A 57,049-nucleotide genomic window follows, 5' to 3' on the forward strand; every position below is an offset into this window, starting at 1 on the left:
CGAATCGCACGGCGGCCCGTTCTGGTACACCGGCGGCGTCAACTGGGCGGGCGTCGGCGCGCTCGTCACGGGAATCGCGTGCGCCTTCTCGTGCGTCGCCATTCCCGGCCTGCACACCGGTTTCCTGGCGGCGGCGATCGGCGGGATCGACCTGTCGCTGCCGGTAGGGCTGATCGTCTCCGCCGCCGTCTACACCGCCGCGATGCGGCCCCGGATCAGGGCACTCGGGTAGCGGGCCTGCGGACCAGCTGCCGTCGGCACCGACGACCAGATCCGCGCCGCCGTGCTGTCCAACCCGCCTGCGCCCCGCAGGCGACCCCCGTCGACGAGGTCGTCGAGACCCTGACGTGCCCGCTGCTCGACGGGCTCCGGGGGCCGCGGTCGTAATGTCTGGTTGCGGCCGCTTTTGCCGTATAACTCGACCGTCGAAGAAAGTGCTATTACCGGCTTGAGCTGGGGCGATATGCCTAGTGTGAATGGCAAGGACTGCCCGACCGCGGAATTGCCGACCTAAAGTTAGCGCACGGCGGAGTGCTTGTCCCGGCCTCCACCGACTTTCCCTGCGAGCGCGAGGAAATGGCATGGTGCGCAGATTTTCGGTAATGGCTTGTGCCGCGGGCCTGGTGGCCGCGGTGATCGCGGGTGCGTCCGGGGCGGCGGACGCCGCGCCCGGCACTCCCGCCGGCGAGGTTCCCGGGCTGACCGGCGAGGCGGCGACGGTGGCCGCCGGACCGTCGGCGGATCGCTTCCGCCAGGTCCGGCGGGCCCAGGCGGACCGGTCCGCCGCAGCCGCCACGGCCCAGGCGGCGGCGCAGAAGCACATGTTCTGGGGTCCGGAACCGCAGCTCGGTTCCAACGCCGACGGTTTCGTGGCGACGCAGAGCGTTATTCCTTCGCTGCGGCTCTCCAATTCCGCCGATGTGGTCTACGCGCCGACGATGAAGCCGACCGGGCATTCCTGCATCGAGGTGGTCACCGCCTACGGGCTCGGGCAGGGCGCCCAGGTGTGGGCGTGGGACTGGTGCGGGAAGGTCGGACCGGCGAAGGTCACGCAGATCAACAGCGCGTTCCTGACCAACTACACCACCACCGTCAACGGGCGGCCCGCGTACACGGTGCAGGAGATCCGCACCAACGCCGCCAACAACACGTGGACCGCACAACTGTTCAACGTCAAGACGAACGCGTGGGACAACCTGTTCACGCAGAGCGGGACCGACCAGAGCAAGCTCAACGAGGGCTGGGACATCTTCGAGATCTACGCGACCCACAACAACTCCACGGGCCGCGCCTACTACTGCACCGACGCCAAGGGGCAGGTCTTCGAGTCCAGCTCGATCAAGCTGCGGATCGGCGGGCAGTGGTCGGCCGCCACGGCCGCCAACTCGCCGATGCGGCCCGCCGCGACACCGCGACCGGCCGACTTCGACTGCCCGACGCTGACGTCCCAGGTGCCCGCGGCCAACAGCAACTGGCGCGTGACGATCTAGCGCAGCTCGGCCAGCTCGCGCCACTGGTCCAAGGGCAACGTCCTCGGGTCAGCCGGTAGGGCTTGGAGGCAGACCTGGTCGGCGCCCGCCCGGAGGTGGGCGTCGACCCGGTCCGCCACCGCCGACCCGGACGTCGCGACGATGGCGTCGACCAGGCGCGCGCTGCCGCCGTCGGCGAGATCCGCGTCGGTGAAACCCAGGCGCCGCAGGGAATCGTGGTACGGGGCCGTGGCGAGGTAGGTGCCGACGTGCGTCCGCGCGCGCTCGGCCGCGTCCGGAACCCCCACGACCACGGCCTGTTCGACGACCAGCCGCCGGTCCGGCCCCAGGATCTCCCGCGCTTGAGCCGTGTGCTCCGGCGTGACGAAGTACGTGATCGCGCCGTCCGCCCGGTCCCGCGCCAACGCCAGCGCCTTGGGCCCCAACGCCGCGAGCACGCGCGGCGCCCGCGGCCGCGTCTCGGGCAGGCCGACCAGCGGCAGGATCGGGTCCGGCTCGTCAAGGCCGTCGAGGTGCTCGCGCAGGGCCGTCAGCGGCCGGGAGTACCGCAGCCCCAGCGCCCCCTCGACGACCCGCGCGTGCGAACTCCCCAGCCCCAGGACGAACCGGTCCGGGTGGCTCTCGGTCAGCGACCGCACCTGGTTGCGGACCAGCCGCGGGTGCCGCCCCCAGATCACCGCGATCCCCGTGCCCACAACCAGCGACTCGGTGGCCCGCAGCAGGTTCGCCGACTCCAGGAACGGGTCGCGCAACAAACCCTCGCTGAGCCACAGCGCGGAGAACCCCAGCCCTTCCAACTCCGCCGCCGCAGCGGCCGATTCCGACACGGGCCGCAGATCAATCCCCGCGACCCATACACCCACCCGACCCAGCGACGGCAGCATGCGGCAACTCCCCAGTGTTGACGGCCTCGGCTCCACCGAGGCGGCGCGATCTCGCGATACGATCCGGAGTGATACTCCGGATAATACGGAGTATCACTCCGCTTCGGCAAGGAGGTGGTTCCCGGTGTCCACACCGCGGCGCACGGACGCGCGGCGCAACCGGGCTCGGCTGGTGGCCGCCGCGGCCGAGCTGTTCGACGAGGTCGGCGCCGACGCCACCGCGATGAACGACGTGGCGCGGCGGGCGGGCGTCGGCCCCGGCACGCTCTGGCGGCACTTCGCCGACAAGGACGCGCTCATCGCCGAAGTGGTCGGCGACAGCCTCGACAACCTCGCCGCGCTCGCCGCCGACCTGCGCGCCGAACCCCGCGCGCTGCGGCGGTGGGTGGTCGAGCTGGTCCGGCACATCAGCCGCTACCGGGGTCTGGTCGACGCCATCGCGCACGCCGGGCCCGACGGCCCGCTCGGCGGCCGGTGCCACGCCGTGGAAGCGGCGACCGCGGACCTGGTCGAGCGGGCGCGCGCCCAGGGGGAGGTCCGGGCCGACCTGACCGCGACCGAGGTGGTGCGGTTGGCGATGGCCGTGGCGTGGGTCAACGAGGCCGTGACGCCGCCCGACACCGCCGACCGCCTGCTGTCGTTGATCTTCGAGGGGGTCGACCGCTAGTCCGGTGTGGCCCGCGGGCCACTACCCACCGGAGCCGACCACCGGCGACAACCCTGTGGATAACTCCCGATTCCCGGTCGTGGCCTGGGGATTGGATGATCCGGGGAGAAGTAGCCCACGGTATCGGTCGACGCTGCGCGGGTGCGCTGAGCTGGTACGTCGTACGATCGATGGCCCTGACCGGGGTGCGGGTCCGGGTGGGGCCGGGGCCGACGAGTGGGCATGACGGAGGGCCGAATGCCGTTTTCCTCCAGTGAGTTCGCCGCCGAGCTGCGGCTGCTGCGCAAGGGGCGGGGCGTCGACGGGCGGATCGTCGAGGTGGTGGGGCCCGCGCTGCGGGTGCTGTGCGGGGTGGGCGTGACCGACGGTGCGGCTGCCGTGCGGGAGAGGGTGAAGTCCACTCTGGTCGAGCTGACCGCACGGCTGCCCGACGACCTGCGCGAGATCGTGCGGACCGCGCTCGCGCTGCCCGCGCCGGGCGAGCGGCACGCGCCCTTCCTCTCCGAGCGCACCGCCGTGCTGGCCAAGCGGTACAACCGCGACACCCGGACCATCCGGCGGCGGATCGACGAGGGCATCTCGCTGCTGGCCGAGCTGGCCGCCAACTCGGTGGTGACCGCCGTCGAGGGCACCGACTGGTCGGCCCGCAGGCTGGAAGCCGTCTTACGCCTGGACCTGCAGACCCCCGAGTGCTTCGAGCGCCGCACGATCGTGGCCCTGCGCGAGGGGCTCGACCACATCCGGTACTCGATCACCATCCCGCCCGCCCGCGACCCGGGCGACACCGAGCGACCGGTCGGTCTTCTCACCCGTGTCCACTTCGGCGCCGAGGTCGTCGGCAAGCAGGTGCGCGGCAAGCGGTTCACCGTGGACATGCGCATCCCGGCCCTGGCCGTCGGCCAGGAGCACGAGTACGGGCTGGTCAACCGGATCCCGGTCGGGCAGCGGATGCGGCCGTACTACCTGTTCTTCCCCGAGCGCCACTGCGAGCGCTTCGACCTGCGGGTGCGCTTTCCCGCCGACGACGACCCCGGGGCCGTCGAGGTCATCCACGAGGCCTTCCACCGCGACATCGACGAGCCCGGCTTCGTCGGGCAGCGGACGCCGGTGGACACCATCCACGAGGCCAGGATCGGCTTCACCGACCTGAAGCCGGGCTACGGCTACGGCCTGCGCTGGACCGACACGCGAAACATCGCATAACGGAAAGTGGAAGGACCGGTCCACTTCGCGCGAAATTGCCCACGCATTAATCCGTTCGAGTGAGCGTCGGTTGTGGACATGACTGTTCGTAACACCGCCCGGGACGCGTTCGATCCTCTGGGTACCTCGCCGGGAAACCGCGGGGAATCCACCTGAAACGGAGGGGCCGTGCCGTTCTCCTCGACCGAGTTCGCCGCCGAACTGCGCAGGCTGCGCCGGGGCCGCGGTGTGCAGGGACCGCGCATCGGCGACGAGGTGGGTCCCGCGCTGCGCGCGCTGTGCGCGATCACCCCGCACGACTCCCACGCCGCGATCCGGGAGAAGCTCGGCGCCCGGATCGCCCACCTGGGTGCCGCGCTGCCGCACGACCTGCGGATCGCCGTGGGCACCGCGCTCGCGCTGGATCCCGGCTCCTCGGCCAAGTTCCTCAACGACCGGATGCGGGCGCTGGCCGACCGGTTCGACCGGGATGTGCGCACCGTGCGGCGGCGCATCGACGAGGCGCTGGACCTGCTCGCCGAACACGCGGCGCTGCACCAGGCACCGGACCTCGCCCAGCCCACCGGTCCGGCCGCGCCGCGACCCGGGACCGGGCCGTGGCGCGTCGAACGGCTGGAAGCGGTGGTGCGCCTGGACGCGGGCGCGCCGGAGTGCATCGAGCGCCGCACGATCGTGGCCGAGCGCGACCTCGGTGACCGGATCGTGGTGCCGGTCAGCCCCCGGTCGGTCGACCCCGGTTCGACGGCGCCCGTGCGCTCGTACTTCGGCGCGGAGCTGCTCGACACCGTGCCGCGCGCGGACGGCGGCTGCCTGCTGGAACTGCGGCTGCCCACGCCGCTGACGGCGGGCCAGCGGCACGAGTACGGCCTGGTCGTGGACATGCCGCGGGCCGCGCCCCCACCGCACTACATGTACTTACCCGAGCAGCGCTGCGACTCCTTCGACCTGCGCGTGCGCTTCCCCCAGGCCCCGGTGCCGACCGCGGTCAGCCTGGTGCGCGGCGCGCGCGACCTCGACTCGACCGACACCGAGGACGCCGAGGCGACCACCGTCGACGCGGTGCGCGAGGTGCACGCCCGGTTCGACAACCTCACCTCGGGACTCGCCTACGGCCTGCGGTGGCGGTACGCCAACCTGAGCGCCTGAACAACCGGTCCGGAATCGACAGGTCCACAGCGGACTATCGACGCCGAACCCGTCCGCAACAATTCGACGACACCGCCGGTCGATTCCGACTCAGTCAATGGTGTATTCGCCATCGGTACCGGGAGCGGCGAATCTACCGAGTTCCGCGTAGACGGAGTCGCGCACGATCCAGATGTGTCCGGTGAAGGTGGGCTGCTTGTAGCTCTCACCGGGGTTGAGGGCGTTGTAGAGCACTTCGCGACCGTCGAAGTCGACCCAGTAGATGACGACCCGATCGGACCTGAGGTTGGCGAACGTGATCGTGACCCCGTGGTCGGACGGTGGGGACCGGTCCGCGGACGGCCGGGGGAACGCCGGCGTCGACCCGATGGCGGTCGGCTCACTGCTCGGCGACTCGCTGGTGGTCGGTTCCGCGGTGTCGGACGGATCTTCGGACGGCGACCGCGGCGCCGTCGTCCGCGTCGAGACCTCCCCCGCCACCGCCGTGGCCGTGACCGCCAGGCCCGTCACCTGCGCCGAGCACCCGGCCACCGAGACCGCCACTGCGGCCAGCAGAACCACGACCACACCGCGCACGCGCCGCCTCCTCGGAAACGATCTGAAGTCTGGCGGCACCCTAGCCGGGATTACCGACTCGCGAGCCGCACGTCGCCGAACACCACGTGCCGGGTCAGCGGGAGCTGGAGGAAGGCGTGCGGGAAGCCCAGCGGCACCTCGCTGACCGCCGCCAGCCGGGCCACGTGCGCGTCGGCCAGCTCGACGTCGAGCGCGCCGAGGTTGTCCGCCAGCTGCGCCGCGGTCCGCGCCCCGGTGATCGTCGAGGTCACACCGGGGTTGAGCAGCGTCCAGGCCAGCGCGACCCGCGACGGCGTGGTGCCGATCTCCGCGGCGACCTCCTTGACCGCGTCGGCGATGCCGAGCGACCGCTCGGTCAACGCCCCGTTCCCCAGCGCGATGTCCCGGCGCGTCCCCTCGGCCGACACCGGGGCGCCGGTGGGCGCCAGGTCGGCGTGGGAGTACTTCCCGGTCAGCACCCCACTGCCCAGCGGCGACCACGGCACCACGCCGAGCCCCATCTCCCCCGCCATCGGGATGAGGTCGCGCTCGACGGTGCGCTCCAGCAGGCTGTACTCGATCTGCAGCGCGATCAGCGGGGACCACCCGCGCAGGTCGGCGACGGCCTGCATGCGCGAGACCTGCCAGGCCGGGGTGTCGGAGATGCCGAGGTAGAGGACCTTGCCCGCGCGGACCAGGTCGTCCATCGCGCGCAGGATCTCCTCGACCGGCGTAGTGGCGTCCCACGCGTGCAGGTAGAGCAGGTCCAGGTAGTCGGTCTTGAGCCGGTCGAGGCTGCGCTCGACCGAGCGGACCATGCTCTTGCGGTGGTTGCCGCCGGAGTTCGGGTCGTCGGCCTGGCTGCTGAGGGTGTACTTGGTGGCGAGCACGAGCCGGTCGCGCCTGCCCACCGCGAACTAGCCGACCAGCGACTCCGAGGTGCCGTTGGTGTAGTTGTTCGCCGTGTCGACGAAGTTCCCGCCCCGGTCGACGTAGGTGTCGAACAGGTGCTGGGCGTCGTCCTTGTCGGCACCCCACCCCCAGTCCGCGCCGAAGGTCATCGCGCCCAGCGACAGCGGCGAGACGCGCAGCCCGGACCGGCCGAGCAGGCGGTAGGTGTCGAGTGAGTTTGTCACGGTTCCTCTCCTGTCTCCGTCAACTGCCACCAGGCTGCCGGGCTCGAGCACCCGCGTGAAGGGAGCCTTGATCCTGGGACCGCCAGCGCTGTGACATTCCCTCCCACCACCCACCCCCTCTTCCCCACCCGGCATCGTCCCCGACTCGGCGAGCCAACGCGGACGCTGTCGGACCCACGTGAGGGCAGACGGAGTTCGTGGGAGCGACGACCCCACCGCAACCGGTTCAACCAACAAAACGGCTGGTGGACGGTCCCTGCCGGGTGGCTGGTCGCCGCTGCCCGCGATGCTGCTCGACCACGCCTTCGACATGCTCGCGTGGAAACCGGAGATGTCCCGGCTGCTGCTCGACTTCGACACCGTGCCGGACGCCCCGCGCAACGTCATGGCGCTGTGCCTGCTCACGCCGCGGTTCCGCGACTTCTACCTCGACCGCGAGCGGATCATGCGGATCGCGGTGGCCGACCTGCGCGCCGCGTGGGCCGCGCACCCGGCGGACGCCGCGCTGGCCGGGCTCGTGCGCGACCTGTCCCGCAGTCCCGAGTTCACCCGGTTGTGGGACCTGCGGGACGTGCGGGTCAACGGGCGCGGGCGCAAACCGCTGCGGCACCCGGGGGTCGGGCAGCTGGCGGTCGACTACGAGGTGCTGAACCCGTTGCAGAAGCCGGGTCTGCGGTTGGTGGTCTACCCCGCGGCGGACGCGGCGTCGCAGTCCGCCTTGGACGAGTCGGCGCGGTCGCTACCGGCCGTCCCAGCGGACGGTGACCTCGGGGAAACCGCGGGTGGGGCAGTCCAGCAGCGGGGTCGGGGTGCCGCGTAGGAAGCGGTCGAGGAAGGCGCGGACGTAGGTCCGCTGCACCCGCACCGCGCGCGCCGGGGTGACCGTGCCGAACAGCTCCGCGTAGACCTCGGCGGGCAATTGGTCCAGTCCACCGGGTGCGACGTAGAAAGGCGCGTCGGTGAAGCTGTAGTGGCCCATGGTGTCCGCGGCGAGGTGCCTGCCCCAGCCGGACTGGGCGTCGCGCCACCGGGTCCACGAGTCGAAGTGCCAGGCACCGGTCAGCAGGAGCGCGGGGACCGGGACGCCCTCGGTGGTGACGGGGGCCGACAGTCCCCCGTCGAGGTCGGCGGCGGCGCGGATCCGGCCGTCGAGGCGCGCGGCCTCGAAGGCGGTGGCCCCACCGGCGGAGTGGCCGATCGCGGCGACGCGGCGTGGGTCGACGGAGTTCTGCCAACGCCGGGAGACGGCGGTGAGCGCGAAGGACAGGTCGCGGGCCCGGTAGGTGATCGCGGCGGCGACGTCCTCGGGGGTCTCCTCGGCAGGCCGGTCGTGGGTGATCACGCGGCCGTCGGGGAACTTCACGGCCGCGGCCTCGTAGGTGTGGTCCACGCCGACGACCAGGTAGCCGTGGCTGGCGAGGTCCTCGGCGAGCGCGGTCCCAGTCGCGCGACTACCGCCGTAGCCGTGGCTGACCAGCACGACCGGCAGCCTGCCGGGCAGGATCGGGGCGTCCAGGACGGCCGTCGGCGTGATCGACCGCAGGGAGTCCCGGGGCGCGCCGAGGGCACCCTCCAGCGCGCGGGTCACCTCGGTGGGCGCGTACTCCGCCCGAGGCCTGCCCGCGGCGGAGCGGGTGGGGTACCAGGTCTGGACCATTAGCTCGCGGGGTCGCGGGGTGGGCGCCCAGGTGTCCACACGGGACTGGTCCACCAGGTGCACCGAGGTGGTGGCGACCGGGTACCCGCCCGTGGGCTCGGGCAGCCGGACCACCGCGGCCGCGCCCGCCGAGGGTGCCGCGACCAGCGCCAACACGCCTACCAGCACCGAAACCAGGACAAACAGCCTCGACCGCATGCGGCAGACCGTAGCCACCCGGTCGGCCGTTGGTCTAGACCTACGGCCGACCGCTCGAGGAACCGGTGATCGCCGCTGGTCGACGGCGGGACAGCGCCCGGGCCGGGCTCCGGTGGTTCGAGCGGGTGGAGACCGGGTTCGAATCGGGGGACCACGGGGCCGGGTCGACCAGCGCTACGCGGGTCGTCCGTGGTCCGCCGGGAAATCGAACGCGGGATGCCGCGGGCCGCTCCAGGCCCGCGGTGTCAGTCGGAGTCGACGTCGCGCACGCGCTTGCGGGCGTTGAGCACGGAATTGTGCCGATAAGCCTCAGCCGTCGCGGGCGCGCTCGGTGGTGCCGGTTCGGTGAAGGAGCGGATGAGGTTCACCACCGCCTGCCGCTGTTCCTCGGTGAGCCGCATGACGAGCTCGCGCACCTCGGTCACGGTGGCCGTCGGCCTGCCCGCGCGGGCCGGTTCGTACCGCGTGGGATCGAGTTTCGCCAGCTCCAGCGCCTCGCGCGGATCCACGTCCACGGCCAGCGCCGCGTTGATGACGGTATCCGCTTTGGGCCGGAACGGTTTTCGGTCCGCCCTCCGCCCGCTTTCCAGTTGTTGCCACGAGGTGCGTGAGAAGCGGGCCTTCTGGGCCGCGTCCTCCTGCGACCAGCCCTTGTCGTCCCTTGCTCGACGCAGAACTTCCCCGAGTGGCCAAGAGGTCTTGTCTTCACCGTCCCGCCCGGTCATGGCGGAGATGATCCCGCATAGTCGCCGACATGACGACCGTGAAACGCCAATGCCTTTATGTTGCTAATTGTTTCTGCGTTGTAGGCAACACTGCGCCGAGTCCGATGCCCGCCGGCCGCCCCATCCGCCAGAGGCATTCGACCCGTGGCGGCCACCACACTGTCCACTGTGGACGAGAGAAGTAGGCGGCGGACCGGGCCGGTTTTACCCGATCGGGTGATATCCCGGTGCCGTTTTTTCGCTGACCCGGACAATTCGTGCGGTCGGCCATCAAGTTGTCACCAGACAAATTTCTCTCCCGGGCGGAACGCGATGCCGGGAACGAAAGCCGGACCCGGGCGCGCGCGTTCATCCCCGGGCGACGCGGCACCACCACCCGGTACCGCGTGCCACCGCTGTCCCGGCCGCGGGGAATGGGGTAACCACCAAACAATCGTCACCGCGCCCTTCGGCGCCCGGCAATTCCCGGCGCGCCCGCGGCGGACGCGGCGACCGCCCGCGTGGGCGCGCTCCCGACGCCGTGCGCGCAGGGTGAGCGCTTTTATCGGGCCCACCCGAACGGGTCGGCGGAGCGGAACCCGCGCGGGCAAGCCACCGAACGTGGCCGCGTCACCCGAACAGCGCACCCCCGGCCCGCGACGACCGGGTGGAGTACCCCCCGATCGGCCACCCGGGGGTGTCGTCGTCGCCTGTCGGACGAGCGGGTCGCTTACCCTGCGAAGTAAGCCGTGAGCATCCAGTCGCCAGCACGTCGTGAGGCAGGGCCCCGTGGCATCACCGATGTCGACACCGCGCAGGCCCCCCGAGGTCACCTCGGGGGTGCGGGCGCGGGCCAGGTTCGCACCCAACAGCTGGATCCCCGTGCTCGCGCCGGGGTCCACTGAGGTCGTCGGGCGGTTCTGGGTGGACGCGGGCGGCGAGGTCACCGACGAGTTCATCCCCAACCCGAACTACCGCGAGTGCGCCCCGCCGGTCATCACCCACGAGATGCGCTCCTGGGCGATGTACAACCCCGGCGGCTGGGTGGAGGTCTTCGACCCGGCCCACCCGGGACCGCAGCGACCGCCGTGGGCGCTGGTCGGCCGGTACCCGGTGGACGGTCAGGGCTGGATCATCGACGCCTTCCAGCCGAACCCGAACTACCGGCCGTCCCCGGTCGCGCTGGGCTGGCCCAAGCCGCGCACCGAGGCCGAGTCGGTCCTGCAGCTCGCGCACACCGGTCAGATCGAGTACCGCGAGGCGGTGCTGGCGGTCATGGCCGCGACCCTGGTGCTGCCCGCCGACCCGAACCGCCCGCCGCGCACCCGGCTGGTGCTGCGCGACCGGGTGGTGGACGCGTTCGTCAGCCAGGACGCGATGCCGGGCGCGTGGCCCGGCCACTGGCAGCAGTTCAGCGGCGTCGAGGTCGCCCTGCTGATCCGCAGGCTCTCCGACGTCCCGGGCGGCCCACCGGACCTGCTCCTGCACGCCGCCCCCGACCTGCAGGTCCGCATCCCGGGCACGGTGCTGGTGGAGGCCCTGCGGATCATCACGGACTGACCAGGGCCAGCAGGGAACCCTCGGTGAAGCGGCAGCCGGGGTGCCGTGCGCGCGACGGCGAGCATGCCGGGTGACAGGTCGACGCCCGCGACGTCGGTGCCCCGCGCGCGCAGGAAGCCCGTCACCCGACCGGTTCCACAGCCCGCGTCGAGCACGGGGCCGCGCACCAGTTCGGCGAAGGCGCCCAGCACGGCCCGGTCGATCGGGTGGTCGTCGTCGATGGTCGGGACCACCGCCGCGTACCCGGTCGCCACGGCGTCGAAGGCCGCGCGGGTCCGCTCCTGGCCGTCGTTGATCGACATGCCGACGACCGTAGCGACGGCTCAATCCGCGCCGAGGTCCTCGGTGCGGGCGATGTCGGCGAGCCGGTCGAGCGCGGCGGCGAGGGTCGGCAGGGGTGGCGACGCCGTGGCGAGCCGGACCGCGTGCGGGGCCCGGGCGGTGGCGACGGTGAAGGCGGCGGCCGGGGTGATGGCGATGCCGGAGCGGGCCGCGGCGGCCACGAACGTCTCGGCGCGCCAGTGCGCGGGCAGGCGCCACCAGCAGTGGTAGGCGCGGGAGTCGGCCTGGACGTCGAAGCCCGCCAGGCGTTCGGCGACCAGGCGCTGCCGGGCCCGGGCGTCGGCGCGCTTGTCGGCGCGCAGGCGGGTGGCGGTGCCGTCGGTCAGCCAGGCGGTGGCGGCGGCGAGCGCGAAGCCCTGCGGGCCCCAGCCACCGGTGCGGATGGCGGCGGCGACCTCGGCGCGCAGCGCCCGGCCCGCGATGGCGAAGCCGAGGCTCAGCCCGGGGGCCAGCCGCTTGGAGAGGCTGTCGACGACGACCGCGCGGTCGGGCAGCAGGGCGGCGAGCGGCGGGTCGTCGTGCAGGAAGCCGTAGATGGTGTCCTCGATGAGCGGGATCCCCTTGTCCGCCAGCACTTCGGCCACCTCGGCGCGGCGGACGGCGCTCATCGACACGCCGAGTGGGTTGTGCAGCGCGGGTTGCAGGTACACCGCGCGCAGTGGACCGGCCGCGCGCAGGGCCGCGGGCGTGACGCCTTCGCCGTCGACGGCCAGTGGCACCAGCGTGACGCCGAGCCGCGCGGCGATCCCCTTGACGACCGCGTACGTCAACTCCTCGACGCCCAGCCGCTCCCCCGGCGGCACCATCGCGGCGATGACGCCCGCGATGGCCTGCCTGCCGTTGCCCGCGAACAGCACGTCCTGCGGCTGGGGCGACCAGCCGTCGCGGGCCAGCGCGACCGCCGCCGCCTCCCGGGCCGCCAGGGTGCCCGCGACCCCGACGGCGCGGATCGCGTCGGCCATGGCGGCGGGTTTGACCTGCTTGCGCAGGCTCTCCGCGAGGAGGTCCGCGTGCTCGGGCAGGACCGGGAAGTTCAGCTCCAGGTCGACCGCGAGCGCGGCGGGTTCGGCGAGCACCGGGCCGGGCAGGCGGGTGCCCGCGCGCACGAACGTGCCCCGGCCGACCTCGCCGACCACCAGGCCCCGGCGCACCAGCTCGCCGTAGACGCGGGAGGCCGTGGAGGCGGCGATGCCGTGGGTCCGGGCGAACCGGCGCTGGGTGGGCAGCCGCTCGCCCGGTTTCAGCCTGCCCGCCGCGATGTCGGCGGCGATCCGGTCGGCGACCTGGCGGTAGTCCATCGATTGCTCCGAGGGCATTGTTTTGATTGCACCGCGACTATAGCGCGAATACCTTCGAAACCATGCTCCTCTACGTGCACGGCCACCCCTTCGACCGGACGATGTGGGCACCGCAGCTGACCCGCTTCGGCGGCACCGCCCCGGACCTGCGCGGCTACGGCGACGGACCCGCCGCGTCCGGGGTCACCCCGATGTCGACCTTCGCCGCGGACCTCGCCGAGGTCGCCGGGCCGGACCCGGTTGTCCTGTGTGGACTCTCGATGGGCGGGCAGATCGCCATGGAGTTCCACCGGTTGTACCCGTCGCGGGTGCGCGCGCTGATCCTCGCGGATACCTCGGCGCGCGCGGAAACCCCGGAAACCAAAGGGGAAAGGTTGGCGATGGCCGACCGGCTCAGCCGCGAGGGCATGGCGCCGTACGCGGCGGAGGCGCTCTGGAAGATGGTCGCGCCGGGCAACGACGAGGCGGCGGAACACGTACGGCGCATGATGCTCGCGGCACCGCCCGACGGCGCGGCGGCGGCTCAGCGGGGGCGCGCCGAACGGCCGGACTACCGGGAGAGCCTGCTGGCGAACCCGGTCCCCACCCTCGTGGTCGTCGGCAGCGAGGACTCGTACACCCCGGTCGCGGAAGCGGAACTGATCCCGTCGACGTCGCTGGTCGTCATCGAGGGCGCCGCGCACCTGCCCAACCTGGAGCGGCAGACGGCGTTCAACGCGGCGGTGGGCGACTTCCTGGCTGGACTATGAGTCGCGGCGGACCACACCGAGCCCGATGAGGGTGGCGAGACCGCCGAAGAAGAGGAGCACCGCGTAGTCGGCGCGCCCGCTGATGGCGCGCTCGCAGATGTCGATGTAGCTGACGACCTCCGTGCGGGTCGGTCGGTCGAGGTCGGCCACGACGGACGCGGACTCGGCACCACCGAAGGTGTTCCCGCAGGTGACGGTCCGATTGGGAACCGGGTGGGCCACGGACACGGGCACGATGGCCAGGACGAGCCCGGTGACGAGCGCGACACCCGCCAGCACGGCGGCGAAGACGCGCTTGCTGACGGTGATCTGCGCGAGCGGGTCCGCGGCGGGCGGTGCCGGGTCGGCGTGCGGCTCCGCTCGGGCGGGTGGGTGCGGCAGGGCCGGGAGGTCCGGTCGCGGCGGCGGCGTGGTCATGGGGTCAGCTTCGCCGATGGGAGCGGGAGTTGGGAAGGCTCCGGGGATCCGGTCACGCGCTGTTCCGGGGGAACCCGGACCGGCTGTGCCGCACCGCACGCGGCACAACCGGTCGCCCCGTCGGCTAGAGCGCCGCGCGGACCGCGGTCTCGATCGGGGTGGGCGCACGGCCGATGAGCTTCGCCAGGTCCGGCCGGACCTCGCTGAGCGCGCCGGTGCGGATGTTGGACTGGATGTCGGTCAGCAGCTCGGCGACGAACTCCGGCAGGCCCGCCGCGACGAGGTTGCCGTGCAGCTGCGCGGCCTCGACGCTCACGTGAGTCAGCGGCTTCCCGGTCACCTCGGCCGCGAGCGCGGCCAGCTCGTCGAAGCCCCACGCGCGCGGGCCGGTCAGCTCGTAGACGGCGCCGTCGTGGCCTTGCGTGGTCGCGACCACCGCAGCGGCCTCGGCCAGGTCCTCGCGGCTGACCGAGGCGATCCGCCCCGCGCCCGTGGTGGTGACCAGGCTGCCGCGCTCCAGCGCGCCGGGGAGCCCGTTGACGTAATTCTCGTGGTACATACCGTTGCGCAGGAAGGTGAACGGCAGGCCGGACGCGCGGATGTGGTCCTCGGTGGCCGCGTGCACGCGGGCCAGGCCCAGCGGGGAGACGTCGGCGAAGCTCACGCTGGTGTAGACGATCCGACCGACACCCGCCTTGTCCGCGGCGTCCACGGCGGACTTCTGGGCGGCGACGCGGACGTCGTCCGGGCCGTCGGCCGACACCAGGACCAGGGTGTCCACGCCGTCGAACCGCAGCGACTCGGGCTGCCCAAAGTCGCCTTGGCGGACGTCGACGCCCTGGGCGGCCAGGTGCGCGGCCTTCTCCGGAGCGCGGACCGAGACCGCGAGGTCCGCGGCCGGGACGCGGGTCAGCAGCTGCTTGACGATGAGCCCGCCGAGATTGCCGGTCGCGCCCGTCACCAGGATCGTCATCGTGTTCCTTCCGCAGAGAACCAGGAGTCGGGGGAACCGTAGGTAGGGTCACTAACTTCTGGTAAGTACCTACCCCAGAGTCCTATACTTACCTCGACGAAAGAGTCCTGCTGAGAGGTCTGGCCACGATGGGCGGCATGACGGAAACCACATCGTTCGACGTCTACGACCGCAACTGCCCGGGCCGGGCGGTCATGGAGCACATCGCCAGCCGCTGGGGCGTGCTGGTGCTCGCGGTCCTGCTCGACGGCACGCTGCGGTTCAGCGAGCTGCGCCGCGCGGTGGGTGGCGTTAGCGAGAAGATGCTCGCCCAGACCCTCCAGGCGCTGGAGCGGGACGGGCTGGTCCACCGCGAGGTGCGCCCGGTGATCCCGCCGCACGTCGACTACTCGTTGACCGCGGTCGGCGTGCCGATCGCCGAGCAGGTGCGCGGCCTGTACCGGCTCATCGAGGGCAGCACCGCCAAGATCCTGCGCGCCCAGGCCGACTACGACGAGCGGCGGGCCGCGACCCGGTGACCCCGTTCGCCGACGCCGATTTCCCCGCTGTCCCCTACCCCGGTTCCCGGCCCGCGCACTCCTACGTTCACGACGCGGACGGCGGCTGGGCCATCACCGCCGACCCCGCCGCGCTCTCCGGCTGGCGCGTGGACACCCGGGACCTCGACGACTGGCTCGCCGACCGCGGCGCCGCCCCGATGGCCGCGCGGGTGCCGGTGCTGTCCTACGGCTCGAACCCCTGCCCGTCCAAGATCACCTGGCTGCGCACCGACCTCGGGCTCACCGGTCCCGTCGTCGTGCTGCGCGCCCGGTGCCGCGACCTCGCCGCGGTGTGGGCCGCGGGGTTCCGCGTGGTCGACGACCAGCGGCCGGTCGTGCTGGCCGCCTACCCCGGTGCCGTCGAGGACCACGCCGTCCTGATGGTGACCCCCGACCAGGTCGCGGTGCTCGACGTCTGCGAGGGCCGGGGCGAGCGGTACGCGCTGGCCCGCGTCGCCTCCGGTGAGGTCGCGCTGATCGACGCGCACGGCACCTTCGACCGCGTCCCCGCCTACGTCGGCGCGACCACCATCCGCCGCCCCCTGCTCGTCGACGGGAAACCCGTCCGGTGCGCCGACGTCCCGCAGGCGGCGGCGGTCGCGCTCGTCGGCGAGCCCGCGCGAAGCGACGGCTTGACCGTGGAGGCGATCACCGGAGCGCCGGATCCCGCCGACTTCCCGGGAGCGCTATTCGTCTACGGCACGTTGCGCCCCGGCCGGTCGCACTGGCACCTGCTGGCCGACCACGCCGCCGGGCCACCGCGCGGCGCACGGCTCGCGGGCAGCCTCTACGACACCGGGTTCGGTTACCCGGCAATGGTTCTGGGTGACGGCCCCGGCGTCACCGGCAGCGTGGTCCCCATCCACTACGGCACGGACCTCAGCGCCATCGACGACTACGAAGGCGATGAGTACAAACGGGTCCGGGTGGTTCTCGAAGACGGAACCCTTGCCTGGACTTATGTCTGGATCGCCCCCTTCGACGGAATGCCCCTGGTACCGCCAATGGAGTGAACGTGAGCCGTTGCGCCCCAGGTGTTCCCGAGCGCTAGTAAGACGGGTAGCTCAGCCGTTCTGCGACTACCCGAGGAGAAACCATGTGGGGGAACGCTTTTGCCGCACTGGCGCTCGCCGCGACCGCGGCCGCACCGCAGGCGGTGATCAACCAGACCGACCAACCAACCGAGCAAGCCAACCGGGTGGCGATAAGCCAATGCGCGCCGACGCAACTCTCCGGTGAGGTGCGCGACCTCGATTCCGGCGCGGGCCAGCGGTACGCGACGCTGCGCGTGCGCAACACCTCGGCCACCGCGTGCCTGTTGCAGGGCTACGGCGGCCTGGGCTTCTACGCCGCCGACGGCCTGCCGAACCCGACCGACGCGGTGCGCACGCCCAACCCGGGTCCGAGCGCGCTCGTGGTGACCCCCGGCGCGACCGCCGACAAGCGGCTGCACTGGAGCGTCGTCACCGGCCCCGGCGACAACGCGGACGGCCCGTGCCAGCGCGCGTCGACCGGGCTGCGGGTCATCCCGCCGGACGGCACCAGCCCCTTCACCGTGCCGTTCGCCTTCGGCGCGGTCTGCTCCGGCGGGCGGATCGAGCACAGCGCGTACTTCCGGCCGTAAGCCCGGCCGAGCGGGCTGAAGACGGAGAGTGGGGTGTTACCCGTGCCGTCCCACCGGTAACACCCCACAACCCCGATCCCTGTTGGGACCCCACCCTGCATGGGCTCGCGGGTGCGTCACGTCCGCCCACCCTTGCGGGGGTTATTTTCCCTCTTTCGTGGCGATCTGTAAACCACTGTCCTACGCTCCGCCGAGCTCGTCCCGGAACTCGGCCCAGAACTCCTGGGCGCAGCGCTCGATCCGGATCCCCAGTTCCAGCGACTTCATCGACCACGGGTCGGCGTGCGGCACCAGGACCTCGTACATCCGCGCGTACTCGTCCGCGCGCGCCCGGTGCGACTCGAACCGGTCGTGGGCCAGCGTGGCCAGGTCGCCGTCGGCGCCGAAGGTCGAGAAGAACAGCTTGAGCAGCCCCAGGTCGCGCACCTCGGTCTGGTCCGGGGTCGGCGCGGACAGCCACTCGCGCAGCGCGGCCCGACCGAGGTCGGTGATCGAGTAGGTGCGCCTGCGCCTGCCGCCCTCCTCCTCGGACGCGACCAGCAATCCGGCCTCGGCCAGCCGGGCGGGCTCGTCGTAGAGCTGCGAGTGCGCGAAGGCCCAGAAGTTGCCGATGGTGCCGCCGACGCGCTGCTTGAGGTCGTAGCTGGTCGCCGGGCCGTGGGCGAGCATCCCCAGTACCACGAATGACGTGGCGTTGAGCTTGCGCTCGCGCGCGCCCTGGCTTGGTTCGGGGGGCAGGGTGGCACCTCCTGGCGAAAACTCGGCACGGGGAACGCGAAGACCATACCTAGCAAGGTGAACCGATGTCCCCATTCGGCGGTACCGGGACGGCGTATGGCCGTCCCGGGGCGCCGACTGGTCAGCCGAGGTGCTTGACCTCCAGTCGTCCCTCTGCGTAGTCGGCCCGCAACACCTTCTTGTCGAACTTGCCCACGCTGGTCTTGGGCACCTCCGCCACGAACGCCCAGTTCTCCGGCACCTGCCAGCCCGCGACCTTGCCCTCGAGGAAGGCCCTCAGCTCCTCCGCGCCCGCCTCGGCCTCGGGTCGCAGCACGACCGCGACCAGCGGCCGCTCGGTCCAGCGCTCGTCCGGGACGCCGATGACGGCCGCCTCGGCGACCGCCGGGTGCGCCATGACGTGGTTCTCCAGCTCCACCGAGGAGATCCACTCACCACCCGACTTGATGACGTCCTTCGCCCGGTCGGTCAGGGTGAGGAAGCCGTTCGGGGTGAGCGTGCCGACGTCGCCGGTGCGCAGCCAGCCGTCGGTGAACTTCTCGGCGTCCTCGCCGGGCTCGGGCCGGTAGTAGGCGCCCGCGATCCACGGTCCGCGCACGGCCAGCTCGCCGACGCTCGCACCGTCCCACGGCACGTCCTGGCCGTCCTCGCCGATCAGCCGCGCGGTGACCGAGGCCGGGAGCCTGCCCTGGGTGACGCGGTACTCCCAGGCTTCCTCGCCGGTGGCCCCGGCGGGCGGGCGGGCCACAGAGCCGAGCGGTGAGGTCTCGGTCATGCCCCACGCGTGGGTGATGTGCACGCCGTGGCGGTCGGCGAAGGCGCGCATCAGCGACGGCGGGCAGGCCGCGCCGCCGATGACCACCTCGCGCAGCGAGGACAGGTCGGCCGGGTGCCGCTCGAGGTGCGCCAGCAGGCCCTGCCATATGGTCGGGACGGCGGCCGAGTGCGTCGGGCGCAGCGTGGCGATCATGGTCGCCAGCGGCTCCGGCTGCAGGAACCGGTCCGGCATGACCAGCGACGAGCCGGACATGAACGCCGCGTACGGCAGGCCCCAGGCCATCGCGTGGAACTGCGGCACCACGACCAGCGAGCGGTCGCCCGCGGACAGCCCGAGCCCGTCGACCATGCAGACCTGCATGGAGTGCAGCCAGATGGACCGGTGCGAGTAGACGACGCCCTTGGGGTTGCCGGTGGTGCCGGACGTGTAGCACATCGCCGCCGCCGCGCGCTCGTCCACTTCGGGCCAGTCGAAGTCGGGGGACGCGGCGTCGAGCAGGGCGTCGTAGGAGTGCACGGCGACGCCGTCGGGGGCGGCGAGGGCCTCGGCGGGCCCGTTGGCGACGACCACGTGCCGGACGGTGGTGAACGTGGGCAGCACCTTGGCCAGCAGCGGCGCCAGGGTCGCGTCGACGATGACGACGTGGTCCTCGGCGTGGTTGGCGATGTAGGTCAGCTGCTCGGGGAAGAGCCGGACGTTGAGCGTGTGCAGCACCGCGCCCATGGCGGGGACGGCGAGGTAGGCGGTCAGGTGCTCGGTGTTGTTCCACATGAACGTCGCGACCCGCTGGTCGCCGGTCACTCCCAACCCGCGCAGCGCGTTCGCCAGCCGGCCCGCGCGGGCGCCCACCTCGGCGTAGGTGCTCGTGCGCCCCCCGTCACCGGCCCAGGTGGTCACCTCGCTCGCGGCGTGCACGGTGCTGCCGTGGCGCAACAGCGTGGCGATGGACAGGTTGCCGTCCTGCATCGTGCTTAGCATCGTTGTTCAAGCTCCCTGGACCGCCCCGACTTACCGACTGGTAGTCGCAGACGATAAGGCACGTTTGGGGGTCGGGAACACGAGGCAAATCGACCATTTTCGGTATTTGATCATGCTGTCACGCTGCGTCGCCACGCCCAGGGTCGCGTGCTCGGGAGGAGGTTTGCGCGTGTCGGGGGTATGTTGCCCTGCGAGGTGTCGTTTACTGGTGAAAGGCATGGCGCCGCCGGGTCGCACGGTGCGCCTGGAGCGGGGGTCGCAGACCGCTCCGGTGACCGTCGGTAGCCGCGATGCCCCGGAACCACTGCTGACCCGCCGCTGCCGCGGTCGGGTGAAGAAGGAAAGGATTACCACGTTGGCTCTGCCCACGTTGACTCCCGAGCAGCGCGCCGATGCGCTGGCCAAGGCCGCCGAGGCCCGCAAGGCGCGGTCCGAGCTGCTGGCGCAGATCAAGTCCGGCGAGAAGTCCATCGCCACTGTGCTCGGCAAGGCCAAGGAGGACAAGACCATCGGGAAGACCAAGGTCGCTGCCCTGCTCAAGGCCGTTCCCGGCCTGGGCGCGGTGAAGGTGGCCGCCCTGCTGGAGCAGGCCGGGATCGACCCCGACCGGCGCGCGGCGGGCCTCGGCGATCGGCAGCGCTCGGCGCTGATCGACGCGCTGAACTAGGTTTCCCCCGAGCACCGCTGGTGAGCGCCCACGGGCCGCTCACCAGCGGTTTTCTCTTTCCCGGACGCGCCGGTGGCCAACGCCATACCAGCCGTTCGACGCGGCTGTGGGCATGATGGGGGCATGGACTCCGAAGGCGGTGCCACCAGGCTGTTCGACGGTTCGTTCCTGCTGGCCGGTCCGGAGACCACGGTGGTCGCCGACGGCGTGCGCGCGGTGGTCGCGGAGACCGACCCGGACGAGCTCGCCACCCGGGTCACCAAGGACCTCGTGGACTCCGGCGTCCCGGTCGCCGTGGGCGCGCTGCCCTTCGACGGCGACGCCGCGCCGCATGTCCTTGTCCCCCAGTCGGTGCGGTGTACGGGGACCGTCCACCCGTACCGGTCCCCTGTGGAGCCGTGGCGTCCGTCGCCACCCACCGTAACCGAGGTACCCACCGGTGACGGCTACCGGCGGGCCGTGGCGGCGGCCGTGAGCGCGATGCGCGCGGACGAAGGTCTACGCAAAGTGGTCCTCGCGCGCACCCTCGAACTCACCTACGCCGAGCGAATCCGGCTGGACGCGCTCTTGCCGGGCCTGGTGGAGACGAACCCATCCGGTTACACCTTCGCCACACCGCTCCCCGGCGGCGCGACCCTCTTCGGCGCCAGCCCGGAGCTGCTGCTGTCCCGGCGCGGGTCACGGGTGGAGTCGAACCCGCTGGCGGGCTCCCGACCGCGCGGCGCGGACGACGCGGCGGACCGGGCGGCCGGGGCGGAGCTGCTGGCGTCGGCGAAGGACCTGGCCGAGCACCGGGTCGTGGTGGCGGCGGTGGTCGAGGGGCTGCGCCCGTTCTGCCGGTCGCTGACCGTCCCCAGTGGACCGTCCCTGGTCGGCACGCCGACCATGTGGCACCTGTCCACAAAGGTCACCGGAGAACTCGTCGACCTGGACGTCTCCGCCCTGCGGTTGGCGGCGGCGCTACACCCGACCCCGGCCGTGTGCGGGACCCCCAGACCCCTGGCCCGGACGGTGATCGGCGAACTGGAACCGTTCTCGCGCGGCTTCTACGGCGGGGCCGTGGGCTGGTGCTCGGCGTCGGGGGACGGGGAGTGGGTCGTGGGGATCCGGTGCGGGGAGGTGCTGGGCTCGCGCATGCGGCTGTACTCGGGCGCGGGCATCATGCCCGAGTCCGACCCCACCGCCGAACTGGACGAGACCTCAGCCAAGTTCGCCACCCTCTTGCGGGTCTTGGGCCTCTAGCCACAGCGTCGCGATGCCCCAACCGGTCCGCTCCAGGCGACACCGGGTACACGAGCACGCCTCCAGGCGCGCTCACCTCCGGCCGTGGCGACCCGGCGACGACCGCCGCACCGCCACCCCCGCTAGTCCGAAGGGGTGGACGTCACCGCGCGACCGACACACCACGCACGGCTACGCGACACGCCTTGCACAGTCTGGAGTGGAGTTCGGAGGCTCGCATGGGTGCCGGGTACGCCGTGGTCGACGTGGAGACCACCGGGTTGTCGCCGGGGTACAAGCACCGGGTCGTGGAGATCGCGGTGGTCCAGCTCGACGACAGCGGCGAGGTGACCGGCGAGTGGTGCACCGTGGTCAACCCGCAGCGGGACCTGGGGCCGCAGCACATCCACGGCGTCCGGGCGGCCGACGCGCGGCGGGCACCGGTGTTCGCCGACATCGCGGGTGCGGTGGTGCGGCTGCTCGGCGGGCGGGTCCTGGTGGGGCACAACGTCTCCTTCGACGCGCGGTTCCTCCAGGCCGAGTACGAGCGGCTCGGCGTGGACGTCCAGTTCACCGACCTGCCGACGCTCTGCACGATGCGGCTGGCGAGCCGCTTCCTCGACACCCCGTCGCGTTCGCTGTCCGCCTGCTGCGAGGCCGCCGGGATCCCCCTGGTGTCCGCCCACTCCGCCGCGCACGACGCCCGCGCGACGGCGGCCCTGCTGACCCACTGCCTGCGGCGGGCGGGCGCACCCGCCCCCTGGCGCAACCTCACCCGGGTGGCGGCCGGTTGGCCGTGGCCGGACCTGCCGCCCGTCGCGTTCGAACCGGTGGTGCGCGGCGCCGACGGCCCCGACGACCCGCACTTCCTGGGCAGGCTGGTCGACCGGCTCCCCAGGGTCGGGCAGCCCGCGTCCGCCGACGACTACCTCGCGGTGCTCGACCGCGCCCTGCGGGACCGGTACCTGTCGGCGGACGAGCAGCAGGAATTGCTCGACACCGCGAACGGTCTCGGTCTGAGCCGGGCCGAGGTGCTCACCCTGCACCGCGGTTACCTGGCCGACCTCAGCCGGGTCGCCTGGGCCGACCAGGTGCTCACCGACGAGGAAGCCACCGACCTGCGCACCGTGGGCGCGCTCCTGGGCCTGGGCGCCGACGACATCGGTCAGGCGCTGTCCCCCCGCTTCCGCCTGGCCGTCGGCGACGGGGTGGTCTTCACCGGCCAAACCCGGGAACCCCGGGAAATCTGGGAAAGACGCGCGGCGGCGGCCGGTCTGGTCGTGGGACCCGGTGTCTCGAAGAAGAAGACCCGGCTGCTGGTGGCGGCCGACCTGGACACGATGTCCGGCAAGGCGGCGAAGGCGCGGGGCTTCGGCATCCCCGTCGTGTCCGAGGATTCCTTCGCCGGGATGCTCGCGGCGCTCAGCGCGGGCGATTGATCACTTGCGGCAGGACTGCGGTGGGCACAGGAGCTTGCTCAGCGCCTGGTAGAAGATCTCGCCGACCTTGCCCGGGTCGGGCGTCGAGTAGACCTGGCCACCGGTCGGCCGGGCGATGGCCTCCAGTTCCGCGGTGTCCACGTCCGGGCCGATGCCCATCCCGACGATCGGCAGCGGGCGCTTCGGGTCCTGGAGCTTTCCCAGTTCCTCCAGCAGCTTGTCCCGGGTGATCCCGTCCCGGTCCTCGTTCTTGCCGTCGGTCAGCACGACGACGAGGTTGAGCCGCCCGGGTTCCCAGTTGGTCCGCGCCGACTGGTAGGCCGCCAGCACGGAGTCGTACAGCCCGGTGGCACCGCCGCGGATGGCGTGCACGTCCCGGAGCTTCTGCATCGCGCCCGAGTTCAGCTGCTCTGTCACCGGGCGCACCGGTAACAGCTCCCGGTAGTCCTTGTCGCCGTCGAGGTTGGTGGCGAACAGCCACAGGCCGAACTTCGTGGTGGGGCGGAACATCCCGATGCCGTGCTCGGCGGCCTGGATGGTCAGGGCCATCCGGTCCATCCCCGTGCCCGGCACCGGTTCGGCCATCGAGCCGGAGACGTCGAGCAGGATCTGCATGCGGGCGCTCAGGTTGACCCCGGCCCACTGGGTCAGCACCTGCACCGCCTCGTCCGGTGTCGGGAGCGGTATCGAGTTGAGCGCCTGCGTCGAGGTGCGGTTGTCCGCCGCGCGGGTGCCCGCGAACGAGCCGTCCGGTGCGCGGAAGCCCGCGTCCGCCATGGAGGACAGGGTTTCCGGCTTGTGCAGCTGGTCCAGGAACCGGTCGGCCAGCGGGCGCAGCGTGTCGGAGACCGTGGGCAGGATGGCGTACGGGTAGTCCAGGGACGGGGTGTCGGCGTACGCGGCCACCAGCCCGAACGGCGGGTTGCCCGCGTTGTACCGCAGCACCGAGTTCTCCGACGCCGGGAACGCGTTGATCGGCCCCGCCGTCGACGACGTGCCCGGCAGGCGGGTGAACAGGTCGCTTGCCTGGGGCATCGTGTTCGGGGACAGGTGCCGCATCGCCGTGGTGGACGCCGCGCCCGGGTCCGCCGCGGTGGCGGTGGCGGCGCGGATGCCGATCAGCGCGGACAGGCCGATCGGGTCCTTGGTCGGGTCGGCGATCCCCGCCGCCACGTCCCGGCTGAGCGCGGCGGCCCAGGTCGGCGCCGCGTCCGGCCAGCCGAGAGACTTGGCGAGGTCCTCGGTCATCGCCAGCACCACCGGCGACGACGCGATCGAGCTGCCCGAGACGTCGTTCGGCCAGGCGCCGCGCTCCTGCGCGCGGCGCAGCCACAGGCTCGACTCCGGGATCCACACGTCCGGTGCCTGCGAGGCGTCGGTGACCGCCAGGGACTCCACCGCGGCCGACGACGGTTTGGCGTCGACCTCGATGCGGTGGCAGGCGTCCGTGGACAGCTTGCCGACGGCTTCGACCACCGGTGCGATGTCCGGTGCCGCGACGACCCGCAGCACCTCGACCTCGCAGCTCGCCGTGGTCTCGCGGTTGCGCAAGGTGTCCAGCGCGAACCACCCGCCGACAACCAGTGCCAGCAACACGACGAGAAGCACAACGGTGGAACCGAAGCCCCATTTCGGCCTCTTGGGCGACGAGTGTCGTCCCATGGTGGCTTCAAACCTCTCGCGGGGATCAGGTGGCGCCAGACTAGACGCCAACCCACCCCTACGAGTAGAGCTTGTCCACCTCTGCCCCGAAATCGCGCATGATCACTCGACGCTTGAGCTTCAGCGACGGCGTCAGGTGACCGGTCTCCGGGGTGAACTCCGCGGCCAGCACCCGGAACTTGCGCACGGACTCCGCCTTCGAGACCGCGAGGTTCCCGTCGTCGACCGCCTTCTGCACCTCCGCCAGCAGATCCGGGTCTTGCAGCAGGTCGGCGACGGTCGCGTCGGCGGGCTTGCCCACCGTGGTCTTCCAGTAGGTGAAGTACTCCGGGTCGATCGTGACCAGGGCGGCGATGTACTTCTGGCCGTCGCCGACCACCATCGCCTGACCGATCAACGGGTGCGCGGCGATCCGGTCCTCGATCACCGCCGGTGCCACGTTTTTGCCACCGCTGGTGACCAGGATCTCCTTCTTCCGCCCGGTGATCGAGAGGTAGCCCTCGGCGTCGAGCGCGCCGAGGTCGCCGGTGCGGAACCAGCCGTCGGCGTCGAGGACCTCGCTGGTCGCGCTCTCGTCGTTCCAGTAGCGGCCGAAGACCTGGCCGCCCTTGATGAGGATCTCGCCGTCCTCGTCGATGCGCACGGCCGTGCCGGGCAGCGGTCGGCCGACGGTGCCGGGCTTGAAGTGCGTGGGGGTGTTGACCGTCGAGGCGGCCGTGGTCTCGGTGAGGCCGTAGCCCTCCAGCACCGTGATGCCCACGCCGCGGTAGAAGTGCGTGAGGCGCGAACCGAGCGCGGCGCCGCCGGAGATGGCGTACTTCGTCTTGCCGCCCATGGCCGCGCGCAGCTTGCCGTAGACGAGCTTGTCGAACAGCAGGTGCTTGAGCTTGAGCCCCAGGCCGGGGCGACCGCCCGCCTCGCTGAACGCGATGGCGGTGGCCGCGGCCGCGTCGAAGATCTTGCCCTTGCCGCCCGCGTGCGCCTTCTGCCGCGCGCCGTTGTAGACCTTCTCCAGCACGTACGGCACCGACAGGATGAACGTCGGCTGGAAGGTCGCCAGGTCCTCGAGGAGCGTCTTGGTGTCCGGGCCGTGGCCCATGGTGCACCGGGCGTAGACGCACCCGACCTGCACCATGCGGCCGAAGACGTGCGCGACCGGCAGGAACAGCAGCGTGGACGGCTTCTCCGCCATGCCCTGGCCCTTGAACAGCTGCGGCAGGATCTCCACGCCGTAGCCGCACTCGTCGAAGAAGTTCCGGTGGGTCAGCGCGCAGCCCTTGGGCTGTCCGGTGGTACCGGAGGTGTAGATGATCGTCGCGATGTCCTCGGCCTTGACCGCGGTGCGGCGGGCCTCGACCTCGGCCCCGTCGGCGGCCTTGCCCGCGGCGACGATGGCGGCGACGTCGTCGATCCGCCACACCTCGCGCAGGTTGGGCAGCTTCGGCCGGACGCCGTCGAGCCGGGCCAACTGCTCGTCGGTCTCCACCACGATCGCGACCGCGCCGGAGTCGGACATGATCCACTCGATCTGCTCGGCCGCGGAGGTGACGTAGATCGGCACCGACACCGCGCCCGCGGCCCAGATGGCGAAGTCCAGCAGCGTCCACTCGTAGCGGGTCGCGGCCAGCACCGCGACCCGGTCGCCGACGCCGACGCCGGAGGCGACCAGGCCCTTGGCGACCTCGGTGACCTCCTCGGCGAACCGGGCGGCGGTGACGTCCTCCCACCCCGCCCCCGCGCGCCTGCGGAAGGACACGTCCGACGGGCCGATGCGGGCGTTGGTGAACACCAGGTCAGCGAGGCCGCCCGTCTCTTCACGCTTGGCGACAGCGGGGACGGCGAACTCGCGCATGGTTCTCCTCCTACACGTCAGGTCGCAGGTGGATCGACTCCAACCGGCTACCTAGCGGTAACTTGGCCTGTATCTTGCCGCCAACATCTCACATGGGCCAGGGGGGCGACCCAACCGATATCTGGCAATGGTGACAAAAGCCCCGACCCGGCCGCTGGACAAGGGTCCGGCGGCCGGGTCGGGGTTACCGATACCGGTCGGTCGTCGCAGGTCAGAAGGTCAGCTTCCAGCTGTCGATGTAACCCGTGTCGGCGTTGTAAGTGTCCTGCGCCTTGAGCCGCCAGGTGCCGTTGGCGACCTCCGAGGAGGCGTTGACGGTGTAGCTGGCCAGGATGTTGTCGGCCGAGTCGCTGGTGCTCGAGTTCTTCAGCCGGTAGGTGCTGCCGTCCGGGGCCACGAGGTCGACGACCACGTCACCGCGGAAGGTGTGCTTGATGTCGACGTCCACCTTGAGGGTGGCGGGGGCGTTGCCGCTGATCCCGGAGACCGCGATGTCGCTGTAGATCGCCGGGCCGTTGTCCGGGATGTCCACGTTGGTGGCGTTCTCGAAGACGCGGCCGTTGGGCGGGGTGGTGGTCGGCGGGGTCGTGGTCGGCGGGGTGGTGCCGCCCAGTTCCGCGGCCTTCGCGGCGATGGCCGAGGACAGCGCGCTCACCTCGGCGTACACACCGGGGTAGTTGGCCCGGGCGCAGCCCTTGCCGTAGGAGACGATGCCGACCTGGATCCAGTTGTTGGCGTTGTCGCGGCGGAACATCGGGCCGCCGGAGTCGCCCTGGCAGGTGTCCGTGCCGCCCTGGGTGTAGCCGGCGCAGATCTCCACGGCGGCCTTGAGGCTCGGGTACGCGCTGCGGCAGGTGCTGTCCGGCACCAGCGGGACCTGGGCCTTGAGCAGGTAGCGCTGCTGCGAGCCGCCCTCCGACGCCGCGCCCCAGCCCGCGATGGTGAAGGTGCCGTTGTCGTAGGCGTTGGTGGTGGCGATCGGCAGGGTGGCGCCGCCGGTGATCGGGCTGGACAGGCGGATCAGCGCCCAGTCACCGCCGGTGGAGGTGGTGTAGCCGGGGTTTCGGTAGACGTAGTTCGAGGTCCGGGTGACCCGCTGGGAGCCCTGGAGGTCGACGTCGCCGTAGGTGGCGGTGATGCCGGAGTTGTTGCCCGTGCCGTCCACGCAGTGCGCGGCGGTGAGCACGATGTTCGGCGAGTAGAGCGCGCCGCCGCAGCCCATGGACAGCCGCACCATGAACGGGAACTCGCCCTGGGCGGCGCGGGTGCCGCCGACGACCTGCGGGGTCATCGTGCCGGGGTCGTCGGCCTGCGGCGCGGCGATGGCCTGGCCCGCGACGGCCGCGGCCACCGCGATGGTGCCCACGGCCAAGGCCAGGGCCTTGTGCATTCTGGTCAACCTCTTCACCGGGTGCTTCCTCTCGAAACGTCCACTCGGCGCCCTCGGAGGGGCGCCGACGCAGGGGTGGATGGGTGGCCGTCCACAGTGGAGCTACGCAGGGCGCGGGCGGCCGGTGGGTTTCCTGCTGACCGCCACGGCACGGCGGTCGGAACAGTGGGACGACCCCGGGCCCGCGCGGTGGAGCGCGGCGGGCCCGGGGCGTCTGGCTCGCTAGAAGGTGAGCCGCCAGAGGTCGATGTAGCCGGTGTCGGCGTTGTAGGTGTCCTGCACCTTCAACTGCCACGTGCCGTTGGCGACCTCCGAAGAGGCGTTCACGGTGTAGGTGGCGATGACGTTGTCCGCCGAGTCGCTGGTGCTGGACGCCTTGAGCCGGTACGTGCTGCCGTCCGGTGCGACGAGGTCGATGACCAGGTCACCGCGGAAGGTGTGCTTGATGTCGACGTCGACCTTGAGCGTCGCCGGGGCGTTGCCCGTCTGGCCGGTGACGGCGATGTCGCTGGTCACCGCGGGCCCGTTGTCGGGGATGTCGACGTTGGTGGCGTTCTCGAACACCTTGCCGGGCGGGTCGGGCGGGGTGGTGCCGCAGTTCAGGCCGATGGCGCGCTTGGGGCAGTCGGAGTACTCCAGGAAGTAGAGCACCGCCTCCTTGTTGCGCGCGGTCTCGCGCGGGATGACCTCGTCGGGCGGGTAGAAGCCGCCGCCACCGGCGCCCGTCGGGTACATCTCGAAGGTGTAGCCGTAGATCTTGTGCACGCCCCACAGCCAGTCGTCGATCGACCCGTCGGTGATGTACAGGTCGGAGGACTGCTCGGGGGTGTAGCCGTTCTTGCCCGCCATGGCCCGGCCGATGGTGGAGAAGACCCGCTGGTCCTCGGCGGTCAGGTCGGGGGCGGTGTCGTTGTAGGTGTAGCCGTAGGGCCAGAGCACCAGCTCGGAGTAGGTGTGGAAGTCGATGCCGGTGATGATCTGCTGCTTGCCGCCGACGACCCGGCTGTTGACGAAGTTCTGCAGCGCGCGCACCTCGGGGGCGCTGGCCGCGGACGGGCCGCGGTAGGTCTCGCTGCTGGTGCTGCCGGAGGAACCGCCGCAGCAGCCCCACTTGTAGTCCCAGTTGCGGTTGAGGTCGGTGCCCGCCTGGCCGCCCGCGTTGGGCTGCCGGTTCTTGCGCCAGCTCTGGTAGGAGCCGGTGGAGATGTCGAACTCGCCGCCGTCGGGGTTGACGTCCGGGATGATCCAGATCTCGCGGCTGTCGACCAGGCCCTTGACCCGGGCGTCGGAGTTGTAGCCGTCGGTGAGCGTGTTGATGAGGTACAGCGCCATCTCGACGGTGAGGTGCTCGCGCGCGTGCTGGTGCGCGGTGAACAGCACCTCGGGCTCCGGCTCGTCGGTCGCGGCGTTGTCGGAGATCTTGATCGCGAAGATGTCGCGGTTCTGGTAGGTCTTGCCGACGACCTGCTTGGTGATGATCCCGGGGTGGTCGCTCACCGCCTTGTTGATGTCGGCGGTCATCTCGGCGTAGTTGTGGTAGTTCGAGTCCGCGCTGGGGAAGTCGTAGGGCGTCGCGGTACCGCGGTCGGCCAGCGCGGTGCTCACGGTGTCCACGCGGAAGCCGAGGGCGCGGATGGCGCGGACCTCGTCGGCGGTCGCGGTGACCAGCAACCTGCTGTCCTCGACCCCGTTGACCGCGGCCCCGGTGGCCGCGATGTCGGAGCGCTGGTGGTTGGTCTTGACCCCGACGACGGCGTACTCGGCGGAGGTCCGCTGGGCGGTCTGCTGCGCGGGTCCGGCCACCGCGGCGCTGCCGGACAGCACCACCGCCAAGGCGGCCACCGCCCCGACCACGACGGACAGGCGTTTGCGTCTCACACGTGCCTCCTGCAGGGAGTGCCGGGTGCGCCGGCGCTGGAGGTGGGGATAACGGCCGCGCCTGCCCGGTGCCCCGAATCGGCCCTCACGACCGGTTCACCCGACGACGCAGAAGGATCGTGGCCCGATCCCGGAGCGCAAGACAAGGCTGCGGACGTAGTCACCCGTTACCGGTTCTTTCCCATTCGATAAGCGGTAGACGGAATTAGATAGGTACCCCCACCTATCCCACCCCGCATTGCCCCAAGCCCCTGAGCAGGGCGAAAGTACCCCCACCCCCCTCGGCGGTCCTCGATCCGCCGCACTGGGAACCGGGGTCCGCACCGACCCCGCCCGGCCGACCTGGACGCAGGGGGTCGGCAGGCGCAGGTTCCCCCGGTGGGGAGGACCGTCCACCCCGTACGGTCCTCCCCACCGCGCCTGAATGCATTCGGCTATTCGGCAACCCGGAAATCAACGTTAACCGGAATGGCCGAACGCACCTCGTGACGCAGGCGGACCCGGTTCGTCGCGGGGCGAAGACCACCGCTAACCGAGTGACTCCGGCTGGAGTTCGGCTCGGGACGAGACGCCGAGTTTTCGCAAGACTCGGGCGGCGTGTTGTTCTACGGTGCGTGGGGATAGGAAGAGGACGTCGGCGATTTCTCGGTTGGTGTGGCCCGCCGCGAGGAGGCGGGCCACTTCCTGTTCCCGTGGGGAAAGTTCGTTGCCGTACCCCCGTCGACCGCGCCGCGAGGGCTTCGTGCCGCCGACTCCTCTGAGGGTGTGGCGGCAGCGGGCGGCGTCTCGGGTGGCGCCGAGGGTGTCGAAGGTGTCCACGAGGGTCGAGAGGATCTCGGCGGCCTTGTCGGTTTCCGTTGGCAACAGGCACATCGACTCGCGTTCGGCCGTGGTCGCCGCGTAGTACGGGGCCGGGAGGGCGGCGTAGCGGTCGGTCGCCTCGCGGTAGTGGACCACCGCCGACGGGAGGTCGCCCCGGGCCTCGGCCAAGCGGCCCCGGCAGTGGGCCAGGGCGGCCACCGCCATGGGGAGGTCGCGTCCCTCGACGCCCTCCGCGATCTCCGCGACGAATCGCTCCGCGTCCTTGGTCCGGCCCGCCGCCAGGTAGGTGGCGACGGCGGCCGGGCCGATCTCCGCCGACCAGGCCCACACGCCCTTGGCGCGGATGATGGCGGCGCCCCGGTCGGCGTCGGCGCAGGCCCGGGGGACGTCGTCCTGCGAGAGCGTGGTCCACGCCAGTGCCGCGCAGCCCGCGATGGCGACCGGGGCGATCGACTCCTCCGGGTTGAACGCGCCCGTCTCCGTCAGGTAGCTCGTCGCCTCCGCCCACTCGCCGCGGGCCGTGGCGAGGCTGCCCAGGACCAGGCACAGCTCGCTGGCCACGGGGAACAGGTCCTGGTACTCGTCGAGCAGCCGGTGGGCGCGCTCGGCCAAGCCGTCCCACTCGCCGGTCAGCCAGTCCAGCCGGACACCGGTCGCCCGCGCGGTGCTCACCACGAACGGCGCCCCGCACTCCGAGGCCGCCCGCAACCCGTCGCGCAGCATCTCGCCCGCGAACCGGAAGTGGCCGGTCGACGTGCAGGCGTCCGCCAGGTTGCACCGCGCACGAGCCAGCTGCCGCCGCTGCCCCGGTGTGTACACGGGTTCCGCCAGCCAGTCCGGGTTCGCCATGACCGACGGATCGCCGGTGTGCAGTCGCGAGCCCAACTCGTTGGCCAGCAGCGAAAGCCGGACCTCACTGTCCACAGTGGTCTCGCGATACCTCGACGTGCGCTCCAGCCACGGCCAGAACTCCGCCAGCGGCGTCATCCCCATGAACGGCTGCCCCAGCACCGCCGCGCCCTTGGCCGCCAGCTCCGGCCGCCGCGCCAGGTCCGCGACCGCCGTCTCCAGCTCCCCGCGCGCCTGCTCGACCCCGCCCGCCTGCCGGATCAGCAGCAGCCCCCGGTACAACCGCACCTCCCCGCGCACGGACGTCGACAGCCTGCGGTCCCCCAGCAGCCGCTCCAGGGTCTCCGTCGGGTCGCGCTGGTCCAGCCCCAGGTGCGCGACCTGGCCCAGCTTGATCGCCAGGCGGTCCACGTCGACGGCGGGCAGCGACGGCGCCAGCAGCAACCGGCGCAGCATCGCGGTGGCCGTGCCCGCGTCGCCCACCTCGGTCGCGCGGTCGGCCGCCGCCTCGCCGTAGCGCAGCCAGGCGGCCGTGCGGCCCGCGCGTTCGCTGTGCTCGGCCAGCTGCACGAGCGGCCGCGGCTCGACCTGGTCCAGCGCCTCGATCGCGCGGGTGTGCAGCTGCTGCCGGTCGGGCCCGCCGAGGGTGTCGTAGACCGCCTGACGGGCCAGCGCGTGCCGGAAGCCGTAGCGGCCCGGGTCGACCTCGTGCAGCACGTGCCCGGTGAGCGCGTGCGTCAGCGCCGCCCGGATCCGCTGCTCGCCGATCGCCGCGACCTCGCCGAGCAGCTCGGCGGGCGCGGGGACGCCCAACACCGCCGCCGCCTGCGCCAGCCGGGTCGCGGTGACCGGCAGCGCCGCCAGCCGCTCGGCCATCGCGTCGCGCAGCAGCACCGGCACCTCGACCGCGTCCAGCAGCCGCCGGGCGGTGGCCCCGTCGGCGTGCACGGCGCCCGCCGGGTTGCGCAGCGCCCGCAGGGTCTCCTCGACGACGAACGGGATGCCCGCGGTCCGCTCGTGCAGCTTCGCCGCGAACTCGGCGGACACCGAGTCCTCGTCCAGGATCGCCGCGGTGAGCGCGCGCACCTCGTCGACGGTCAGCGGACCCAGCTCGACCAGGACGCTGGTGATCCCGCCGGGCGGCCGGAACGCCGCGCCCAGCGGGATGCCGCCCGGCACGTCCTCGCGCCGGTAGGTCACCACGATCGACAGGTTCGCGGGTGGGTCGGTCATCAGGAACCGCAGCACCTGCCGCGAGCCGTCGTCGGCCCAGTGCAGGTCCTCGACGACCAGCAGCACCGGCCCGAGCGACCCCAGCACCTCGCGCAGCGCCCGGAACACGCGGTGGCGCTCGGTGCGCGGGTCCCCGATCGGGGGCGGCGGCGGGGGCAGGTGCTCGGCGATCTCCGGCAGCAGCGGCGCGAGCACCCCGGCGACCGCGCTGAGCCCGCCGCGCACCCGCGCCAGCCGCGACTCGGCGCCGCGCAGCGCCTCCAGCACCGCGCCGTACGGGAACGGCTCGCCGACGGGGTGGCAGTGGCCGATGAGGACGGCCATCGGTCCGAGGTCGGTGTCGAGCAGCTCGCGCACCAGGCGGCTCTTGCCCGCCCCGGACTCGCCCTCGACCATGACCACCGCGGGCTGCGCGGGCACCGCGGTCCGCAGCGCCCCCAACTGGTCCACCCGTCCGACGAGCACCGGGGAGCTGGTCCGCACCAGGGAGGCCCCGGCGGTCCGCACCGCGTTCGGTCTCGCTGTCCGGGTCATTCGCACCCTCCCGCGCCCTCATGATCGGCTCGGCCTCCGATGGGCCGAGGAGTCTACGTCGTGCACCGGATCGTGTGTCCACGCTCGGAACACGTGAGCGGGGTCCGCTGCCAGGTCGGGAACGATGCCGGGTGGGGAAGAGGGGGCGGGTGGCGGGAGAAATGGGCACAGCCTAGGCGGCGGAACCGGGCACCGGAACCTCTGGCGACCACCAGCCGAGAAGTTGATCTTCAGTGAAAGACGGGTATCCCTACCTACCGATACCCGGATTGTTCGGGCGCGCGCTCCGCCCGATGGTGATCCGCAAGTGGCTGTCAGTGATCAACCCTGCCCGGCAGCCACACCCCCGGGGGATGCCCAGTCACCCGGAGGAGCGGAAATGGAGAATCCCAGATGCGACTTGATCGCAAGACCCGCGGGATCGCCGTCGGGGTGACCGCCGTGGCCGCCATCGCGGCCGTGGCGGGCACGGCGGTGGCCCAGCAGGACCAGGCGACCGGGACCGTGCTGAGCGCCGCGCAGCCCGTCGCGGGCAGCTACATCGTGGTGTTCAAGGACGACCGCAGCTCCGCGCCGGTCACCAACGGCAAGGCGCTCGACCTGGCCCGCAAGCACGGCGGGCAGGTGCGCAACACCTACACCTCGTCACTGCGCGGGTTCGCCGTGCGGCTCGACGAGGCGGGCGCCAGGGCGATGGCGGCCGACCCGGCGGTCGCCTACGTGCAGCAGGACGGCTACGCGTACGCCTCCGACACCCAGAGCAACCCCACCTGGGGCCTGGACCGGATCGACCAGACGAGCCTGCCGCTGGACTCGAAGTACACCTACGCCAACACCGCGTCCAACGTGACCGCGTACATCGTGGACACCGGCATCTACAAGCAGCACACCGAGTTCGAGGGCCGGGCCAAGGACGGCTACGACTTCATCGACAACGACGGCGACGCCTCCGACTGCCAGGGCCACGGCACGCACGTCGCGGGCACGGTCGGCTCCAAGACCTACGGCGTGGCCAAGAAGGTCGACCTGGTCGCGGTGCGCGTGCTCAACTGCCAGGGCACCGGCCAGTACTCGCAGATCATCGCGGGTATCGACTGGGTCGCCAAGAACGCGGCCAAGCCCGCCGTGGCGAACCTCAGCCTCGGTGGCGGCGCGGACACGTCGGTCGACAACGCGGTGCAGAAGGCCATCGCGGCCGGTGTGACGTTCGTGCTGGCGGCGGGCAACAACGCGGGTGATGCCTGCCAGACCAGCCCGGCCCGCACGCCCGAGGCGATCACCGTCGCGGCCAGCGACAGCGGCGACCGGCGTTCCGTGTGGACGGCGGGCAGCCAGGAGTCCAACTACGGCAGTTGCGTGGACATCTTCGGCCCCGGCTCGAACATCACGTCCACGAAGAACGGCGGTGGCACCACGGCGATGAACGGCACGTCGATGGCCACCCCGCACGTCACGGGCGGCGCCGCGCTGTACCTGTCGGCGAACCCGTCGGCCACGCCGCGGCAGGTGCGCGACGCGCTGGTGAACAACGCCACCTCGGGGAAGGTCACCGACCTCAAGGGTTCGCCGAACAAGCTGCTCAACGTCAGCTTCATCGGCGGTGGCGACCCGGAGCCGGGTGACTGCAACCCGGCGAGCAACGGCGACGACGTGTCCATTCCGGACGCGGGTGCGGCGGTGTCCTCTTCGGTCTCCGTGAGCGGCTGCACCGGCAAGGCGTCCAACGCCACCAAGGTGAAGGTGGACATCAACCACACCTACACCGGCGACCTGGCGATCGACCTCGTCGGCCCGTCCGGCGCGGTCTACCCCCTGAAGAAGGCCCGTGGCGCGTCGACCTCGGCGGGCGTGCACGAGACCTTCACCGTCGACGCCTCGGCGGAGAACCGCAACGGCACCTGGAAGCTCCAGGTGACCGACGTGTGGAGCTACGACACCGGCACCATCGACGCCTGGACGCTGGCCGTCTAGGGATCACTCCTCCCGGCCCGGGCACGCGCGTGTCCGGGCCGGTCCACTTCCGGAAGGAATCTCCCCTCATGCAACCGAAATCTCGCCTGCGCGGGCGGGCACTGGCGGTGGTGGGCGTGGCGTCCCTGGCCACCGCCGTCATCGCGACCACGGGCTCGGCCCAGGCCGCGGAAGCCGACTTCGTGCACGCCAGGCAACCCGTGCCCGGCGGCAGCTTCGTCGTGTCCCTCAAGCCCACCGCGGCCGCGTCGGCCGCGAGCATCCAGGCGGCGTCGAGTTCGCTCGTGCGGCGCTACGGCGGCGACCTGGACTTCGTGTTCACCAAGTCGATGCAGGGCTTCCAGGTCACCGGCCTGTCCGAGGCCAAGGCCCGGCAGCTCGCCGCGGACCCGTCGGTCAAGAAGGTCTACCAGGACGGCACGGCCCACACCGCGGACACGCAGGACAACGCGACGTGGGGCATCGACCGCGTCGACCAGCAGAACCTGCCGCTGGACCGCAAGTACACCTATCCCAGCGGTGGCGCGTCGAACGTGACGGTCTACATCACCGACACGGGCGTGAAGACGTCCCTGGCGGAGTTCGAGGGCCGCGCGTCGGTCGGCGCGGACTTCATCGAGGACGGCCAGAACGGCATCGACTGCTCCGGTCACGGCACGCACGTGGCGGGCACGGTCGGGTCGAAGACGTACGGCGTCGCCAAGAAGGTCAAGCTGGTCTCGGTCCGCATGCTCGGCACCAGCTGCGGCATGAACGGCCCGGACTCCGCCGGTGTCAAGGCGATCGAGTGGGTCACGGCCAACGCGGTGAAGCCCGCGGTGGTCAACGCGAGCTGGACGTTCGACACGGCCGAGATCGGCAACGACGCCCTGGCAGGCATGCTCGGCGCGGGCATCCAGATGGCGGTGGCCTCGGGCAACAGCTCGACCGACGCCTGCTCGACCGGCCCGGCCAAGTACTCGGCGCTGATCACGGTGAACGCGACCAGCCAGAACGACGCGCGGGCGTCGTTCTCGAACTACGGCACGTGCACGGACATCTTCGCCCCGGGCGACAACATCACTTCGCTGTCGCTGAACGGCGGCACCGCGGGCATGTCGGGCACCTCGATGGCCACCCCGCACGTCACGGGCGTGGCGGCGCTGTACCTGTCGGCGAACCCGTCCACCAGCCCGCAGGCGCTGCGGGACGCGCTGGTGAACAACGCGACCTCCGGCAAGGTCACCAACCCGGGCTCCGGCTCCCCGAACAAGCTGCTGTACAGCGGTTTCATCACGGGCGGCCCCGGACCGGAGCCGGGTGGTTGCGACCCCGCGACCAACGGTGACGACGTGTCCATTCCGGACGGTGGCGCGGCGGTCTCATCCTCGGTGGCGGTCGGCTCGGCGTGCACGGGTAAGGCGTCTACCTCAACCAAGGTCAAGGTGGACATCAACCACACGTACACCGGCGACCTGTCGGTGGCGTTGGTCGGGCCGTCCGGGAAGTCGTACAGCCTGAAGAAGGCCAACACCGGCACCAGCTCGGCCGCGGGCCTGCACGAGACCTACACGGTCGACGCGTCGGCGGAGAACCGAGCCGGGACCTGGAAGCTCCAGGTGACGGACGTGTTCACCTACGACACGGGCACCATCGACAGCTGGACGCTGACTGTTTGAGGGTAGGCAGGAAGGCCCGGGGCGCGCGCACACCGCCCCGGGCCTTCCGCCGTTGCGGCATGATGAACGGGTGACGAACCCCGAACCACTCATCAAGATCTGGTTCCGCATCGCACCGCCCGAGGGGCTGGAGTGGGCGGAGTCGGAGGGCCTGTGGGCGGCGCCGGTGGACGAGGACACGGTCCAGATCAAGAACGTGCCGTTCCACGTGCCGGGGGTCGCCTACGACGACGTCGTGCGGATCGGGGCGGACCAGGACGGGGTGGTGTGGGCCATCGCGCCGGTGTCCAGCTCGGGGCGCAACACCATCACCGTCCACCCGGCTGACGGCGACACGACGGCCGTGTGGGCGGAGTTCAAGCCGTGGGGGATCGGCGGTGAGGCAGGCGAGGGCACGCTGGCCCTCGACATCCCGTCGGACGAGCACCTGCCCGAGGTGAAGGCCGTGCTGACCCGGGGCACGCGCGAAGGGCGCTGGACGTACCAGGAACTCTGCGTCACCGAACGCTGGCTGGCCGCCTGAGCGCTAGGCCGGCCAGGTCCACCGGACGCCGACGATCGGGGACTCGGTGTCGGTGATGACGGCGTGGATGCCGCCGAAGGTGCCCACCTCCAGGTTGGCCAGCCGGACCTCCGGCTCGTCCGCCGCGTCCTGGGTGAAGGCGTAGCTCGACGTGGGCAGCAGCGCGGGGTGGAAGTTGACCTCCACCAGGTAGTCCCGCACGCCCCGGCGGCACGCCCGCGAGTACCGGTCCGCCCGCGCGTCGCCGAACCACCGCACCTCGTACTCGAACACCGCCGTCTGCCCGGCCGACAGCCGCCGGTCGAACAGCACCTCCGCCGCCGTGAACCGGCTCGACGGCACCGACCGCACCCGGCCCAGCGCGCAGCCCACCGGGGCCAGCAGCACCGGCAGCGCGTGGTCCCCCGGGTCCGCGCGGTGCAGCACCACCATCGACCCCAGCGAGTCCACTTCGGACCGCACCAGGACCCGGACCACCGTCCGCACGTCCCGGCCCCCGACGTCGACGAAGTGCCGGTCGTGCACGCTCAGGTACGTCAGCTCCCCCGCCCCCGGCTCCCCCAGCTCGGCCAGCACCGACGGCAGCCCCGAGGTGTCGTCCCACAGCGTCTCGTGCGGGCGGACGACGCCGCCCCGCGACACCCAGCGGCCCCGCGGCTTGCGGGGTCCCAGCAGTCCGGTCAGGCAGCCGCGCGGGAGGGCGAGGACCTCCTCGATCACCTCGACCGCGCGCAGCGACTCCGGGCGCTCGGGGCGGGTCCGGCCCCGGCGCCAGTAGCTCAGCGTGGACAGGCTCACCCGCACGCCGTGCGCGGCGAGCTTCCGTTGTAGCTGGTCGAGGCTCATACCGCGGTCCTCGATGGCGCCGGTCAGGGCGGTCGGGAAGGTGTCCAGCGGGATCGGGTGGTGCACTGCTCCTCCAAACGCAAACGCCCGGCGGCAGGCTCCCGAGAGGAGCCCGCCGCCGGTTGGTGGGGCCGGTCAAAGCCCTACCGGGTTCAGAAACCGCCGAGGCGGGTGACGGTCAGGGTGAAGGTGGTCTTGCCCGTCTTGCCGTCCGCCGAGGTGGCCGTGATGGTGATCGGGTAGGTGCCCGCGGGGGTGCCGAAGCCGGTGAAGAACCAGACGTTGCTGGCACCGCCTTGGGCGATGGTGGCCGGGTTGAACGTCACCTGGGTGCCCGCGGGCGCGCCGGTGGCGGTCAGGCGGAGGGTGCCCGTGCCGCCACTGGCACGCACAGTGGTCTGGACCAGGCTACCCGCAAAACCGCTGCCTGACGCGGGTGTGACTGTCACGGTCACGTCACCGGTCGGCGGCTCCTGGGTACCTTCGACGGTCAGCGAGACGGTGGTCGTCGCGGTCTTGCCGCCGGTGTCGGTGCCGGTCACGGTGATGGTGGACGTGCCTGCCGCCGCCGTGGCGGAGACGTCGAGGGTGAGCTTGGCCGAGGAGCCCGCGGCGATGGTGGTCGGCTGGAAGACCGCCTTCACCCCGGTCGGCAGGCCCGCGGCGGACAGGGTCAGGTTCTGACCGCGGCCACCGCCGGTGCTGTTGATGGTGGTGGAGACGTACTTGCCCTTGGCGGCCTTCACGCTGCTGGGCGAGGCCGCGAGGGTGAGGTCGCCGGGCTCGGGGTTGCCGCCGCCGGTGACCGTGAGGGAGAACTTGCCGGTGGCGGTCTGGCCGCCGGACGTGGTCGCGGTCACGGTCACCTCGTAGGTGCCGTTGGCCGCGTCGGCCGCCGCGTCGAAGGTGAGCTTCGCGGACGAGCCGGTGGCCACCGAGGTGGGCTGGAACACAGCCTTCACCCCGCTGGGCAGGCCGGACGCCGAGAGGGTCGCGTTCTCGCCGCTGCCGGTGGTGGCGACGGTCGTGGACAGGTACTTGCCCGCCGCGACGCTGCCGCTACCCGGGTCGACGCGGACGCCGAGGTCGCCGGTGGGCGGCTCGGTGACGGTGCCGACCTCCTGCTTGACCCAGTCGCCCATCTCGTTGTCGAGGCGACCGTAGATCGAGTACCACTTGAAGTCCGACCGGCTCCACGACGCGACGCCGTAGACCTTGCCGCCGACCACGAGCGGGCCGCCGCTGTCGCCGGGCAGGATCGTGACCCGCCCGTCGTTGTAGCCCGCGCAGATCATGTACGCGGACTTGAACCCGGCGCCGACGCCCTGGCACAGCGAGTCGCCGTTGACGATCGGCAGGGTGGCCTTGTCGAGGGTGGCGTCGAAGGAGTTGTCGTCGAAGTCCTTCTTGCCGTACCCGAAGCCCTGGCCGCTCTTGCCGGGGGCCGCGCCGCCCGCGTCCGCCGAGGTGGCGAACTGCGGGTAGGCCGCGCCGCCCTTGAGCGGGATGTCGCGGTCCACGGTCACCACGGCCACGTCGTAGCCCTGGTCGAAGTTGACGTACTTCGGGTGCTTCTTGTAGCTGACGACCCCGACGGCCAGGCCGGACCCGCTGCCGCCCTGGTAGTCCTTGAGGTCGTCGAGGCCGTAGACGAACTTCTTCTCACCGGCCGCGTCCGCGCAGTGCGCCGCGATCAGGATCTTGCGCGGCGCCACGACGGTGCCGGTGCAGGTCTGTCCCTCGGGCCGGGGCCCACCGGCGCGGATACCCGCGACGATGCCCGGGAACTCGCTCACGGTGGCGTCCTCACCGTTGGCGAACATCGGCGAGGCGTCCCCGGAGCGGGCGGGGACGGTGGAGCCCTCGTAGTTCGCTGGGGCGTTGGCCGGTGGTGCCGCCTCGGCCGCCGACGCGATGGTGGCACCGAGTGGGACCAGCACCGTGGCCGCGGCCAGGGCCAGCAGGCCCCAGGACCGTGGTGTTCTCTTCACGATGGTTCCTTTCCGGATCTACCGAACGCTCGCCGCACGGGCAGGGTGGCGGCGGTTCGCTGATCGCCACTTTCGGGTGACGCCCGGTGGGGAACAATCAGGGTCGGCATCCGTAGGGGTACGGAACTTAATCCGGTAGTGGAGCGGCGTGGAGACGACCGAAGCGACCAGCAAGCGGATGAGCAGGCAGCGGGCCCGCGACACCGGCACCGAGATCGCCCTGCGCCGAGCCCTGCACGCCCTGGGCCTGCGCTACCGCGTGCACCGGCGCCCGGTCACCGGGGTCCGCCGGGAGGCCGACGTGGTCTTCACCCGCGCCAAGGTCGCCGTCTTCGTCGACGGCTGCTTCTGGCACGGCTGCCCCGACCACGCCACCTGGCCCAAGCGCAACGCCGACTTCTGGCGAACCAAGATCGAAACCAACCGGCGCCGCGACCAGGACACCGACACCCGCCTCGACGACGCGGGGTGGCTGGCGGTGCGGGTCTGGGAACACGAGGACCCAGCAGCCGCCGCTTTGCGCGTCCACGAGGCAGTCCGGTCCCGCTGACCGGCTCGCTCCAGGTCGCTTACTCGTCCAGGTAGCCGTACCTGGCATCCGCGGGCGAGATGAAGACCTGGCCGGCACGGACCTGCCACTCACTCGTCCCGTTCACCTCGTGCCGGGCGTGGAACAGCCCCCGGACGAGGTCGTTGTCCTCGTCCGACGCCGGGATGCGCGCGATTTCCCCGAGTTGGCCGAGGAACCAGTCCACAGTCGACTCCCGGATGTCGCCGCCGTAGAAGACGTAGCGGGTCCAGTTGAACGGTTTGCGGGGAAAGCCCCAGCCGCCCGAGTAGAAGTCGCCGTCGTCGTGCGACGAGATCACCTCCTGGATGGCGACGAGTTGCTTGTCGTCGCACTCAAGCCATCCCCTGATCGACACGTACGTTCCCACCGGTGGAGCCTAGGTGAGCTTCCCAGGGTTGAGCACGCCATTTGGGTCGAGGTTCGCGCGAACCGCGCGCAGTACGCCGACGCCCAATTCGCCGATCTCCGCCGCCAGGTACGGCGCGTGGTCTACACCAATTGCGTGGTGGTGGGTGATGGTGCCGAGTCCGGCGATAGCGGCGCAGGCGGCTTCCTTCGCCTGCTGCCACTGGCCGATCGGATCGTCCGCGGCCCGCGGCACCAGCGTCGTGAAATACAGCGAAGCGCCCGTTTCGTAGGAATGCGAGATGTGGCAGGCGACCACCGGTCGGCGCTCCGCCGTCGTCAGGGAGTCCCGCAACGCGCTGGTCACCGTGTCCCGCAGTTCGCCGAGTCGGGACCAGTACGCCGCGGTTTCCAAGGTCTCCACGCACATCCCGGCGTCCAGCAACGCGTCTCGCTGGCGTGGTCCGGCGAACCGGCCGTGGCGCCAGGTCTCGCCAGCCGCCGTGCCGAGTCGGACCGTTCCGCCCAGGTGCCGCAGGCTCTCCCGTCGACGCGCGCGCAAATCCCGGCGGGATCCGGCCTCCCATCCCACGATCAACAACGCGGGCTCGGCGATCCCCCGCACCCGCAGGTACGCCCGCAGCGCCGCCATCTTCCAACCGCCGGACAGCGCCAGCGCGACCTCGGTCTCCTGCGGGTCCGACAGCCGCGTGACCGCGCCGAGGGTGCCGCTCTGCGCCAGTGCGCGCACGATCTCGGCGCCCTGCGCGAACCCGTCCACGATGAACCCCTCGTACCTGGTCCACGCGGGTATCGGCCGTACGCGCACGGTGACCTCGGTGATCACCCCGAACGCGCCCTCGCTGCCCAGCACCAGTTGCCGCAGGTCCGGCCCGGCGGCCGACGCCGGGGCGACGCCGACCCGCCAGTCGCCGCGCGGTGTCGCGACCCGCAGCGACTCGACCATGTCCTCGAACCGGCCGTAGCCCGCCGAGGCCTGGCCGGACGACCGGGTCGCCGCGAAGCCGCCGAGGGTCGCGCGTTCGTAGGACTGGGGGAAGTGGCCGAGGGTGAAACCGCGCGCCGCCAGCAGCCGTTCGGCCTCGGGGGCGACCACGCCCGCCTCGAACGTCGCCAGGCGGGAAACCGGGTCCACCGACAGCAGGCGGTGCAACCGGTTCAGGTCCAGCGCGATGACCGCGCCCCGGTCGCCGCGCAGGGCCGCGACCCCGCCGACCACCGAGGTGCCGCCGCCGAACGGGACGATCCCGACGTTGTGTTCGGCACACAAAGCCACCACGCGCTCGACCTCGACCGCGTCGGCGGGGAGCACGACCGCGTCGGGTACCGGCAGCTCACCGGCCCCACGACGACGCATGAGGTCCACATAGGACAGCCCACCTGCACGTGCAAGCCGGTCTACGCGCTCGACCAGCACGTGTTCGGCCCCGACAATGGCGTTCAGGACAGCCCGCACCTCAGCGGGCAGCTCCGACTCGGCCACCCGCATGGCGGAGTCGGGCGCGACGGGCGTGCGCGTCGGCGTCAGCCCGGTTCTCGCGCTCAGCCAGCGGCTCGCGTGCGCGGGCAGGTGCGCGGCGGCGGCCCCGGCCGGGGTCCAGCCGCCGCGGACCCGGTGGTCGAGGTGGTCCGCAGGCACGTTCACGAATAGAGTGTGACATATGACGTTCAAACGTCACACCGCTTCGCCCGGTCGGGTGGACGACGACGTCCTCCTCGACGCGGCCCGCGAGTGCGTCCTCACCCACGGGGTGCGGCGCACGACGCTGACCGACGTCGCCCGCACCGCCCAGGTGAGCCGGATGACGCTGTACCGCAGGTTCCCCGACGTGCGCAGCCTGCTCGCGGCCCTGATGACCAGGGAGTTCGGCCACAAGCTGACCACCGCGGGCGCCGCGGCGGCCGGTCCGCACGCGCGGGCCAGGCTGGTCGGCGGCGCGGTGGCGGGAGTGCGCGCCATCGCCGACGATCCGCTCATGCGCACGGTCCTGGAACGCGACGGCGAGCTGGTGCTGCCCTACGTGGTGGAGCGGCTGGGCAGCACCCAGCACATCGCGGAGAAGTTCCTGCACGCCCAGCTCGTCGCGGGCCACGCCGACGGCTCGGTGCGGGTGGCCGACCCGGCGGCCCAGGCCAGGGCGCTGCTGCTGGTCGCGCAGTCCTTCGTGCTCTCGCACCGGCCCGCCACCGCGGACGTCGACACCGAGGCCCTGTTCGGCGAACTCACCCACCTGCTCGACGCGAGCCTGCGACCGGAGCCCAGATGACCCGACCTCGACCAGCGCTCAACGCCGAGCGCCGCGCCACCGACCTCGACGCGCTGACCAGCGGTGACGTCGTCGACCTGCTCGTGGTCGGCGGTGGTGTCACCGGCACCGGGGTGGCGCTCGACGCCGCCGCCCGCGGCCTGCGCGTGGCCCTGGTGGAGGCGCGCGACCTGGCGTTCGGCACCTCTCGCTGGTCGAGCAAGCTGGTCCACGGCGGACTGCGGTACCTGGCCAGGGGCGACGTCGCCCTCGCGCACGAGAGCGCGGTGGAGCGCGGGGTGCTGATGGCCACCACGGCGCCGCACCTGGTCCGCACGCTGCCGCAGCTGGTCCCCCTGCACCCGCCGGTGTCCACCCGGGACGCCTCGCTCACCTACACGGGTCTGCTGGCAGGCGACACCCTCCGCCGCGCCGCGCGCACCCCCGCGTCCCTGCTGCCCCGGCCGCGCCGGGTGTCCACGCCGGAAGCGCTCGCCCTCGCCCCAGGCTTGCGCCGCACCGGTTTGCGCGGCGGCCTGCTTTCCTTCGACGGTCAACTCGTTGACGACGCACGGCTCGTCGTCGCGCTCGCCCGCACGGCGGCCTCGCTCGGTGCGCGGATCGTCACCCAGGCCCGCGTGACGGGGCTGACCGGTACGGGTGCCGAGGTCGTGGACGGGATGACCGGGACGCGGTCGGAGATCCGGGCGCGCGCGGTCGTCAACGCGACCGGGGTGTGGGCGGGCACGCTGGTGCCGTCGGTTCGGCTGCGGCCGTCGTTGGGGTCGCACCTGGTGCTGGACGCGCGGTCGGTCGACTGCGGCGCGACCGCGTTGACCATCCCGATCCCCGGCAGCTTCGGCCGGTTCGCGCTGCTGCTGCCGCAGGACGACGGCCGCGCCTACCTCGGGTTGACCGACGAACCGCTGGACGGTCCCGTGCCGGACGTACCCGTGGCCCCGGAGTCCGATGTGGACTTCCTGCTCGACGTCGGCTCCTCGGTGCTGGAAACCCGGCTGACCAGGGCGGACGTGCTGGGTACCTTCGCCGGTCTGCGTCCGCTGGTGGACGCGCCCGGGGTGAACTCGCGCAGCGCGGACCTGTCCCGCCACCACGCGGTGTCGACCTCGCCGGACGGTGTGATCACCCTGGTCGGCGGGAAACTCACCACGTACCGCCGCATGGCCGCGGACGCGGTGGACGCCGCCGTCGACACGGCGGGGCTCAACTGCGGCCCGTCGCGGACCGGCAAACTTCCCTTGGTAGGCGCGGCATCGCGTTCCGCACTGTCAACTGTGGACGCTCCACGACGTTTGGTGGCCCGCTACGGGACGGAAGCCCCTACCGTGCACGCGCTGGGCCTGCTGGACCCGGAACTCGCCGAGCCGGTCGCGCCGGGCAGCCCGGTGACGGCGGCGGAGGTCGTGTGGGCCGTCCGCCAGGAGGGTGCGTTGACGGCGGAGGACGTGCTGCACCGGCGGACCCGGATCGGCCTGGTCGACGCCGACGCCGCGGCGGCACTGCCCGCGGTGGAGCGGCTCGTGGTCAAGGCTTTGAACGGACTGCTCGCGGAATAGCCGCTACACGCAGAGCCGACAGGCACTTTCGGCTTTCGTGCCCCCGAGATGCGCCGCGACGTGCCTGCCGATCGCCTCCGCGAGCACCGGCGGCACGGCGTTGCCGATCTGCCTGGCGATCTCGATTTTCGAGCCGCACCAGGTGAAATCGTCGGGGAAGGTTTGCAGCCGGGCGGCTTCCAGGTGGGTGATGGGCCGGTCAACGCGATGCCCCGAAGGCCCCGGTTCCCATTGCGGGTGCAGGTACTGCCCTTTCTCGGGCTTGTAGAACTCGGTCCGAATGGTGAGCGACGGCTCGTCCCAGCGCATTCGCCCCATGACGTCGGTGGTACCGGTCTTCTTCTCGCGCCAGCAGCGCGGGAGGAGGTGGTCCGGCAGGTCGAATCGCCCGCCGCCGGGTGGCACGACCTGGTAGCGGGCCAGCGAGAGCGCGGTGGGGTTGCGGCCGAGGTGCAGGTCCGCGCTGGTGAACCGACCGGGCACGGTCTGCCCGAAGTACTCCACAGTGGACTTCGGGAGCGCTGTGGCAGCGGGCTTCTCGGGAAGTCCATGCAGGACGGTCCGAACGCCATGCCAACTCGGGTGCGTCGGGGTCGGCAGCGGGATAGCGCCTTCGCGAGACCCGATGACAAACGCCCGCTTGCGCCGCTGCGGCACCCCGAAATCGGCGGCGAGCAGCAGCCCTGAAGTGAGGTGGTAGCCCGACAGCAGGCCCCCGGGCCGCACCTCGGCCTGGAGCAGGCCGAACTCGGATGACGACAGGAACCGGTCCACGTTCTCGATCACGAAGGCCGCGGGCCGCACCTCCCGCACGATCCGCAGGTACTGCTTCCACAACTGGTTGCGCGGGTCATCGACGTCGCGGCTCCCCAGGTTGGAGAACCCCTGGCAGGGCGGGCCGCCGATGACGACGTCGGCCTCGGGCACGTCGGTGACGGTGGTGATGTCGGCCCAGCGAACGTGACCGGCCCCGAAGTTCGCCGCGTACGTCGCCGCCGCGTGCAGGTCCCACTCGACGGCCAGCACCGGCCGGAACCCGGCGGCGGTGAACCCCGAGGTCATCCCGCCGCAACCGGCGAACAGATCGATCATCCGCAAACCCACCGGGTCAGGCTATCCGCAGGCCACGCAGGTCAGGACCCCAGCACCGCCCACCCAGCACACCAAGAGCACTATCCCTCAGGATCCGCACACTCACTTCCACAAAGGCAAACCCACCCCAGGGCCCACACAGTTCAGAACTCAACCATGGCCAACCCTCGCCAAGAGCGGCATTGGCTACCTGCTCGTCCCTCCCCACCCGATGCACTGGAACACGTCCTCCGAGCTGAGCGTCCCGGGCTGCGAATCTCCATTCGACCAGATTGACGACTTCACCTCAAAGGCGACCTTCGCTTCGCTCATGCTGGCAGTCGCAGCCTTCCTCGCCCACGCCTATTGGCACATTTCAACAATCTCAAGATTGCATCTCACCATCTTGTTGATCAGCGCAACAGTCTCCGCAACGGGCGTGCTGGTATCAGTCAAATACTACCGGTCAGGCAAGACGGCATTCTAGGACGCGTCCCTGGCGGGAAGGCTCCACCACGACTGAAGACCCACTCGCCAGAGGCCCAGTACCGCCCGCTTGGTGCTGCCAGGTCGCGGAGGTGACAACTTCGCTGCAAGGGGTGTTGTCTCCCCTCAACGACAAGGCCCCCGCCGGAATCGGCGGGGGCCTTGTCGCGAGCCGGAGTTACTGCTGCTGGATGGTGATCGGACCTGCGGGCCCGGTTCCCGAGATCGCGCGCAGTGTTTCCAGGAGGCTTCCCCACTGGGTGAGGAAGTAGCGAACGCCCGCGAGCATGTTGTCCACCGGTTCCCAGATGTTGTCGTAGCCCGGCACCTTGTGCTGGTCGAACACCGGGTCGGTGATCTGCACCATCCCCTTGGACGGCAGCCCCCCACCCCCGTTCGGGTCCGGCAGCGTCACCGCGTGCGGGTTGCCGCCGGAGGTGCGGTCGACGATCTGGGCGATCTGCTCGGCGTTGATCTTCGAGGGATCCACACCGTGGTTGATCAGGGTTTCCACGACCGCGCCGATCCAGCGGGCCCGGTCCACACGGGACGCCGGGGCGCCCTGGGTGGGGGGTGGACCGCTGCTGCCCCACGGCGGGGTGCCGCCGGGGCCGGTGCCGGGGATGCCCACCTGCCCGACCTGGCCGGGGACGCTCTGCCCCGGGTACGACGGCACGTACTGGCCCGTGCCGCCCGTCGGCGGCTGGTACCCCGTGTACGTCGGCAGCGCGCCCTGGTTGTACGTGGGTTGGCCGCCCACGGTCCCCGGGGGCTGGTACGGGGTGTAGTTGTAGCTCGGCGGCGCCGTCGACGTGTACGTCGGGCCCGAGGTCGGGTTCGGGTTGGTGTAGCGCGTGTTCGCCGCCGTGTCGACGCCGGAGGTGTTCACCGCGGGTGCCTGGCGGGTGTTGGCCGCGCGACCGCCGCTCGCCTTGCCGCCGATGGTCTCCAGCAGCTGCTTGACCGCCTGGGCCAGCTTGACGATCTTCTGGACCGTCTGCAGGATCTTCTGCAGCGAGGACACGAACTTCTGGACCTTGCTCAGGACCTTCTGCGCGGTCTGCACCGCCTGCGCCACCGACTTGGCGATGCCCTCGGCGATGCTGGCCCCGAAGCTCAGCCAGGACTTGGCCAGCGCCTCGATGATGATCATGATGACCTTCTGGACGCACTTGTTGATGAAGTCCAGAACGGTCTTGCGCACCTCGGCGAGCAGCTTGCCCGCCCCGCTGATCGCCTCGCCGACGCCCTTGCTGACCTCGGCCAGCGCGTCGAGGCCCTCGGCCTGGGTGGCGGCGGCGCGGCGGTACGAATCGCCCGCGGCGCCCTGCCAGTTGCAGGTCTCGGTCTTCACGGCTTGGCGGTACTTGTCCGCGGCCTGCACCAGCTGGTCACCGGCCTTGACCCAGCCCTGGGCGCTGCTGATGATCGAGTTCGCGTCGCCGAGCAGCTTGTCGAACGGCTCGCGCAGGAACTTGATGTGCTGGATGATCCAGCCGAACCCGGCACCGGCGGCCGCGCCCAGCGGGTCGCCCGCGATGTTGATGACGTCCATGGCCACGTTGGTGACCTGCAGGCCCGCGTCGAGCCAGTCGCCCCGCTCGATCGCCGCCTTGGCGCCGCGGACGTCGTTGTTCAGGCTGGTGACGGCCTGCTGGCCGGTCACCTGGGTCGTGCCTGCCGTGGTGGTCGTCGGCGCGCTCACGCGGACCTCCCGGCGAAGGTGTTGGCGTTGCCGAGGTCGATCTGCTCGTACTCGCGGGCCACGTCCTCGATGCCCTTGCGGACGTCGTCGAACGCGGTGGCCACCTTCTGGATGCCCTGCAGCACGTCACCGCAGGCGGCCAGGATCGCGGTCGCGAAGAACTGCCCGATCATGCCGAACGCGGCGTCGGAGACCGACTGCGTCGCCCCCGTCGCCGACTGCACCTGCGTGGAGCAGGTCGCGACGGTGCGGGCGTGGACCCGCATCTCCGCCACGTTGACGTTGAAACCAGTACCCATCAGATCCGCCTCTGGGGTGTCTAGTGGACGACTTCGGGGGGGTTGTCGAAGTACTCGTCGTCGGAAGGCCGGTCGCGGGGTTTGGCCGGGGGCGCGTCGGTGTCGTCCTCGGCGTCGCCCGCGTAGCCCTGCGGCAGGTGCGCCTTGACCACGTCCAGCGCGGGCGAGTCGCCGACCAGCTCCTCCATGGTCGCCACCACCTTGGCGCTGGCGTCGCGCTGGGCCTCCCTGGTCACCGCCAGGATGGCCCTGGCCAGCTGCTCGGGCTCGTAGTCGCGGACGCCGGAGCGCAGCACCAAGCCGGTGGTGGCGCCACCCGCGCTCACGTGCACGCTGATCTCGCCGTCGGTCGACGTGGCCGATCCCCCCACCTCCCGCAGCGCCTTGTCCGCCTTCTGCGCACTCGCCGCGGCCTTCTTCAGCGTCTCGTCGTACTGCGCGAGCCACTGCTCAGGGTTCATCTGGCGCCCCTCCAACTGCGAACCAACCCGGATCATCCGTCGAGCTTTGACGGAGCATCGCGCGTTCGGTTCCGCGCCGGGCCGCAATCGCGCAACTCGTTTGCGGTCGCACCGGGCGAGCTGACCAGCCGGTAGGCCGGACCGGGGAGCGGGGATACTGGGGGGTGTGGAAACGACCCGCCCCGCACTGGAGGTCGACGGGATCGCCAAGCGCTACGGCGACGTCGTGGCCTGCGACGGGGTCGGCTTCACCGTCGGTCCCGGCGAGCTGTTCGGCTTCGTCGGCGGCAACGGCGCGGGCAAGACGACCACCATGCGGGTCGTGCTCGGCGTGGTCGAGCCGGACGCGGGCGCGGTGCGCTGGGCCGGTGCGCCGGTCGACCGCGCGGCCCGGCGCCGGTTCGGGTACCTGCCCGAGGAGCGCGGCCTCTACCCGCGGATGAGGGTGCTCGACCACCTCGTCTACCTCGCCGAGCTGCACGGGTTCACCACCAACGACGCGCACCGCGACGCCGAGCGGTGGATCACCCGGTTGGGGTTGCGCGGGTACCGGGAAACCGAGGTGCAGCGGCTTAGCCTGGGCAACCAGCAGCGGGTGCAGCTGGCCGCCGCGCTGGTGCACGACCCGGTGCTGCTGGTGCTCGACGAGCCGTTCTCCGGGCTGGACCCGCAGGCCGTCGACGTCCTGTCGGAGGTGCTGCGGGAGCGGGCGGCGGCGGGCGTGCCGGTGCTGTTCTCCAGCCACCAGCTCGACCTCGTCGAGCGGTTGTGCGACCGGGTGGGGATCATCCGGGCCGGGCGGCTGGCGGCCTGCGGGACGGTGGCCGAGCTGCGCGCCGGGTCGGGCAGCACGCTGGTGGTCGACGCGCCCGCGGCCCGGCCGGGCTGGGCGGACGGGCTGCCCGGGGTGACCGTGCTGGGTGTGCGCGGCGGGCGCACGCGCCTGCGGCTGGCCGACGGCGCGGACGACCAGCCGGTGCTGGCCGCGGCGCTGGCGACCGGGCCGGTGCGCGGGTTCACCCACCAGGACCCGACGCTGGCCGAGCTGTACCGGGACGTGGTGGGGACGACCTCGTGAACACCGTGAAGGGGGTGGGCGGGTGAGCCCGGTGCGGGCCGTGTGGCTGGTGGCCCGGCGGGAGCTGCGGACCCGGCTGCGCACCCGGTCGTTCCTCATCGGCACGGCGGTGTCGATCGCCGTGCTCATCGGGTTCGTGCTGATGCAGAGCACCCTGTTCGGCGGCGAACGGGTCACCCGGGTGGGCCTGTCCGGCCAGGCGACCGGCATCGCCAGGGCGCTGGCGGAGGAGGCGGCGTCCCGGGGGCTCGACGTCGAGGTGAGCACGGTCCGCGACCCGGCGTCCGGCGAGTCGTCGATCGTCGACGGCGACTTGGACGCGCTGGTGACGGGCGCGCCCGCGTCCCTGCACGTGGTGGTCGACGAGTCGCTCGACGAGAACCTGCGGCGGGCGCTGAACACGCTGGTGCAGCGGGAGGTGCTGCGCGCCCAACTGGCCTCCGTCGAGGACCTGGACCCGGACGAGGTCCTGTCCACGGTGGCCGACGCGACGGTCGACGTGCGCGCCCTGCGCGCCCCTGACCCCACCCACGACCAGCGGCTGGCGATGGCGCTGGTGATCGTCGCGCTGCTGTACCTGTCGCTGCTGCTGTACGGGACGATGGTGGCCCAGGGCGTCGTGGAGGAGAAGTCGAGCCGGGTCGTGGAGATCCTGCTGGCGACCGTGCGGCCGTGGGAGCTGCTGGCGGGCAAGGTCCTCGGCCTGGGTCTGGTCGGTTTGGCGCAGCTGGTGGTGGTCGGCGGCGCCGGGACGGTGCTGGCCGTCGTGACGGGCGTCCTGACCATCCCGTCGGCGGCGGTGGGCACGCTGCTGTGGGGTCTGCTCTGGTACCTGCTCGGCTACCTGTTCTACGCCACCGTCTTCGCCGCGGCGGGCTCCCTGGTGTCGCGCCAGGAGGAGACCCAGTCGGTCCTGCTGCCGATCACCTCGGTGCTCGTCCTGGCCTTCGTGCTGAGCTTCGGCCTCCTCACCCGAGCCCCCAACACCACGGCGACGGCGGTGCTGTCGGTGCTGCCGCCGTTCGCGCCGATCCTGATGCCGGGCCGCATCGCCCTGTCGGTGAGCACGACGTGGCAGGTGGTGGTGGCCATCCTGCTGATGCTGGGGTCGACGGCGGTGCTGACGTGGCTCAGCGGCCGCATCTACACGGGCGCCGTCCTGCGCACCGGCCCGCGGCTGAACTTCCGCCAGGCCCTGCGCCGCCCCTGACCGCGCGGCAACCGGGAATCACCGTACCGACCACCGCACCTGGCGCGCGGGAGGCTCGGCGAGTTGGATGGCGTGATCACCGGCTGAGGGAGGGCGCGTGATCGAGGGAGGGCAGGTTTTCCGGCGGGCCTGGGTCGAGGGGGTGCACCGGCACTTCCCGGGCGGACCGAAGGCCGAGCACACCGTGCCGTGGCACGAGCTGCCCGCCTGGGAGCGGGCCGCGGCGAACGCGGTGTACGAGCAGGTGCGGGCGTTCGTGGAGCTCGGGGACACCTCGAGGCTGAGCAGGGTCCAAAAGGGACGGTTTGTGGCGCTCTGCTGGGTCGCCCAGGTCTACAAGCACATCGAGGCGCCCAAGGCGTCGTACGTCGCCGACTGGGACGAGTTGCCGCAGTGGCAGCGCGAGACCGATGCCGATGTGTTCGAGCACATCGAGGGCCTGATCCGGCCTCTGCTCACTTGATCTGCCCGTACCGCTCCAGCGACACCTGCCGTTCGTGGGCGTGGTCGACGATCGGGTCCGGGTAGCCGGGCACACCCGACGGCTGGTGGATCTTCTTGCCCACACACCCCCGCAGCTCCGGCACGTACTTGCGGACGTAGTCGCCGTGCGGGTCGAACTTCTCCCCCTGGGTGGTGGGGTTGAAGACGCGGAAGTACGGGGCCGCGTCCGTGCCCGAGCCCGCCACCCACTGCCAGTTGAGCTGGTTCGACGCCAGGTCGCCGTCGACCAGGTGGCGCATGAAGTGCCGGGCACCCCACCACCACGGGACGTGCAGGTCCTTCACCAGGAAGCTGGCCACGATCATGCGGACGCGGTTGTGCATCCAACCTTCCGCCAGCAGTTGGCGCATCCCCGCGTCGACGATCGGGTAGCCGGTCTCGCCGCGGCACCAGGCGTCGAAGTTGTCCTCGGCGTCGGTGTCGGTGTCGGTGCGCATGGCGTCGAACTTGGGGTTGTAGTTCTTGCGGGCGGCGGTCGGGTTGTGCCACAGGACGTCCGCGTGGAACTCGCGCCAGGCGAGTTCGTTGCGGTAGGTGCCGGGGCCCAGGTCGGCGAGCAGGGTCCGGGGGTGCACGCAGCCCCAGCGCAGGTAGGCCGACATCCGGCTGCTGCCGTCGACGCCGGGGCGGTCGCGGTCGTGGTCGTAGTCACCCAGCCGCTCGTCGCGGAACTCGGCCCAGGTCTCCAACGCGGCCCGCTCCCCCGCCTCGGGTAGCTCCGCCCGCACCGACGGGTCGTCCGGGATGCGCACCCGCCGCGGGCCGCCGTCCTTGTCCGCGGGATCGATCCAGTCCAGTGTGGACGCGTCGGTGTCTGCGGGTTTGCGCCAGCCGTGGTCGGCCCAGGCGCGGCTGAACGGGGTGAACACCTTGAACGGCTTGCCATCGGACTTCACCACCCGCCCCGGCGCGACCGCGTACGGCGACCCGGTGCGGACGAACTCGACGTCCAGCGCCTCGGCCACGCGGTCGTCGCGCGCGCTGCCGTACGGACCGAAGTCCGCCGACACGTGAACCGATCCAGCACCCACCGCGCGCACCACGCGCGGCAGCACGTCGACCGGGTCCCCGCGCACCACGAGCAGCCGTCCGCCCAGTTGCTCGTCGAGGTCCCGCAGGCACCGGTACAGGAAGGCCGACCGCGCCGGACCGGACGGCCGCAGCAGCTCCTCGTCCAGCACGAACAGCCCCAGCCCGCGCGGTGTGCGCTCGGCCGCCGCCAACAGGACCGGGTGGTCGCCGGTCCGCAGGTCACGCCGGAACCACACCACCGCAGGAGTCTCCGCCACGGCGGGCAAGGTTACCGATCACCGGCCCACCCCGCAGTGCCACTCCATCGGGTTAACCCGACCGTGGAAACGGCAGCGGCGCCGTCCACAGTCGACGGCGCCGCGATCGTGGTGGGGTGTCAGCGTTCGGTGACGGACTTGTACTCCCGCTCGGTGTGGCCGGTGTAGACCTGCCGCGGGCGGCCGATCTTGGTGGCCGGGTCGTTGATCATCTCGCGCCAGTGCGCGATCCAGCCGGGCAGGCGGCCGAGCGCGAACAGCACGGTGAAGAACTTGGTCGGGAAGCCCATGGCCCGGTAGATCAGGCCGGTGTAGAAGTCCACGTTCGGGTAGAGCTTGCGCGACACGAAGTAGTCGTCGGCGAGCGCGTGCTCCTCGAGCTGCTTGGCGATGTCGAGCAGCGAGTCGTCGCCGCCGAGCTTGCCCAGGATCTCGTCCGCGGTCTTCTTGATGATGGCGGCGCGCGGGTCGTAGTTCTTGTAGACCCGGTGGCCGAAGCCCATCAGCTTGACGCCGTCTTCCTTGTTCTTGACCTTCTTGACGAACGAGCCGACGTCGCCGCCCGAGTCCCGGATGCCCTCCAGCATCTCCAGCACCGCGCTGTTGGCGCCGCCGTGCAGCGGGCCGAACAGGGCGTTGATGCCCGCCGACACGCTGGCGAACAGGTTCGCCTCCGACGAGCCGACCAGCCGCACCGTGGAGGTGGAGCAGTTCTGCTCGTGGTCGGCGTGCAGGATGAGCAGCTGGTCGAGCGCGCGGACCAGGGTCGGGTCGAGGTCGTAGTTCTCGGCCGGGAAGCCGAAGGTCATGCGCAGGAAGTTCTCCACCAGGCCAAGGGAGTTGTCCGGGTAGAGGAACGGCTGGCCGATCGACTTCTTGTAGGCGTACGCCGCGATCGTCGGCAGCTTGGCCAGCAGCCTTATGGTCGAGATCTCCACGTGGTGGGAGTCGAACGGTTTCAGGCTGTCCTGGTAGAAGGTGGACAGTGCCGACACCGCCGAGGACAGCACGGGCATCGGGTGCGCGTCGCGCGGGAAGCCGTCGAAGAAGCGCTTCAGGTCCTCGTGCAGCAGGGTGTGCCTGCTGATCTTGTGGGTGAAGTCGTCCAGCTCGGCCTGGCTGGGCAGCTCGCCGTAGATCAGCAGGTAGCTGACCTCGATGAAGCTGGAGCGCTCGGCGAGCTGCTCGATCGGGTACCCGCGGTAGCGCAGGATGCCCGCGTCACCGTCGATGTAGCAGATGGCGGACGAGCACGAAGCGGTGTTCACGAAGCCGGGGTCGAGCGTGACCAGGCCGGTCTTGGCCAGCAGCTTGCCCAGGTCGACGCCTGACGAACCCTCGGTGGCGGGCACGACCGCCATCTCGTGCTCGCCGCCGGGGTATCGGAGGGCGGCGGTGTGCTCGGTGCCGGTGGGCACAGCGGTCCCGTCGGGCATGCAAGTACCTCTCACACTCGGGCAGGGCGGCGGTGACGGCCGAGCCGGTACGGCCCTGGTCGGGTGCGATCACGGCCGATGCGAATTGCGGCCACAGCGCAGCACCGCCCCATTGGGGTCCTGAGCCTCCTACGCTAGTGCTCCGCGCGCATTACGGACAGCCGTGACCGGGGGCGTCGGGCACTCTTGGGACACGTATCACAAATGACGCCACGTTTACGCCGGATTTCCCGGCGGCGCATCCCGGCTCAGTCCACCGAGCAATAGATCCGCCAAACCGGTGAACGCCTCGGCGTCGGAGACTTCGGCGCGCGCGGTGAGCACACCGGACTGGATGCCCTCGATCAGCCACCCGGCCATCTCGGCCACGAGCGCCGCGTGCACGTCCCGGAAGATGCCCTCCGCCACCCCCTCCGCGATGAACCCGCGGATCCGCTCGGCGGCGGCCTTGGCGTTGCGCTGGTACACCGCCCGGGTGGGGGCGAAGGCGGCGACGTCCTCGACGAAGCGCGGCGAGGCCACGCCCAGCTCCCGCGCGGCCCCGGAGAGGTAGCGCTCGATCCGCTCGCGCGCGTCGGCCGCGGTGGCGACGCCCTTCTCGACGCGCTCGGTGGCGCCGCGGAAGAAGTGGCCGACGACCTTGAGCGCCAGTTGCTCCTTGCTCGGCGCGAGCGCGTACAGGGTGGACTTGGAGCAGCGCAGCCGGGCGGCGAAGCCGTCGAGGGTGGTGTCGGCGAACCCCTCGGCCAGGAAGATCCCGAGCAGCTGCTCCAGCAGGGCGGCCTGCCGGGCGGTCGGGGTGCGTCGCGGGTTCATGTCGTTCACAGTATCGACAGGTCAGGACCCCGAACAGTACTGTGGAGCGTCCCCCAGTACTGTCCCGAGTACTGCTCAGGTTTGACCGAAAGGCCCGAACATGCCTGCCGAGCGCCTGCTGCCCACCACCGAGGCCGAGGACCTGCTCGCCCTCACCCGTGAGATCGCCCGCGACGAACTCGCGCCGGTCGCCGCCGAGTACGAGGAACACGAGCGCTTCCCCCGCGAGCAGTTCCGGCTGCTCGGCCGCAGCGGCCTGCTGGGGCTGCCGTACCCGGAGGAGTGGGGTGGGTCGGCGCTGCCCTACGAGGTGTACCTCCAGGTCCTCGAGGAGCTGGCGGCGGCGTGGATGACGGTGGGCGTCGGCGTGTCCGTGCACACCATGTCCTGCTACGCGCTCGCCCGGCACGGCACCGAGGAGCAGCGGGCCCGGTTCCTGCCGGACATGCTCGGCGGGGACCTGCTCGGCGCGTACGCGCTGTCGGAGAGCCACGCGGGCTCGGACGCCGCCGCGCTGACCACCCGGGCCCGGCGCGAGGGCGACGACTACCTGGTCAACGGCGCCAAGGCGTGGATCACCCACGGCGGTCAGGCGGACTTCTACACGACCATGGTCCGCACCTCGGACGACGGCGCGCGGGGCATCAGCTGCCTGCTGGTCGACGCGGGCACGCCCGGCGTGGAGTTCACCCCGCCGGAGCGCAAGATGGGCCTCACCGGCTCGTCCACCACCCAGGTCCTGTTCTCCGGCGCCCGGGTCCCCACCGACCGGCTGCTCGGCGCCGAGGGCCAGGGGTTCAAGATCGCGCTCTCCGCGCTGAACTCCGGGCGGCTCGGCATCGCGGCGTGCGCGGTCGGGTTGGCGCAGGCCGCGTTGGACGAGGCCGTGTCCTACGCCAAGCAGCGCACCCAGTTCGGCCGGACGATCATCGACTTCCAAGGACTGGGCTTCCTGCTCGCGGACATGGCCGCCGCCGTGGAGTCGGCCCGCGCGACCTACCTGGAGGCCGCCCGCAGGCGCGACCGCGGCCTGCCGTTCGTCCGCCAGGCCTCGATCGCCAAGCTGGTCGCCACCGACGCGGCCATGAAGGTCACCACGGACGCGGTGCAGGTCCTCGGCGGCGCGGGCTACACCCGCGACTTCCCGGTCGAGCGCTACCTGCGCGAGGCGAAGGTGCCCCAGATCTTCGAGGGCACCAACCAGATCCAGCGCGTGGTGATCGCCCGCCAGCTGCGCGAAGCCGATGTGACCGGATGACCGGGACGGCCTGAGGGGACCGCGATCGGTCGCGGGAAGACGGGTTGTGAACGGTCCGCTGTGAATACCGCGAACCGCCGGATTCACGCCGATCACGCGTCACCCCCTTACGCGACAGTCAGTATCGACGATCATGACGACATGGGGAACACTGTCTCGGCTCGCTGCGGTGGTGCTCGGTGAACCAACCGGTCCTGGCCGACCAGGTGGTCGACATCCTGGCTGACCTGGCGTCGAACACCTTGTCCGGCAACCAGAAGCGCGCCGCGGACGTCCTCTTCGACGCGGTGCTCGGCCGGTTGCGCCGGATCCGGCTGGCCGCCGCGTTCGACGTGTTCGAGGCCGACCCGACCGCGCCGCAGCCGAGGTCGACGCTGACCACGATCCTCAACGACCAGTTCGCCCGCGACCCGTCCTTCCGCGACCAGGTCTCGAACCTGGCGCAGGCCGCGGGCGCGGCGCCGCAGCCGCCGGAGGAGCCCCTGCCCGCCCGGTACTCCCCGC

General features: G+C 71.5%; 50 protein-coding genes and 4 pseudogenes (2 of these 54 running past the window's edge). 25 read left to right on the forward strand and 29 right to left on the reverse strand.

The annotated features are described in order from the left end of the window. A protein-coding gene (locus tag CLV40_RS04980) for a purine-cytosine permease family protein (protein WP_104477376.1) crosses the window boundary here: on the forward strand, nt 1-232 show its final stretch. The gene continues 1,205 nt to the left of window position 1, outside the view; 232 of the gene's 1,437 nt are visible here — the last part of the coding sequence; the start codon falls outside the window, past its left edge; it ends in the stop codon at nt 230-232. A 370-nt stretch (nt 233-602) separates the two neighbouring features. After that, a complete protein-coding gene (locus CLV40_RS04985; protein ID WP_245931077.1) occupies nt 603-1,490 on the forward strand; it encodes a carbohydrate-binding protein in 888 nt (295 codons plus the stop codon). On the opposite strand, the gene CLV40_RS04990 is transcribed toward CLV40_RS04985, so the two are convergent. Beyond that, nucleotides 1,487-2,374 carry a TIGR03620 family F420-dependent LLM class oxidoreductase gene (locus tag CLV40_RS04990; protein ID WP_104477380.1) on the reverse strand — a complete coding sequence of 296 codons (888 nt, stop codon included), beginning with the start codon at nt 2,372-2,374 and terminating at the stop codon, nt 1,487-1,489. The genes CLV40_RS04985 and CLV40_RS04990 overlap by 4 nt on opposite strands. Before the next feature lie 124 nt (nt 2,375-2,498). On the opposite strand from CLV40_RS04990, the gene CLV40_RS04995 reads away from it, so the two are divergent. The 3 genes from CLV40_RS04995 to CLV40_RS05005 all read left to right on the forward strand — a co-directional run bounded on the left by CLV40_RS04995 (nt 2,499) and on the right by CLV40_RS05005 (nt 5,390). Beyond that, entirely contained in the window at nt 2,499-3,041 is a 543-nt protein-coding gene (locus CLV40_RS04995) for a TetR/AcrR family transcriptional regulator (protein WP_181043333.1), read from the forward strand. A gap of 237 nt (nt 3,042-3,278) precedes the next feature. Continuing rightward, the gene (locus CLV40_RS05000) at nt 3,279-4,244 is read left to right on the forward strand and encodes a hypothetical protein (RefSeq protein WP_104477384.1); all 966 of its coding nucleotides are present in this window, start codon (nt 3,279-3,281) and stop codon (nt 4,242-4,244) included. A 168-nt stretch (nt 4,245-4,412) separates the two neighbouring features. Then, nucleotides 4,413-5,390: a hypothetical protein gene (locus CLV40_RS05005; protein ID WP_104477386.1), complete on the forward strand. Its 978-nt coding sequence runs from the start codon at nt 4,413-4,415 to the stop codon at nt 5,388-5,390. A gap of 90 nt (nt 5,391-5,480) precedes the next feature. Here the strand turns inward: CLV40_RS05005 and CLV40_RS05010 are convergent, their stop codons facing one another. Next, nucleotides 5,481-5,966: a VHL beta domain-containing protein gene (locus tag CLV40_RS05010; protein WP_104477389.1), complete on the reverse strand. Its 486-nt coding sequence runs from the start codon at nt 5,964-5,966 to the stop codon at nt 5,481-5,483. Between the two features lie 50 nt (nt 5,967-6,016). Next, nucleotides 6,017-7,081, reverse strand: a pseudogene (locus tag CLV40_RS05015) (aldo/keto reductase). 178 nt (nt 7,082-7,259) lie between these two features. On the opposite strand from CLV40_RS05015, the gene CLV40_RS05020 reads away from it, so the two are divergent. Further along, nucleotides 7,260-7,901, forward strand: a complete 642-nt coding sequence (locus CLV40_RS05020; RefSeq protein ID WP_281261640.1) for an MmyB family transcriptional regulator — start codon at nt 7,260-7,262, stop codon at nt 7,899-7,901. Here the strand turns inward: CLV40_RS05020 and CLV40_RS05025 are convergent. Together CLV40_RS05025 and CLV40_RS05030 are read right to left on the reverse strand one after the other, a co-directional pair. Next, nucleotides 7,821-8,936 (reverse strand): alpha/beta hydrolase family protein, encoded by a 1,116-nt coding sequence (locus CLV40_RS05025; RefSeq protein WP_104477391.1) that lies wholly within the window; start codon nt 8,934-8,936, stop codon nt 7,821-7,823. The genes CLV40_RS05020 and CLV40_RS05025 overlap by 81 nt on opposite strands. A gap of 245 nt (nt 8,937-9,181) precedes the next feature. Further along, nucleotides 9,182-9,661: a helix-turn-helix domain-containing protein gene (locus CLV40_RS05030; protein WP_104477393.1), complete on the reverse strand. Its 480-nt coding sequence runs from the start codon at nt 9,659-9,661 to the stop codon at nt 9,182-9,184. Between the two features lie 768 nt (nt 9,662-10,429). Between CLV40_RS05030 and CLV40_RS05035 the strand changes: the two genes are divergently transcribed. Then, nucleotides 10,430-11,200, forward strand: a complete 771-nt coding sequence (locus CLV40_RS05035) for a type VII secretion system-associated protein (RefSeq protein ID WP_146107936.1) — start codon at nt 10,430-10,432, stop codon at nt 11,198-11,200. Nucleotides 11,201-11,292: 92 nt separating this feature from the next. Here CLV40_RS05035 and CLV40_RS05040 read toward each other — a convergent pair. Beyond that, nucleotides 11,293-11,502 (reverse strand): annotated as a pseudogene (locus CLV40_RS05040) (SAM-dependent methyltransferase); the annotation flags it as partial. A gap of 21 nt (nt 11,503-11,523) precedes the next feature. Further along, entirely contained in the window at nt 11,524-12,858 is a 1,335-nt protein-coding gene (locus CLV40_RS05045) for an aminotransferase-like domain-containing protein (RefSeq protein ID WP_245931081.1), read from the reverse strand. 44 nt (nt 12,859-12,902) lie between these two features. Between CLV40_RS05045 and CLV40_RS05050 the strand changes: the two genes are divergently transcribed. Continuing rightward, the gene (locus tag CLV40_RS05050) at nt 12,903-13,589 is read left to right on the forward strand and encodes an alpha/beta fold hydrolase (protein WP_104477399.1); all 687 of its coding nucleotides are present in this window, start codon (nt 12,903-12,905) and stop codon (nt 13,587-13,589) included. Here CLV40_RS05050 and CLV40_RS05055 read toward each other — a convergent pair. Together CLV40_RS05055 and CLV40_RS05060 are read right to left on the reverse strand one after the other, a co-directional pair. Continuing rightward, nucleotides 13,584-14,006 (reverse strand): hypothetical protein, encoded by a 423-nt coding sequence (locus tag CLV40_RS05055; protein WP_104477401.1) that lies wholly within the window; start codon nt 14,004-14,006, stop codon nt 13,584-13,586. The two genes, CLV40_RS05050 and CLV40_RS05055, sit on opposite strands and share 6 nt — an antisense overlap. A 124-nt stretch (nt 14,007-14,130) precedes the next feature. Continuing rightward, nucleotides 14,131-14,979: an SDR family oxidoreductase gene (locus CLV40_RS05060; protein WP_104477403.1), complete on the reverse strand. Its 849-nt coding sequence runs from the start codon at nt 14,977-14,979 to the stop codon at nt 14,131-14,133. A gap of 128 nt (nt 14,980-15,107) precedes the next feature. Here CLV40_RS05060 and CLV40_RS05065 point away from each other — a divergent pair, with 128 nt between their 5' ends. The 3 genes from CLV40_RS05065 (at nt 15,108) to CLV40_RS05075 (ending at nt 17,142) form a co-directional block, all read left to right on the forward strand. Continuing rightward, nucleotides 15,108-15,497: a winged helix-turn-helix transcriptional regulator gene (locus tag CLV40_RS05065; protein ID WP_104477405.1), complete on the forward strand. Its 390-nt coding sequence runs from the start codon at nt 15,108-15,110 to the stop codon at nt 15,495-15,497. Continuing rightward, nucleotides 15,494-16,531, forward strand: a complete 1,038-nt coding sequence (locus tag CLV40_RS05070; RefSeq protein WP_104477407.1) for a gamma-glutamylcyclotransferase family protein — start codon at nt 15,494-15,496, stop codon at nt 16,529-16,531. The genes CLV40_RS05065 and CLV40_RS05070 overlap by 4 nt, the downstream gene beginning before the upstream one ends. A gap of 83 nt (nt 16,532-16,614) precedes the next feature. Continuing rightward, on the forward strand, nt 16,615-17,142 hold the full coding sequence (locus tag CLV40_RS05075; RefSeq protein WP_104477409.1) for a DUF4232 domain-containing protein: 528 nt from the start codon (nt 16,615-16,617) through the stop codon (nt 17,140-17,142). 180 nt (nt 17,143-17,322) lie between these two features. Here the strand turns inward: CLV40_RS05075 and CLV40_RS05080 are convergent, their stop codons facing one another. Continuing rightward, the gene (locus tag CLV40_RS05080) at nt 17,323-17,811 is read right to left on the reverse strand and encodes a PadR family transcriptional regulator (protein WP_181043335.1); all 489 of its coding nucleotides are present in this window, start codon (nt 17,809-17,811) and stop codon (nt 17,323-17,325) included. A 190-nt stretch (nt 17,812-18,001) separates the two neighbouring features. Next, on the reverse strand, nt 18,002-19,636 hold the full coding sequence (locus tag CLV40_RS05085; protein WP_104477413.1) for a long-chain fatty acid--CoA ligase: 1,635 nt from the start codon (nt 19,634-19,636) through the stop codon (nt 18,002-18,004). A gap of 355 nt (nt 19,637-19,991) precedes the next feature. Between CLV40_RS05085 and mihF the strand changes: the two genes are divergently transcribed. The 3 genes from mihF to CLV40_RS05100 all read left to right on the forward strand — a co-directional run bounded on the left by mihF (nt 19,992) and on the right by CLV40_RS05100 (nt 22,963). Continuing rightward, nucleotides 19,992-20,303: an integration host factor, actinobacterial type gene (gene mihF / locus CLV40_RS05090; protein WP_181043336.1), complete on the forward strand. Its 312-nt coding sequence runs from the start codon at nt 19,992-19,994 to the stop codon at nt 20,301-20,303. 123 nt (nt 20,304-20,426) lie between these two features. Further along, entirely contained in the window at nt 20,427-21,545 is a 1,119-nt protein-coding gene (locus CLV40_RS05095) for an isochorismate synthase (RefSeq protein WP_104477415.1), read from the forward strand. 218 nt (nt 21,546-21,763) lie between these two features. Further along, entirely contained in the window at nt 21,764-22,963 is a 1,200-nt protein-coding gene (locus tag CLV40_RS05100; protein ID WP_104477417.1) for an exonuclease domain-containing protein, read from the forward strand. On the opposite strand, the gene CLV40_RS05105 is transcribed toward CLV40_RS05100, so the two are convergent. From CLV40_RS05105 to CLV40_RS05125, 7 genes and pseudogenes are all read right to left on the reverse strand, one after another. Then, complete coding sequence (locus CLV40_RS05105) at nt 22,964-24,559, reverse strand: substrate-binding and VWA domain-containing protein (RefSeq protein WP_245931083.1); 1,596 nt, start codon at nt 24,557-24,559, stop codon at nt 22,964-22,966. A gap of 124 nt (nt 24,560-24,683) precedes the next feature. Next, nucleotides 24,684-26,477, reverse strand: coding sequence for an AMP-dependent synthetase/ligase (locus CLV40_RS05110; protein ID WP_104477421.1), 1,794 nt, complete (start codon nt 26,475-26,477; stop codon nt 24,684-24,686). A 211-nt stretch (nt 26,478-26,688) separates the two neighbouring features. Continuing rightward, nucleotides 26,689-27,009 carry a proprotein convertase P-domain-containing protein gene (locus CLV40_RS40515; protein WP_342752247.1) on the reverse strand — a complete coding sequence of 107 codons (321 nt, stop codon included), beginning with the start codon at nt 27,007-27,009 and terminating at the stop codon, nt 26,689-26,691. 78 nt (nt 27,010-27,087) lie between these two features. Beyond that, nucleotides 27,088-27,867, reverse strand: a pseudogene (locus CLV40_RS05115) (S1 family peptidase); the annotation flags it as partial. 222 nt (nt 27,868-28,089) lie between these two features. Next, nucleotides 28,090-28,518, reverse strand: a complete 429-nt coding sequence (locus CLV40_RS40695) for a proprotein convertase P-domain-containing protein (RefSeq protein ID WP_425428225.1) — start codon at nt 28,516-28,518, stop codon at nt 28,090-28,092. After that, nucleotides 28,516-29,745, reverse strand: a pseudogene (locus tag CLV40_RS05120) (M14 family metallopeptidase); the annotation flags it as partial. The pseudogene CLV40_RS05120 and the gene CLV40_RS40695, both read right to left, overlap by 3 nt. A gap of 528 nt (nt 29,746-30,273) precedes the next feature. Further along, on the reverse strand, nt 30,274-33,183 hold the full coding sequence (locus tag CLV40_RS05125) for an ATP-binding protein (RefSeq protein ID WP_104477427.1): 2,910 nt from the start codon (nt 33,181-33,183) through the stop codon (nt 30,274-30,276). A 393-nt stretch (nt 33,184-33,576) separates the two neighbouring features. On the opposite strand from CLV40_RS05125, the gene CLV40_RS05130 reads away from it, so the two are divergent. The 3 genes from CLV40_RS05130 (at nt 33,577) to CLV40_RS05140 (ending at nt 37,335) form a co-directional block, all read left to right on the forward strand. Then, nucleotides 33,577-35,154 carry a S8 family peptidase gene (locus CLV40_RS05130; RefSeq protein ID WP_104477429.1) on the forward strand — a complete coding sequence of 526 codons (1,578 nt, stop codon included), beginning with the start codon at nt 33,577-33,579 and terminating at the stop codon, nt 35,152-35,154. Between the two features lie 68 nt (nt 35,155-35,222). Further along, nucleotides 35,223-36,812: a S8 family serine peptidase gene (locus tag CLV40_RS05135; protein ID WP_104477431.1), complete on the forward strand. Its 1,590-nt coding sequence runs from the start codon at nt 35,223-35,225 to the stop codon at nt 36,810-36,812. Nucleotides 36,813-36,882: 70 nt separating this feature from the next. After that, the gene (locus CLV40_RS05140; RefSeq protein ID WP_181043337.1) at nt 36,883-37,335 is read left to right on the forward strand and encodes a DUF4265 domain-containing protein; all 453 of its coding nucleotides are present in this window, start codon (nt 36,883-36,885) and stop codon (nt 37,333-37,335) included. Between the two features lie 3 nt (nt 37,336-37,338). Here the strand turns inward: CLV40_RS05140 and CLV40_RS05145 are convergent, their stop codons facing one another. Both CLV40_RS05145 and CLV40_RS05150 read right to left on the reverse strand, forming a co-directional pair. Then, a complete protein-coding gene (locus CLV40_RS05145; RefSeq protein ID WP_104477435.1) occupies nt 37,339-38,247 on the reverse strand; it encodes a hypothetical protein in 909 nt (302 codons plus the stop codon). An 86-nt stretch (nt 38,248-38,333) separates the two neighbouring features. Further along, entirely contained in the window at nt 38,334-40,172 is a 1,839-nt protein-coding gene (locus tag CLV40_RS05150; RefSeq protein ID WP_245931085.1) for a trypsin-like serine protease, read from the reverse strand. Between the two features lie 148 nt (nt 40,173-40,320). Between CLV40_RS05150 and CLV40_RS05155 the strand changes: the two genes are divergently transcribed. Next, a complete protein-coding gene (locus CLV40_RS05155) occupies nt 40,321-40,722 on the forward strand; it encodes a very short patch repair endonuclease (RefSeq protein ID WP_104477437.1) in 402 nt (133 codons plus the stop codon). Nucleotides 40,723-40,741: 19 nt separating this feature from the next. Here CLV40_RS05155 and CLV40_RS05160 read toward each other — a convergent pair whose 3' ends face one another. Both CLV40_RS05160 and CLV40_RS05165 read right to left on the reverse strand, forming a co-directional pair. After that, complete coding sequence (locus tag CLV40_RS05160; RefSeq protein ID WP_104477439.1) at nt 40,742-41,110, reverse strand: hypothetical protein; 369 nt, start codon at nt 41,108-41,110, stop codon at nt 40,742-40,744. Between the two features lie 9 nt (nt 41,111-41,119). After that, nucleotides 41,120-42,754: an FAD-binding oxidoreductase gene (locus tag CLV40_RS05165; RefSeq protein ID WP_245931087.1), complete on the reverse strand. Its 1,635-nt coding sequence runs from the start codon at nt 42,752-42,754 to the stop codon at nt 41,120-41,122. 16 nt (nt 42,755-42,770) lie between these two features. Between CLV40_RS05165 and CLV40_RS05170 the strand changes: the two genes are divergently transcribed. Further along, nucleotides 42,771-43,376, forward strand: coding sequence for a TetR/AcrR family transcriptional regulator (locus CLV40_RS05170; RefSeq protein ID WP_104477441.1), 606 nt, complete (start codon nt 42,771-42,773; stop codon nt 43,374-43,376). Further along, nucleotides 43,373-44,932 carry a glycerol-3-phosphate dehydrogenase/oxidase gene (locus CLV40_RS05175; RefSeq protein WP_104477443.1) on the forward strand — a complete coding sequence of 520 codons (1,560 nt, stop codon included), beginning with the start codon at nt 43,373-43,375 and terminating at the stop codon, nt 44,930-44,932. The genes CLV40_RS05170 and CLV40_RS05175 overlap by 4 nt, the downstream gene beginning before the upstream one ends. 3 nt (nt 44,933-44,935) lie before the next feature. Here the strand turns inward: CLV40_RS05175 and CLV40_RS05180 are convergent, their stop codons facing one another. The 4 genes from CLV40_RS05180 to CLV40_RS05195 all read right to left on the reverse strand — a co-directional run bounded on the left by CLV40_RS05180 (nt 44,936) and on the right by CLV40_RS05195 (nt 48,954). Then, nucleotides 44,936-46,024, reverse strand: coding sequence for a DNA cytosine methyltransferase (locus CLV40_RS05180; RefSeq protein ID WP_104477445.1), 1,089 nt, complete (start codon nt 46,022-46,024; stop codon nt 44,936-44,938). 643 nt (nt 46,025-46,667) lie between these two features. Continuing rightward, entirely contained in the window at nt 46,668-48,194 is a 1,527-nt protein-coding gene (locus CLV40_RS05185; protein ID WP_104477447.1) for a hypothetical protein, read from the reverse strand. Next, a complete protein-coding gene (locus CLV40_RS05190) occupies nt 48,191-48,493 on the reverse strand; it encodes a type VII secretion target (RefSeq protein WP_104477449.1) in 303 nt (100 codons plus the stop codon). Before CLV40_RS05190 ends, CLV40_RS05185 begins: the two co-directional genes overlap by 4 nt. A 20-nt stretch (nt 48,494-48,513) precedes the next feature. After that, complete coding sequence (locus tag CLV40_RS05195; RefSeq protein ID WP_104477451.1) at nt 48,514-48,954, reverse strand: YbaB/EbfC family nucleoid-associated protein; 441 nt, start codon at nt 48,952-48,954, stop codon at nt 48,514-48,516. A gap of 166 nt (nt 48,955-49,120) precedes the next feature. Between CLV40_RS05195 and CLV40_RS05200 the strand changes: the two genes are divergently transcribed. From CLV40_RS05200 to CLV40_RS05210, 3 genes are all read left to right on the forward strand, one after another. Beyond that, the gene (locus CLV40_RS05200; protein ID WP_245931088.1) at nt 49,121-50,032 is read left to right on the forward strand and encodes an ABC transporter ATP-binding protein; all 912 of its coding nucleotides are present in this window, start codon (nt 49,121-49,123) and stop codon (nt 50,030-50,032) included. Between the two features lie 22 nt (nt 50,033-50,054). Further along, entirely contained in the window at nt 50,055-51,242 is a 1,188-nt protein-coding gene (locus CLV40_RS05205) for an ABC transporter permease (protein ID WP_104477453.1), read from the forward strand. 97 nt (nt 51,243-51,339) lie between these two features. After that, on the forward strand, nt 51,340-51,705 hold the full coding sequence (locus CLV40_RS05210) for a hypothetical protein (protein ID WP_104477455.1): 366 nt from the start codon (nt 51,340-51,342) through the stop codon (nt 51,703-51,705). On the opposite strand, the gene CLV40_RS05215 is transcribed toward CLV40_RS05210, so the two are convergent. The 3 genes from CLV40_RS05215 to CLV40_RS05225 form a co-directional block, all read right to left on the reverse strand. Then, nucleotides 51,698-53,035, reverse strand: a complete 1,338-nt coding sequence (locus CLV40_RS05215; RefSeq protein WP_245931091.1) for a cryptochrome/photolyase family protein — start codon at nt 53,033-53,035, stop codon at nt 51,698-51,700. The two genes, CLV40_RS05210 and CLV40_RS05215, sit on opposite strands and share 8 nt — an antisense overlap. A 119-nt stretch (nt 53,036-53,154) precedes the next feature. After that, nucleotides 53,155-54,471: a citrate synthase gene (locus tag CLV40_RS05220; RefSeq protein WP_104477459.1), complete on the reverse strand. Its 1,317-nt coding sequence runs from the start codon at nt 54,469-54,471 to the stop codon at nt 53,155-53,157. A 216-nt stretch (nt 54,472-54,687) separates the two neighbouring features. Further along, nucleotides 54,688-55,287 carry a TetR/AcrR family transcriptional regulator gene (locus CLV40_RS05225; RefSeq protein ID WP_104477823.1) on the reverse strand — a complete coding sequence of 200 codons (600 nt, stop codon included), beginning with the start codon at nt 55,285-55,287 and terminating at the stop codon, nt 54,688-54,690. A gap of 100 nt (nt 55,288-55,387) precedes the next feature. On the opposite strand from CLV40_RS05225, the gene CLV40_RS05230 reads away from it, so the two are divergent. Next, nucleotides 55,388-56,545 carry an acyl-CoA dehydrogenase family protein gene (locus tag CLV40_RS05230; protein ID WP_104477461.1) on the forward strand — a complete coding sequence of 386 codons (1,158 nt, stop codon included), beginning with the start codon at nt 55,388-55,390 and terminating at the stop codon, nt 56,543-56,545. A 179-nt stretch (nt 56,546-56,724) separates the two neighbouring features. After that, nucleotides 56,725-57,049: the 5' portion of a hypothetical protein gene (locus tag CLV40_RS05235; protein WP_104477463.1), read on the forward strand. The gene runs 305 nt beyond the window's last position; only the first 325 of its 630 coding nucleotides appear in the window; the start codon lies at nt 56,725-56,727; its stop codon lies beyond the right edge, outside the window.

This window comes from Actinokineospora auranticolor (genome assembly GCF_002934265.1).
In the GTDB taxonomy this organism is placed as follows: Bacteria; Actinomycetota; Actinomycetes; order Mycobacteriales; family Pseudonocardiaceae; genus Actinokineospora; species Actinokineospora auranticolor.

Bases quoted from the DNA above. Each gene is read 5' to 3' on its own strand.
- CLV40_RS04985 (WP_245931077.1), top strand. From the start codon at position 603: ATGGCTTGTGCCGCGGGCCTGGTGGCCGCGGTGATCGCGGGTGCGTCC.
- CLV40_RS04990 (WP_104477380.1), bottom strand. From the start codon at position 2,374: ATGCTGCCGTCGCTGGGTCGGGTGGGTGTATGGGTCGCGGGGATTGAT.
- CLV40_RS05000 (WP_104477384.1), top strand. From the start codon at position 3,279: ATGCCGTTTTCCTCCAGTGAGTTCGCCGCCGAGCTGCGGCTGCTGCGC.
- CLV40_RS05025 (WP_104477391.1), bottom strand. From the start codon at position 8,936: ATGCGGTCGAGGCTGTTTGTCCTGGTTTCGGTGCTGGTAGGCGTGTTG.
- CLV40_RS05030 (WP_104477393.1), bottom strand. From the start codon at position 9,661: ATGACCGGGCGGGACGGTGAAGACAAGACCTCTTGGCCACTCGGGGAA.
- CLV40_RS05045 (WP_245931081.1), bottom strand. From the start codon at position 12,858: ATGCCCTCGGAGCAATCGATGGACTACCGCCAGGTCGCCGACCGGATC.
- CLV40_RS05050 (WP_104477399.1), top strand. From the start codon at position 12,903: ATGCTCCTCTACGTGCACGGCCACCCCTTCGACCGGACGATGTGGGCA.
- CLV40_RS05055 (WP_104477401.1), bottom strand. From the start codon at position 14,006: ATGACCACGCCGCCGCCGCGACCGGACCTCCCGGCCCTGCCGCACCCA.
- CLV40_RS05060 (WP_104477403.1), bottom strand. From the start codon at position 14,979: ATGACGATCCTGGTGACGGGCGCGACCGGCAATCTCGGCGGGCTCATC.
- CLV40_RS05065 (WP_104477405.1), top strand. From the start codon at position 15,108: ATGGGCGGCATGACGGAAACCACATCGTTCGACGTCTACGACCGCAAC.
- CLV40_RS05075 (WP_104477409.1), top strand. From the start codon at position 16,615: ATGTGGGGGAACGCTTTTGCCGCACTGGCGCTCGCCGCGACCGCGGCC.
- CLV40_RS05080 (WP_181043335.1), bottom strand. From the start codon at position 17,811: ATGCTCGCCCACGGCCCGGCGACCAGCTACGACCTCAAGCAGCGCGTC.
- CLV40_RS05085 (WP_104477413.1), bottom strand. From the start codon at position 19,636: ATGCTAAGCACGATGCAGGACGGCAACCTGTCCATCGCCACGCTGTTG.
- CLV40_RS05095 (WP_104477415.1), top strand. From the start codon at position 20,427: ATGGACTCCGAAGGCGGTGCCACCAGGCTGTTCGACGGTTCGTTCCTG.
- CLV40_RS05100 (WP_104477417.1), top strand. From the start codon at position 21,764: ATGGGTGCCGGGTACGCCGTGGTCGACGTGGAGACCACCGGGTTGTCG.
- CLV40_RS05110 (WP_104477421.1), bottom strand. From the start codon at position 26,477: ATGCGCGAGTTCGCCGTCCCCGCTGTCGCCAAGCGTGAAGAGACGGGC.
- CLV40_RS05125 (WP_104477427.1), bottom strand. From the start codon at position 33,183: ATGACCCGGACAGCGAGACCGAACGCGGTGCGGACCGCCGGGGCCTCC.
- CLV40_RS05130 (WP_104477429.1), top strand. From the start codon at position 33,577: ATGCGACTTGATCGCAAGACCCGCGGGATCGCCGTCGGGGTGACCGCC.
- CLV40_RS05135 (WP_104477431.1), top strand. From the start codon at position 35,223: ATGCAACCGAAATCTCGCCTGCGCGGGCGGGCACTGGCGGTGGTGGGC.
- CLV40_RS05170 (WP_104477441.1), top strand. From the start codon at position 42,771: ATGACGTTCAAACGTCACACCGCTTCGCCCGGTCGGGTGGACGACGAC.
- CLV40_RS05175 (WP_104477443.1), top strand. From the start codon at position 43,373: ATGACCCGACCTCGACCAGCGCTCAACGCCGAGCGCCGCGCCACCGAC.
- CLV40_RS05180 (WP_104477445.1), bottom strand. From the start codon at position 46,024: ATGATCGATCTGTTCGCCGGTTGCGGCGGGATGACCTCGGGGTTCACC.
- CLV40_RS05190 (WP_104477449.1), bottom strand. From the start codon at position 48,493: ATGGGTACTGGTTTCAACGTCAACGTGGCGGAGATGCGGGTCCACGCC.
- CLV40_RS05195 (WP_104477451.1), bottom strand. From the start codon at position 48,954: ATGAACCCTGAGCAGTGGCTCGCGCAGTACGACGAGACGCTGAAGAAG.
- CLV40_RS05220 (WP_104477459.1), bottom strand. From the start codon at position 54,471: ATGCCCGACGGGACCGCTGTGCCCACCGGCACCGAGCACACCGCCGCC.
- CLV40_RS05225 (WP_104477823.1), bottom strand. From the start codon at position 55,287: ATGAACCCGCGACGCACCCCGACCGCCCGGCAGGCCGCCCTGCTGGAG.
- CLV40_RS05230 (WP_104477461.1), top strand. From the start codon at position 55,388: ATGCCTGCCGAGCGCCTGCTGCCCACCACCGAGGCCGAGGACCTGCTC.